The sequence below is a fragment of the Candidatus Margulisiibacteriota bacterium genome (genome assembly GCA_041658645.1).
Classification (GTDB): domain Bacteria; phylum Margulisbacteria; class WOR-1; order O2-12-FULL-45-9; family XYB2-FULL-48-7; genus JBAZZV01.
The window spans coordinates 57,672-114,154 of sequence record JBAZZV010000003.1; the positions used below are offsets into that span (position 1 = coordinate 57,672).

Here is a 56,483-nt window from a genome sequence, read left to right on the forward strand (position 1 = left end):
TGGTAAACGTTCTCTTCGACCGGCTTCGGCGGCTTGAGCCCCCGCTTGACCCCATCCAGGCCGCACATCAACATCGCGGCAAAGGCGAGATACGGGTTGCAGGCCGGATCGGGACAGCGCAGCTCCATCCGAGTGGAAAGCTCACGGCCCGGCGAGTAGCGCGGGATCCTGATGAGAGCTGACCGGTTGACCTGCCCCCAGCAGATATAGACCGGCGCTTCATAGCCAGAAACCAGGCGCTTATAAGAGTTGACCGTCGGGGCGACGACCGCCGTCAGCGCCCGGGCGTGGGCCAACTGGCCGGCCAGATAACTATAGGCGACCTCGGACAACTTGTATTTATCTTTGGCGTCGAAAAAGGCGCTCTTCCCCTTCTTGTCAAACAATGACTGGTGAACATGCATCCCGCTCCCCGCCTGGCCGAACAAGGGCTTAGGCATAAAGGAAGCGTACAACCCGTGCTGGGCGGCGATCGATTTGATGACGTATTTCAGCGTCACGGTATTGTCGGCCGAAGTGAGGGCGTTGGAATAGCGGACCGCGATCTCGTGCTGGCCGGGACCGACCTCGTGGTGCGACATCTCCACTTCCATCCCCATCGCTTCCAGGGCAAAGATCATATCTTCGCGCACTTCCGAGGCAAAATCGCGCGCCGGGTAGTCGAAATAGCCGCCGATATCGTGCGGAGCGGTAGTGATCCGGCCATCCTCTTTCTTGAAGAGGTAGAACTCGACCTCGGGGCCGGTATTGAAGTGATAACCCATTTTGTTGGCTTCGGCCAAGGCTCTTTTCAGGATCGACCGGGGATCCCCTTCGAACGGTTGGCCATCGGGAGTGTAGACGTCGCAGATCAGGCGGGCCGACTTTTTCCCTTCCAGTTTCCAGGGGATAAGCTGATAGGTCGCTACATCGGGCTTGAGGAACATGTCGGATTCGGCGATCCGGGTAAAACCTTCGATCGAAGAGCCGTCGAACCAGATCCCTTTATCGAGAACGTCCTCCAGCCGCGAAGCCGGGATAGTGACGCATTTCATCATCCCCAGGATATCGGTGAACTGCAGTAAGATGAACTTAACTTCCGCCTTCTTGACCCTCTGAAGAATTTCCTTACCGGCCGCGTTGATTGTCATGTTTGGCCTCCTATTATTTTTGGCGACTTTCATTATAGCGAATGCCTATTTAATAGGCAAGCTAAAAAAGAGCGTCTCCCGCGAGTTTAACCGCGCTCGCCGCACTACCCGCCCGTAAGGATCGATCACCGCCGAAAAGCCAGTATTTCCCACCTGGACGAAATAACGCCGGTTTTCCACCGCCCGCAAGATCCCATTTTGAAGATGCTGATAAGCGGCATCGGAATCACCGAACCAACCGTCATTGGTCACCGTCAGGATAATGTCACCGCCCCGCCTAACCCGCTCCTTGATCAATCCGGGAAAAGTCGATTCAAAACAGATCGCCGCCGCGAACTTCCGCCCGGCCGCTTCGATCAGCCGGACCTCTTTCCCCGGCCAGAAATCGTTGTCAAAATAACCTGTCCCCCGCAACAGGGGATAAAGGAGCGGCCGGAAAGGCAAGTACTCGCCAAACGGGACCGGATGTTCCTTGTCATAGCGGGAGACGACCTCGCCCAAAGGAGAGAACGAAACCAGCGAGTTATAAGCCCGGCCATTCTCAAAAAACGGCGTCCCTATCACCAACCAGGCCTGCGTCTCCCTGGCCAGCGCTTGCAGGCGCGGCAAGGTCCGCCCATCCTGGAGTATATAAGTAAAAACCGCTGTCTCGGGCCAAATGATGATCTCCGGTTCCAGGGTCGCGGCCTGCCGGGTCATATTTTCCTGAAGGTCAAAGATCTTCATGACCAGCGCCGGGTTCATCTTGTCCATCTGGTCAACATTGGGCTGGATGAGGGCAAGCTTGGGGAAATTACGAATGACTAATGACGAATGACTAATTGTGGAGTAACCATATGCCAAACAAACGGCAACCAGAAGAAAAACAAAAAGCATTGTAGGGACAGGGTTTATCCCTGTCCGTTTCTCTCGGACAGCCATAAAGGCTGTCCCTACATCCGCCAAAGCCGCATTGAACAACACCACCACAAAACTAACCCCATACACCGTAACCAGCGAGGCGATCTGGATGAACGGTAAAAAGTCCGCCTGGCTATAGCCGACAACGCCGGCCGTCACGCCAAAAGGGCCGAGGCCGCGCAGCCATTCGACCGCTACCCAACTGAACGCCAAGCTGATGGCACGAGGGATGGGGGACCGAGGAATCAAGGCGAACAATAGAATAAAGAAAGATTGAAAAAGGGCCAGGCCCAACCAACCAAACACTACCCACCACCCGCCGAAACGGAAGAGGGAAGTTATCCAGAAGAGGTTCAGGCCAAAGAACACCAGTCCGAAGCTCAAGCCGCAGGCTAGCGCCCCTCGCCGGTCAGGTGCTTTATTCAGGGCGTAGAAGAATGGAACAAGCGCGACCCAGGCCAGCCACCAGAGGTTGTATTTCGGGAAGGCGAGCGCCAGCACAAGGCCAGACAATCCTGACAGAAAAATCCACCATACCAATTCCCTTGCTTTACCCCTATCCCCTATCCCCTTCCCCCTTATTAAGGGGGAAGGGGAAAAAGGGGTTAGGGGTAAAAGGGGTGAGGATCTCACTGGATCGTCACCGCGCAGTTCAGAATATCAAGCGCCGGGGCAAGCAAAGTATTTTCTTCATCCGGGACCGAGCCGGTCGACCCGGCCAGGCTGGAAATATAGGCATTGGTCGAAGCCAGGTGGTCGGCCGATAGTTTGGCGGCATCGCTCGGCCAGGCCGCTGTAAAAAAGTCAAAGTAAATGATCTTGGGGATCGCGGCCCCGAAGATCTGGCTGAGACGGAAGTTGAACTTTAATTTCGTGCCGGTCGCCTCCAGATTGCCCAGCGGGACCCGGGGGTTCGAGCTCCCCTGGGTGAACGGTCCGGCCGCCAGGAAGTAGCCGCCCGGATCGGTAATGACATAACCAGCCCAGGAATAATAAAAACCAGTGTAATAATCGGCGATCACCCCCAGCCTGGGAGTTGTTCCCGGCTCGAGCAGCTCAAAGTCAATATTGTCCGGCGGCGGCAGCGGGACCTTGAATGCTTCGCCGGTCCCGACCACCAGGAAGTAGCGGTTGGCGTCGGCGTCATAGTTCCCGCGCAAGGTCACTTCGACCACCATCTGGTCGCCGTAAGTCACATACTGGGTGACAGTTTTGGCACAACCGCTCAAAACAAATCCAAACATCAAACATCCAACCTCAAAACAAATCGCAACTAATAATTTCCAATTCCCAAATATTTTGGAATTTGATTTTTTATTTTTGCCAATTGTTTTGAAGTTTGAAGTTGGATGTTTGAAGTTCATTTTATTAATATCTCCTGATCTCCCCTTCCGGCTTCAGTCCCCGCAATTCCTTTTCAAAGCTGTCAAAATAAAAACCGCGGCCGCCGGCAAACCCGACCGGGTCGCCGGGCAGGGCCTTGAGCGAAAAAGTGAAACTGAATTCTTTGCGGTAATCGGAGTACGCGTACTTCATTTCCCAGCAGTGGAGCTGCTTGACGAGCATTATATCACGCACCTTCAGCTCCCGGGTCGCCGGATCAAAGACCTGGCCGACGCGGAAATGGAACTCGTTCGGTCCCTTTTCCAGCAGATACCAGTCGTACAGGGCGCTGGCGGAACGCAACCCCGTCCCGTTCAGGTCCTGCGCCAGGGAGAGGCTTAGGCCAAAATAGCTGGCTGGGGTCAGGTTGAGCGCCGTAACCAGGTCCTTGTAGCGGGTATTTTCTATATCCCAGCCGGTGTCGAGCGTCCAGCGGAGCCAACCAGCGGGCTGGGCCATCAGGCGGGTCATCACGTCGAACCACTTGCTCGTCTGCCAGTTGTGCCCCCCCTCCAGCGACCAGCTGAAATCGCTCAAGTGGTAGAAAGTCAGCTTTTCCTGGAGGTCGTGATAGCGGCTGCCGAGCTGGTCAAAAAAGAATGGCGTGTTCCCGTCCGTATAACCCTGGCGGAAAGTCAGGTCGTTGCGCAGGCAGGAGCGCCAGTTACTGTTCAGGCTGGCCCCCTCCCGCAAAGCGTAGAGCTGGTCCCCCGGGCCGTACAGGAACTGGTCGATCCCGGCCGAGAGGTTGAGGGTGGTCGAGGCGCCCAGCGGCAAAGCCTTGGCGGCGTTGAGGGTCGAACGATAACGGCTCGTGGTGAAATCACGGTTCCCGCCGAGCTCCGCCACATACTTGACCTCGCGGTAGCGGCCATAGCCAAAAGTCGACTGTAAATTGAACAGGGACAAATTAAGCGTCCGCGGGCTGATCTCCAGCTCCGGTTGTTTCTCCAGGAACTGATAATGCATCGTCCCCGGATAATCGGCCTGCCGGAGGTCGGCCAGCCAGTTCTGGCTGTAGCGCCAGGAGAAATCGCGCTCGGAACCGGAGAGGTCAATCTGCGGCTCAACTTTTTCTTCGCCGGAGTCGCCGGCGCCAGTAGAGCTGTGGTAGTAGTTGGCCGTGGTATTGAAAACGACATGGTCGCCGAGCAAGGCGGTCCGGTAATTAAAACGCTGGCTCTTGCGCAGCCATTTCGGGTCGGCTTTGCCAAACTCATAATTGTAAACATAGTTCATCGACTCCTTACCGGCCGCCTGGTTGAACTGGAAATTGTAGCGCTCCGCCCCCCCGGCCCGGTCATCCAGCAGGTCAAACTTCAACCCGGCGCTCGTTTTGGCCGCATAGCTCAAGTCCAGACCGAACGTCGTCTGGTCGATCCGGCCGCTTGGTATCCGGTAGGTGCTGACATAGCTGTGGTCTATTTTGAGATTGGTGTTGGGCCCGAGTTGTTTGGAGTGTTTGATCCGCTCGACCCAGCTCCCCATCCCGGTATCCTTCTCGGCCACGTTGTAGAGGTAAAGCGAACCAAGGCCGAGCGCGCCGAGCGTGTACTGGCTGTCTGTCCCCAGCCCCCACCCCTTTTTATCCATGTAGTCGACCAGCAGGATCCCCAGCGGATAGACCCAGGAGGTTTTGAGATAGTCACCTTCCACCTCGTTATGGCCAAAGAGCCAGTTCTTGCGCCCCTCGTCTTTCAGACTGTAATAAATATACGGCCACCAGAAAAGCGGCAGGTCACCGATAAAAAGGACAACGTTGCGCGCCTCGACCCGGTCCTCGGGATAATAATCGATCGTCTGCGCCGTCAGGAAATAGTGGGCCGTCGGATCACTGCAGGTCGATAGGCCGCCCGGGCCGCCCCCCATCCTTTTCCCGTCATCGCTCCAACTCCGCGCGGTGATCGAGAGGGGGCCGGTCATCTTCTGCGGCTGGACCTTGACCCGGAAATCGCCGAACTGGGCGGCTTGCGTGTCCGCGTTATAGACCAGCCGTCCCGCCTCGGCCTGGTAATCCCGGCCGGACAGCCGGACGTGGCCTTCGGCGGTCGCCACGTTACTGGCCGAATCCATCAGCAAACGGTCGGCCTGGATCGTCACTGTGGTGAACTTCACTTCGACCGAACCGGTCGCTTCGACCTGTCCCGAATCCTCAAAGAACTTCAGCTTGTCCGCTTTGATATTGACCGGGGTGTCGGCAGTTTGGGCCAAAGATGGCAACAGTAGCAAGGCGAACAGACAGGTGGTGGTAAAAAAGAAACGGATCAAGGGACCTTGTACAATAGCCGGCTGCGGACCAGGTCGGCCAGCGGATCAAAAAGGCCGGCCTGGCGGTAGAGCTCTATCGCCCGCTGCGGCTCTCCTTGGCGATAATACAGGTCGCCCAGGTTGATCTTAACGGCCGCCGGTCCGGCGTCGAGCGCCTGGCTTTTTTCCAGCGCCGCCTGGGCCGGCTCCAGCCGATCGAGGAGCAAATAGACGACCCCGAGGTTATTGTAAAAGATGGCCGAGGCGGGATTGATCTGCACCGCTTCCGCCAGACGGAGCCGGGCTTCTTCCCAGCGCCCCGCCCTGGCCAGGGTCACGCCCAGGTTATTGCGGGCGGAAGAAAAATTACGGTCGAGCTGCCCCGCCAGGTTGAACTCTTCTTCAGCCGCCGGGAACATCCCTTTCAGGAAAAAGCTGAAACCTTCTCCGTTATGTTCCTGCCCGAAGGAGACATTGACCTCTTCTTTCCCGCCGGTCCGGCCGTTGGCCCTGGTCTCCCGCCCCCACAACGCCACCACTTCCGGCCGGCCGTATTCAGCGATCGCCATGATCAGTTGGCGGTTGCGCATGGCGGCCAGGGAGGTCGCTTTAAGAGATTTGATCCGCTGTTTTAAATTACCAAAATCGATATCTTCCTGGACGATCTCTTCGTAGAGTTTGATCGCCCGCTTCAGGTCCCCTTGCGCCTCGGCCGCCGTGCCAAGATTGAAACGGACGGTCCGGGCCAGTTCGGGCGCGGCCAGCGCCAGGGAATGCTCATACTGAGCGGCGGCCATATCGTAGCGCCCGTCGCTCCGGTAGATGTCACCCATTAAATTATAAGCGGCCGCCGCCCGGGTCGTGTCTTTCTGCGCCGTCTGCAGTTCGCGGATCGCCCCATCCTTGTCCCTTTGCCGGAGATAAAGTTTGGCCAGATCAAAATGGAGAGAAAGTTTCCACTGGTCCTCCTGGAGCTTGGCTCGGAGCGCGGCGATCTCGGCCGCGATCTCGCTCTCCTTGATCTGGCGGTACTGTTCGTGGACCGCAGGGTTAAAAGGATCGAGGACGAGCGCTGTATGGAGCGCCTGCTCGGCCTTCTTCATTATTTCCATCTTACGGCACGCTTCGCCCAGCAGTAAATATCCGGCGGTCAGGTTGGAGTCGATTGAGATCGCCCCTTCCGCTTCCACCGCCGCCCGCTGGTAGTCTCCCTTGGCCAGGTAAGCTTTACCGAGGACGATGTGGGCGGCGATCAGTTGCGGCTGCAGGCGGAGGATCTCGCGGCATTTCCGGATGACCGTTTCCGCCACACTCGGGTCGGCCGAGATCATCAAGCCGTATTCGGCCAGCGCCTCCGGGACCTGGTTCTGGGCCAAGAGCACTTCGCCGAGGCAGGCCCGGGCCAGGACTTGGTCAGGCCGCTCCAAGAGGATCGCCCGGTAGCCGGCCATCACTTCAGGAGCGAAATCAGGTTTAACCTTTAATAGCTGCTGGTAATTATCCACCGCTTCGCTGTAGTTACCCTGGCGGCGCAAGACTTCGCCGAGCGCCAGGGTCGCTCCGGGATGGTTCGGGTAATTGCGCAGGATGCCGCGCAGTTTTTGGCCGGCATCGCCCAGTTTGCCGGGCTCCAGGGCGACGACTTCGCGCAGTTTAACGATCGCCGCTTCCGGATTGAGGGTCTTCATGTAGATATCGGCCAGGAGCTCGCGGATCTCGATGTTCCCTTCGACCCGGCGGAGCAGCTCTTCCAGCCGGCCGATCACTTCGCGTACCACTTCAGGGTCGTCGGAGAACATGGCCGCGTACTTGAGCGCGGCCGGGACATAGGCCTCGACCCGGGTGTAGAGCTCGCCCAGGATCCGGAGGGTACTCTTGTCGTTTGGTTTCTGGTCGAGAATGTCCTCGTAAAAACGGATCGCGTCGTTAAAGCGGCCGGTCTCAAGATAGGCCGTGGCCAGCGTTTCGGTCAGGCGAACGTCGCGCACCCCGGCCGCGATCGATCTCTCCAGCAGAGCGATCGCTTCGTGGATCTGCCCGCCCTTGATATAGATCCGGCCGAGCAGGTTATAGACCTCCACGTTAAGCGGGAATTCGTCGAGCAATTCCTCCAGCTCGAGGGTCGCCTGGTCGGTCTGGCCGAGTAATAAAAGCAGCCCGACCAGAGATAACCGGGCGCCGATCTTTTCCGGCTCGCTGGCGATCAACTGTTCATAATCGAGCAAAGTCTCGGACAGCAGGCGGAGGTTGCCGTTAACCGCCTGGGCATAACAGCTCTGGGCCTGGCGGTAATTACCCTCTTTCAGGTAATACTGGGCGGCGCCGCGCAGGGCCCACGGGTCGGTGGGGTCTTCGTTCAGTTTTTTTCTGACCTCGGCCAGATCGATCATCTTACTTAAACTTCCCTTCGTAATAGAGCAAAGCCGAACCGATCAACAGAAATGTGACCTGCGGCGTGAACGCGGCCACCGCCGGCATGAGCAGGCCGCCCCGCCCCAGCGACCGGAAGACCGAGGCAAAAACATAGAAAGTGAACATAAAAACTATCGTCACGATCACTCCCCAAGTTTGCCCCTGCCGCGGCGACGTGAGCGAGAACGGGATGCCAACCAAGGCAAAGACCAGGCAGGTCAGCGGGATCGAGTAGCGGAGGTAGAGCTCGGTCACCAGCTCCTTGGTGTTGGCCCCGCCCTGTCCCAGCTTCTTGATCAGGTCGCCCAGTTCCTTCCGGTCCATGTCAGTATAATTCTTCTGCTGTGAGAAATTCAAGACGTCGTCGGTCACGTTGAGCTTGAGGTCGGTAAAGGCGGCCTCGTAGCTAAGGTAACCCTTGGCATCGTAGCGGTGGATCACGCCGTTCTTCAACTCCCAGAGCCGGCCGGAAAAAGCGGCCGTGTCGGCCAGGATGACCCGGGGGAATTTCTCATCGGTCAGTTCGTAGACCATGACCTGCTCCATCGTCTTCGTTTTTAAATTTATCCGCTTGGCGTAATAATAGCGGTTGTGCGCGTCCTTGAAGAAAACGTTGTCCTTGACCTCGGGGAGCGGCTGTTTGTAGATGATCTGGCGGATCAAATTGTTCGAGACATGGTTGGCGTAGGGAACGACCTGCTCGTTGGTCACGAAGGCGAGGACGCTGACCAGCAGCCCGACGACTAGGATCGGCCGGGCGATCCGGAAAATGGTCACCCCCGAAGTGCGCAGGGCGATCATTTCGTTGTCCTTGCAGAGGCGGCCGAGCGCCATGACGGTACCAAAGAGGGTCGAGACCGGAAAGGTCAGCACCAAAAGCGACGGCAGTTTGTACAGCATCAGCTTAAGGACCGCCCAGAGCGGCACCCCCTTGTTGATGATCAGGTCCGCCATGGTGAAGAGCAGGTCAACTGCCAGCACCATGATGAAGCCGACCACCCCCAGCAAAAAGGGGCCCAGCATCTCGCGGACAATGTACCGGTCTAGGGTCTTCATTCAGCGTCTTTGCGTCGTTTGACCTCGCGGCGTTTCGCCTGCTCCAACTCCTGGCGGCGGCGCGCCGAAGGTTTCTGGTAAAACTCCCGCTTTTTCATCTCGTCGAGATGGCCCTCGTGGCGCAACTTAGTCTTGAACTTGCGTAAAGCCTTCTCCAGGTCTTCGCCTTTTCTGATCTCTATCTTAGGCATGATCTTCCCTCCTCTCGTTAAATTACTTCTTTGCGCCGTGTTCGTATTCGAGGCAACACATCAGCCGGCCGCAGACTCCAGCCGTCTTGGTCGGCGACATCGCCAGGCCTTGTTCCTTGACCATCTTGACGGTCACGTGTTTTGGTTTATCCAGCCAGACGGAACAGCAGAGCGAACGGCCGCACGGGCCGACGCCACCGAACAGGCGCGCTTCGTCGCGCGGCGAGACCTGGCGCATATCCACCCGGGCGGAAAAAACGCTCGCCAGGTCGCGCGAGAAATCGCGCAGGTTCTGAGCTTTACTCCCTTCGGAGACGTGATGGTAGACGATCGCCTGGCTGGCGTCAAACAGGAATTCAATGGCAATGATCTTGAGCGAAAGTTCATGTTCTTTGATCTTGACCTGCGCCTGAAGCAGGGCTTTTTTCTCCAGCTCGCCGATCTGGTGTTCCTTTTCCACATCCTCGGCCGTGGCGTAGCGGATGACCTTCTTGAGCTTAACGTCGCGTGACAGCGCCCGGGGGAAACCGCGCGGGCAAGCGATGATCTCGCCGTACTCGATGCCGCGGTCGGTTTGGACGATGACCGGCGAGCCGATCTTGATCGACTCTTCACGGTAACCGGTGATCGGGCAGATCCGGTTAAACTTGCGGAGCCTGATCCCAAGGTTCATGTGTTCACTCATTTTCTTCCCATCTCCAGACAGGCGACGTCGAGGTTCAGCTTTAAGTTGGCCTTCCGTTTGCAGTTCTTGACCGCTTCCAGCAAAACCCTGACCAGCCTGATATCTTGCAACTCATTCCGGGCAAAAAAAGCCAGATCGTAGAGGAGCGGTTCCAGCCGCGCGTCTTCCCGCTCCTTTTGCAGTTCCGTCGACAGGGCCAGCAACTGTCCCACGCTCTTTTCCCGGACGCGCCGCAGTTCGGCATAGAACGGTTCATTTTCCGCCTTAACCTGCCAAGCCCGGGTGCTCTCCCCAAAGACGACCCGCTGGCAGCGGGAGACGATCGTCGCCGGGAGCCGGTCTTCTCTTTCGACCAGCAGGATAAAAACGACCCGGGGGGGCGGCTCTTCCAGCGTCTTCAGAAAAGCGGCCGCGGCCTCGGGGATCAAAGTGTCCGCCGGTTCGATCAGGACGCATAAATGCTCGCCCGCCGAGGGGCCGTAACGAACGCGGCTTTGCAGTTCCCTGACCTGTTCGATCTTGATCGTGGCGCCGTCTGGGGCGACCCTGATCAGGTCGTGCTTCCGGCTCCCCAGGTTCTCCGCGAACTGCAGCGCGTCGGCTGTTTTATCGGAATCCGGCGGCCCGCAAAATAGATAAGCCGCCGCGACCCGCTGAACCTTCTCAAGCAGGCGATGCACAGGTTAATTATAGCTGATTTCATGGAAAGAATAAAGATGGGAGGGACAAGCGAACCTAGCCTCACCCGCTGACGTTTAACTGGCCGTCATCGGCAGTATGTTCCAAAATGGAACTAACTGAATTTTCGTTTAATTCCCCACTTTCAAAGATGTTTTTGAGATGCTTAGTAATAGCCGGCCTTTGTACGCCATAAACAAGCAAATGCGGTTGCTGCGGTGAATCAGGGAGGACGCTGTTGGAGACTTGGATAATTACTTCCTCAAGACATTATAAATTCCCACACCAAAACCCCGCGCTTCACTCACAAGGCAATCCCACCGCAAGCGGTGGGATATTTTGGTGTGGGAATAAACATCGGCCACCAGGCGGACGGCGGCGGTTTCGTTTATAAAATATTAATTTTTATCCTGATCAACACCGATTTTCCAGACGTTCTTCTCCAAAAAAGCCTCAATGGTTTGTCTGGTGGCTTTATTTATAAGATTGGAGTGCGAGAGTTTATTGTTTTTTGCGTAGTCAGAAAGCGTAATGATCTTTTTGCCTTCCAGGTAAGCCAGGCGCTTATGATAGCTGTTAGCCAGCGCCTTCCCTACTATTTCCTCCATAACAACCGACGACCCTTTTTCGTTATATTCCCTAAACGCCTCATAATATTTTTTCCTATCGATAAATTTTATATTTATAGGGACAAACCCTTCTCGTATTAACAAATAATTATTAAGGACCCGCCCGATCCGGCCATTGCCATCAACAAAGGGGTGGGTATGTTCAAAAGTGAGGTGCAACTTTGCCGTCCTTTTAATGATACTTTCATGATTGGTGGCGTTAAGCTCGGCCAACATTTTTTCCAACCGCCCCACAACCTCTTTCGGATCGGGGGCGATATGATTACCGACCCGAACGTACTCATGACTGTGCCTGAATCTCCCGGCAATATCGTCGCGGATATTGGAGATCAACATTTTATGAAGCGACAAAATCACTTGCAAAGAAAGCTCTTGTTCTTTGGCCCTTTTGTCTATGTAAGACACCACTCGCGCCAGATTCTTAGCTTCAAACACTTCTCTTTCGGAGATAAACCTGTCCAGATCAATTTGCAGCAGTATTTTTTCAGTTTCTTCCAGGGTCAGGGTGCTATTTTCTATGGCATTTGAGTTATATACTTGCTCCGCCACCTCCGCTTCAGAGATAAGCTTAATAAGTGCCTCTTTGCCTATAGACGCGTTATAGTATCTCTCGCGAAGAGAATTCACCTTATTGAAAACATCAAGTGTTTTAGTCATATAATCATCAATTATACGTATTATTCACGCTTTTGTCAATATAACCGTGAAAGAGTGGGTATAATTACCACTTTTTCACGATTTTGGCTATAAAGAAACAGGGGCTTTGGAGGATCATTTTCTCAACACATTATAAACATCGGCGACCAGGCGGATGGCGGCCGCCACCCGGGCCAAGTGTTCGAGGTTTTCCACGTCGACCATGAGGCGCATGATGGCCGAGGTCCCCCGCTTGGTCGTGACCTTGGCGGCGGAAATGTTGGTCCCGGTCTCGGAGACCTGGGTTAAGATATCCTTAAAAACGCCGACCCGGTCAAAAGCTTCGATCTCGATCTCAACCGGAAAGAGCTGCTTTGCGGCCGGGTTCCACTCCACTTTCACCCGGCGCTCGGCCGGGATATCCGCTTTGACGATGTTGCGGCAGTTATAGCGGTGAATGGCGATGCCGCGGCCGATCGTGACCAGGCCGATGATCTCTTCGCCCGGGATCGGGTGGCAACACTTGGAGAAGCGGACCAGAACATTGTCCAGACCGGAGACCTTGATCGCCACTTTGGCCCGGACCCTCGGCCGGCTGACCACGACCGGCGGCGCGGCTTTAACCTCTTCGGCCGCCACGGCTGGCGGCGTCCCCGGTTTCGTTTCTCCCCGCTGGCGCTTCAGCCAGTTCTTGATCTTGACCCGGGCGCCGGTCGTCTTGACAAAGCTCAACCAGCCCAGGCTCGGGTTGTCCTTCTTGCCGGTAATGACCTCGACAATATCGCCGTTGCTTAGCTGATGGTCCAGCGGGACGATCCGGCCGTTGACCTTGGCGCCGGCACAGCGGTGGCCAACCTCGGTATGGACGCGGTAGGCAAAATCAACACTGGTCGCCCCAGCCGGCAGGCCGATGACCTCCCCTTTCGGGGTGAAAACGAAAACTTCTTCGGCCGCCAGGTCGATCTTGAGCCCCTCCATGAAATCGCGGGCATCCTTCAGCTCGCTCTGCCATTCGATCATCTGGCGGAACCAGGCCATCTTCTGGTCGAGGACCCGGTCGGTCGTCCCTTCCTTGTAGCGCCAGTGGGCGGCCACGCCGTATTCCGCGACCCGATGCATCTCGCGGGTCCTGATCTGGATCTCGACCGGCCGGCGCGACGAAGAAAAGACGGTAGTATGGAGCGACTGGTAGCCGTTCGATTTCTGCATGGCGATATAGTCGCGGAAACGCCCCGGGATCGGCTTCCAGGCGTCGTGGACCAGGCCAAGGATGTTATAACAATCCTTAACGTTGTCGCAAATGATGCGGATCGCCGTCAGGTCGTAGATCTCCTCGAACTCCAGGCGCTGGTCCTCCATTTTGCGGTAAATGCTGTAAAAATGTTTGGCCCGGCCGTTGACCTCGGCCTTGATCTTCCCTGTGTCCAGCAACGCCTTGATCTCCTCGATGAAAGCGGCAATGAAATCTTCCCGATTCCCCCGGCTCTCCGCCACTTTCTGTTTGATCAGCTCGTATTTATCCGGCTCGAGATACTGGAAAGAGAGGTCCTCCAGCTGCCATTTAAGGCGCCACATCCCCATCCGGTGGGCGAGCGGGGCAAAGATCTCCTGCGTCTCCAGGGCGATCTCAACCTGCTTGGCAGGCGAGAGGAATTGCAGGGTGCGCATGTTGTGCAGGCGGTCGGCCAGCTTGATGACGATGATCCGGAAATCTTCCCCCATGGCAACGAACATCTTGCGGAAATTCTCCGCCTGCCGCTCTTCCCGGCTGACAAAACTAAGCTGGCTAAGTTTGGTCACCCCTTCGACCAGCTTGGCGACCTCGTCGCCAAAGAGCTCGGCCAGCTCCTCACGAGTGATCCCCGCGTCCTCGATCACATCGTGGAGTAAAGAGGCGGCGATCGTCTTCGGGTCCAACTCGAGGTCGGCCAGAATGTTGGCTACGGCAAAAGGATGGGTGATATAGGGATCGCCGGAGAGACGGCGGTGCTCGCGGTGGGCCTGGGCGGCAAAAGTGTACGCCCGCTCGACCAGGTCAAGATCGGCGTTAGGATTGGACTGCCTGATCTTGTCGAGCAGCTCTTTCATCGCCGATAACGGCTGCGGTCCATGACCCCGATCCCGGGTGGAATAGCGGAACGCGGGCGGTCCGGCTGGATCCGCTCTCTGGGCGCCGGCGGGCGGGCGCCGCCGGAAGAACGGATCGCCACCAACACCTTGCACGACTGCTCCAGGCAGGAGGTATATTTGTAGGCTTCTTCCAGGTCCTGGCCAATGGCGAAACTGCCGTGCCCTTTGACCACGGCCACGACGCTCGATCCTTGCAGGAACGTGGGAAGAAGACGGCCGACCTCATCGGAACCGATCGGATTGTGAACGCGCACTATCGCCGCCGAGCGGAAAACATGGAGCCCTTCGGCATCCTGGGGGATGATCTTGTTGTCGGTGATGGAAACGGCGATCGCCCGGGTCGGATGGGCGTGGACGATCGCTTTCGCTCCGGTCGCGCGATAAATGGCGCGGTGGGTCGGCAGCTCGCGGGAAGCCTGCTTGTCCGATTCTCCCGGCTCGAGGCCGACTTCAATGATGTCCCCTTCCCGCAGGTCGCCGAGCATGGTGTCGCGGCGGGTGATATAGATCTTGTCTTCCTGGCGGGTGCTCATGTTGCCGCCGTGGGAATCGACCAACCCCTCTTGGAACAAAAAACAACCGATCCGTTTGAACTCGTCTAACATCTCTTTTCCTCCTTAAATTAACCCCAGGACATTTCGGCCAGTTGGGCAAACTCGGCGCCCCGCCGGATCTCCTCAAAACGCGCGACGATCTCTTTCATCTTCAGCCGTTTCATCCGCTCCAGGCTGAAGTCCTCGATATTGAACGAAGCCATGACCGAGCCGATAACCACCGCCTGGCGGATATTTTGCTCCGTCAGGTCGCCGGTCTTGGCCAGATAACCGATGAACGCCCCGCCGAAAGTGTCCCCCGCCCCGGTCGGGTCGCGCAACAACTCTTGCGGATACGACGGCGCCGAAAAATGGGCCGACTCGGTAAAGAGCAGGGCGCCATGCTCCCCTTTTTTGACGATCACCCCTTTGCAACCGAGACGGATCAGCCGCCGCGCCGCTAAGGGGATATTTGGCGTCTCCATGAACTGGCGGATCTCCCCGTCGTTCATCACCATGAAATCGACTTTTTTGATCACTTCGTGCAAGGCGTCCCTTTTGCTCTCGATCCAAAAGTTCATCGTATCGGCAACCAGCAGCTTCGGCCGCTCGAGTTGGCTGATGACCTTAAGCTGCAGCTCTGGGTCGAGGTTCGCCAGAAAAACGTACGGCGTCTTCTTCAAATGCTCCGGGATGACCGGCGCGAATTGGCTCAAGACGTTCAGGTGCGTCTCGGTCGTGTGCGCCTGGTTCATGTCAAATTCGTAATAACCGCCCCAGCGGAAAGTCGGCCCGGACAAATGTTGCAGGGCGGTCAGGTCGATCCCGCGTGATTCCAGCCAGCGGACATGTTCCGCCGGAAAATCGGCGCCGACCGGCCCGCTTAAATGGGTCTTGGCAAAAAAACTGGCCGCGACCGCCGCGTAGACGGCCGAACCGCCCAGGATCTCTTTTTTTTCGCCAAATGGTGTCTTGATCGAATCAAGGGCGATCGTCCCTAAGACTAACACGGACAAAAAAGTTAACCTCCCAGCAGGTAATTGACTATAAAACCCTGGAGCAACCAGAGCAGTATGAGACCGATGAACGGCGCCGCGTCAAAACCGATCTTCTCGGGCGGCAGGCCGAGCCTGATAACATTAAGCCATGGGTCGGTCAAGTCGTAGAGCGCCCGGGCTGGCCATTTGTTCCGATAACGCGGCAGCCGCGGCAAGATCGACCGTGCCACCAGTATAACATAAAAGAACGTGAAAATTAAATTGATCGCCAGGATCAGGTAGCCCATCGTGCTGCCAACACCTTTGACTTCCGGGCCGCGGCAATGACCGCGGCGCGGAACGCTTGTTTAACTTGTCCCTTTTCCAACTCGGCCAATCCCTCGATCGTCGTCCCGCCGGGAGAAGCGACCATCTCCCGCAATTCGCGGGCGCTCTTTTGGCTGCTGATCATCGTTTTGGCCGAACCGAGGACCGTTTGGGTGGCCAGTTTTGTCGCGGTCGGTCCGTCGAGGCCAAGCTCGACCCCCGCTTCGATCATGGCTTCAAGGACCAGATAGATAAAAGCCGGGCCCGAGCCCGACAGACCGGTCACGGCGTCCATATGTTTTTCTTCGACTTCGACTACATCTCCCACCACCCCGAAGATCTGCCGGGCTAACTTTAAACCCGGCGCTTTGACTTGGCCGCCGGCGACCAGCGCGGTAATGCCCGCCTGGGCCAGGGCCGGGTTGTTCGGCATCGTCCGGATGACCGGGACGCCGGGGAACTTTTTTTGTAAATAAGTTAAATTTATGCCGGCCGCCAGCGAGATCAGGAGCTGGTCCGGTTGGAGCGCCAATTTAGCGGCCACTTCCGGCAAGACTTGCGGCTTGACCGCCAGGATGATGACTTCGGCCGCGCCGGCCGCCGCCTGGTTATCGTCGTAGGTCGAGACGAGATAGGTTTTTTTCAGATGTTCCCGCCGCTTTGGATCGGTATCGGAAACTTTAAGGTCGGAAGGAGCGGTTAATTTCGCGGTCAACAGGCCCCGGATCAGGGCTTCGGCCATCCGCCCGCCGCCGATAAAAGCGATCTTCACCGCGAAAAGAAGGAATCCCGTTTTGCCCGGCCCTCGACCTCTTCGCCCAGCGAAACGCGTTCTTCCGAGGAAGTGATGGCGATCGAGCTCGGGGTAAAGAGGAAGATCGATTCGCCGATCTTCATCATGTGCCCGTCAATGGCGTAAGCGGTGCCGCAGACAAAGTCGATCAGACGGGTCCCTTCGGCGGGATCGAGATGCTTGAGATTGACGATAACCGGCGAGCCGGTGCGCAGGTTGGTCGAAATACTGAGGGAATCTTCGTAGATCTTCGGCTCGTAGACCATGATCTCGTTGCCGCCTTCGCTCGCCCGGTTGGCGTCTCTCTTCCCCTTAAGGATGGCACCGATATCAAGCTGTTGGCCGGTCGGGGCCTCTTCCGTTTCCGCTTCGAGACCGATGAACTGTTTTGCCCTTCTTAGGATGCTGTCTACCATTATATTTCACTCCTTCGCGAAGATTGCGCGGCCGATCCGGACCAGGTTCGCCCCCTCTTCCACCGCGACCTCAAAATCATCGGTCATCCCCATCGACAAATACTTCATCGTGACATTGGGCAGGCGCAGATCGTTGGCCTTTTCGCTCAATTCTCTTAAGCGGGCAAAATATGGCCGGGCCAGCGAAGGATCAGAGACGATCGGCGCCATGGTCATCAATCCCTCGACTTGAATGCTAGCAAATCCGCCAACCACTTGCAAGAGAGGAAAGAGCTCCTCCGGCGCCACCCCGTATTTCGTCTTCTCCCCGGAAACATTGACTTCGATCAGCACTTTACCCTGAGTTCCAAGTTCCGTGTTCCGTGCTCCAAGTTCCCTCCCCAACCTCTCCGAATCAACAGAGTGAATCAAGGAAAACTTTCCAACTACGTCCTTAACCTTATTCCGCTGTAAATGTCCGATCAGGTGCCAGTTGACTTGGGGAAAAGCCGCCAGCTTGGCGAGCGCCTCTTGGACCCGGTTCTCACCGCAGTCGGTGATACCGGCCGCGATCGCTTCGGCGATCAGCGGCAGTGGGACGGTTTTGGTCACGGCAACCAGCTTGATCTCATCCGGAGAGCGGTTGGCCCGCCGGGCCGCGGCGGCGATCCTTTCCCGAACAAATTCGAGGTTCTCCTTGATTGACACTCTGGTCGAGATTATAGCATAATGAAGAGATGAAAAAGTTCAGCTGGCTGGCCGTGTTCCTCCTCGCCGTCACCGTCATTAATTATCCCAATCCCTGCAACCCCAAAGGAGGAGGAGTGGTCACTTTCGAGGCGACCTCCGAAACCAACCTCACCACCTCACTATATATATATGATATGGCGGCCAGGCTGGTCAGGAAGCAAACTTTCACCCTCCAGACCGGCGCGGCCAATCGGACGACCTGGGACGGGTTCAGCCAGGGGAACGAACTGGTCGGCAACGGCGTTTATCTCTATCGCCTGGTCGACGCGGCCAGCAAGTCAACCCTCGGCAAAGGTAAAATATGGGTCATCAACCATTGATGGAACCTCAAACCTCCAACTTCAAACTTCAAAACAAGTCTCAAATCCCAAATATCAAATCCAAAACGTTTGGATACTGGAAATTGTTATTTGTGATTTGTTTTGAGGTTGGATGTTTGATGTTGGAGGTTCCCTGCTGGGCCCAAACGGCGTTTGACCCAGCAGGGCTGGCAATCGGCGCCCGGTCGCTGGGGATGGGCGGGACCGGCGCCGCCCTGGCGGAAGGGGCGGAAACGATCTTCAATAACCCGGCTGGCCTGGGCGAGATCGACCAGTTTAACTTCAGCAGCCAGGCAGGAAACGTCCTCGATGATGTCACTTTTACCCAGTTGGCCGGCCTCTACCCTCTCGGCCAGCAGGGAGCGCTCGGGCTCGGTTTTGCCGGCGCCTACGTCAGCGGGATCGAACTCCGCGACACGGCCGGCACTCTCCAGGGGAAGGCCAATTACGGTGACGCTCTCCTCGTCGGTTCTTACGGCAAGAAGCTCCTCCCCGAGCTCGCCTTCGGCCTGAACTTAAAATATTACGCGCTGGACGGGACGGAGAACAACAACGGCGACGGGCACGGCTGGAACCTTGACGTCGGCCTGCTGCAACACGGGCTCGACTGGCTGTCGCTCGGCCTGGTGGCGGAGAATATTTTGAGCTCTAACCGGGTCGCTTACCAGAACGGCGCGAGCGAACCCCTCCCCCAGGTCGTCAAAGCGGGGGGACGGATGCAGTTGTTTGGCGATAGCTTCAACTCGGCGGTCCCGGCCCCGGTCAACCTGGCGGTGCTGGCCGACCTCAATTTTGCCTTGCAAACAAGCCAACCCCTCTCCACCCATCTGGGGGCCGAGCTTGCCCCCAACCAAGCCTTGACGCTGCGCGGCGGCTTCGACGGGGAAGAAATGACCGCCGGGCTCTCCCTGAATTTCGCCGGGCTCGCCTGCCATTTCGCCTACACCCGGCTGGCCAAGTACCTCTCGCTCTCTTTCAACGAGCGCGGCTGGCCGCCGGAGGGCCCGGCCGAGACCTTTCTCGCCCGGCGGTAGGTGGTTGCAAACTTTTCTTCGCTGTGGTAAAATATCATTTCTGACTGCCAATTCACGTAAAATAATAGGAGGAATTTGATGCCTGTCGTTACTATGAAGGAACTGCTCGAGGCCGGGGTCCATTTCGGCCACCAGAGCAAGCGTTGGAACCCCAAGATGCAGCGGTATATCTATTCGGCCCGGAACGGGATCCACGTCATTGACCTGCACAAGAGCATCCCGCTGATCGAAAAAGCCTACGAATTCGTCAAGAACGTCTCCGCCCAGGGAACGATCCTCTTCGTCGGGACCAAGAAACAGGCCCAGGAAGCGATCGAGGAAGAGACCAAACGCTGCGGCATGTTCTACGTCAACCAGCGCTGGATGGGCGGCACCCTGACCAACTTCAAGACCCTGAAAAAGAACATCGCCCGCCTCAACGACATCGAAAAGATGCGCGAGGACGGGACCTGCGACCGCCTGCCAAAGAAAGAGGTCGTCCTGATGGACCGCGAGCACCGCAAGCTGGTCCGCGGCCTCGGCGGCATCCGCCTGATGGTCCAGCTCCCGTCGGCCGTCTTTATCGTCGACCTGATCAAGGAGCAGACCGCCCTGAAAGAGGCCCAGCGGCTCGGCATCCCGGTCGTCGCCATCGTCGACACCAATACCGACCCGGATGGGATCGACTACCCCATCCCGGCCAATGACGACGCCATCCGCTCGATCAAGCTGATCACCAGCATCATCGCTTCCGCCGTGATCGCCGGCCGCGAGATCGCCAAACCGGTCGAAGCCTCGGCCGAAGGGGGCGAAGAGATCGCCGCCCCGCTGGAAGTCGAAGAGACCGAAGCGCTGACCATGGAACAACACCTGGAAGAGACCGTGCTGGCCGGGGTCATCGTCCCCAAAGAGGAAGAAGAAGAACCGGCCGCCAAAAGGACCGGCTTCTAATGCCGGTCACCGCCGAGATGATCAAACAGCTCCGCGAGAAGACCGGCTGCGGCATGATGGATTGCAAGGCCGCGCTGGGCGAGACCAACGGTGAGTTTGAGGCCGCCATCGACCTCCTGCGCAAAAAGGGACTGGCCGCCATCGCCCGCCGGGCGGGACGCGTCGCCGCGGAAGGGCTGGTCGAATCCTATATTCATGTCGGCGGCAAGCTCGGCGTCCTGATCGAGGTCAATTGCGAGACCGATTTCGTCGCCCGCAGCGCCGATTTCCAGGCATTCGTCAAGGATCTCTGCCTGCAGATCGCCGCGTCGAATCCGCAATACGTCACCCGCGATGAAGTGCCGGATGGGATCGTCGACCACGAGAAAGAGATCATCACCAGCCAGGCCAAGACCGAAGGGAAGCCGGAAAAAGCGCTCGAGAAGATCGCCGAAGGACGGTTAGAGAAGTTCTATTCCGAGGTCTGCCTGCTCGACCAACCATTTATCAGAGACCCCAAGGTCGCGATCAAAGACCTCTTGGGCGGCCTGTCGGCCAAGATCGGCGAGAATGTCGTTATCAGAAGATTTACCAGATTCCAGCTGGGCGAAAAATCTTAATTTAGTCCGCGAATACCAACATTTTCTTGGGCGGAGATAATCTCTCGTCATGCATAAATTCAATTTTACAGCCCGTTATAACGGCTTTGTTGAAAAACAGTTCCGATCTGCAAACTATCCGGAAAAAATCCCTGACCGCGCTCGCATCTTGAGAAAATTCAATTCTCCAAATTGGTCGCATGGTTGGGCGTGGCAAAGCGTTGTCTAAGGCGGCGGCCAAGCTGATCGCGGCCGGGGAATCAAGCCTTTTTCCACCCTCAAATTCGACGTTGTGAAGCATATCAATGCTAAAACCAAGAACAGTAACCCTGGCCGTCTGCGGCGTGATCTTGTTCCCTTCCGGCATCGAAATAAACTGGCGTGAGCCCAAACACAAATATAATGTTTTCCCGGCTAATTCCTTACTGCCGGCCCAGAGCCCCTCGATCTGCTTGAAAGGATTACACTTCCATATTCTGCTTGCCGTTGTAATTTTTCCCGCTGTAATTTCTAAAGCCATGATTATTTCCCCCTGTATTGCTTATTGATCCTGACAAATATTTATCCGTACCTTCCGAGAATAATTTCACTCAGTTTATGTTCATCTCCTCGCCTATCGGGCCTTCTACGCCCTGCCCGCTCTCGCACGACCGTTACTTAGGCTTTGTCAAGATGTCTTGTAATGTGATAGAATGTTTAACATGAAGGATGGTGAGTAGCATGGGAAAAGACGTTAAAACAAGGAATTTATTAGATTTTTTTCAAGATCTCTCTTCGGCAAAAAAGCAGGAGGCGCTTGATTTTGTAAAGTGGCTGTGGGTAAGCAAGGAAAGCAAATTCCTCGAGCAGAAAAAGAAGCCGGGTTGGGTAAAGAAACTTTACCTTTTATTTGGCGAGACGAGAAAACAGTCCAGCAAATTCTCCGCAAAGAAAATCGATTCTGACCTCAAAAGGGCAATAACAGAAGTCAGAAAAGAACATGCTTAAGGCGGTCCTCGACACCAATGTCTTCCTGCGCGCCCTGATCAATCCTTTCGCCGATAAAGACTTGCTTGATCTAAAAGAATATCGAAGGGTTAAAATCGTTTCAGCCGCGAATTTTCTAAAGGAATTGTGAGCGGCAACAAATGACCTCAAACGCCGGCAAATCAAAGATCGTCCTGATCGACGGCAATTCGCTCGCCTATCGGGCCTTCTACGCCCTGCCCGACACCATGCGCAACGCCGCCGGGTTGACGACCAACGCCATCTACGGTTTTACCAACATGCTCCTGAAGGTTTTAGACGATAAGCCGGACTTTGTCGCCATCTCGTTCGACCGGCCGGAGCCGACCTTCCGCCATAAAGAGTATAAAGAATATAAAGCGACCCGCGAGAAAGCGCCGCCGACCCTCTACGAACAGATCCCCTACATTAAAAAAGTCGCGACCGCCTTCAATATCCCCATCTACGAACTGGCCGGGTTTGAAGCCGACGATGTCATCGGCACGCTGGCTAAAGAGGCGGAAAAACAGGGGCATGACGTCGTCATCGTCTCCGGCGATCTGGACGGGCTTCAGCTCGTCAACGATCATATCAAGGTCCTGACCACTCGGAAAGGGATCACCGATACCGTCCTCTACGGCCCGCTGGAGGTCGAGGAACGCTACGGTCTCCGCCCCGACCAGCTGATCGACTTCAAAGCGCTTAAAGGGGACGCTTCCGATAATATCCCCGGCGTCCCCAAGATCGGGGAAAAGACCGCCGGCGACCTTCTGCGTGAATACAAGACGCTGGAAGGGATCTACGAGCATCTTGACGAGATCAAGAAACCGGCCTTGCATGAAACCCTGAAGAATAACCGGCCGCTGGCCGATCTAAGCCGCCGGCTCGGGACGATCGTGACCGATGTCCCGCTCGAGATCGACTTTACCTTGGCCCGGCGCGGTGAAATTGACTGGCCCAAGATCCTCCCGCTCTTCGAAGAGCTTGAATTCAACAGCCTGGTCAAAAAACATAGCCGGGGGACGGAACAAGCCACAGTCGAGCGCAAACGCGAAGCGATCGCCAAGCTCAACTTCCAGGCGGTGACCGACGAACCAGCGCTGGCCGGACTGCTCCAGGCCCTGGCCAAAGCGGACGCCTTCGCTTTCGACCTGGAAACGACCAGTCTCGACACTTTTACCGCCGAGATCGTCGGTATCTCGTTCTCGATCGAGTCCAAGGCGGCTTTTTATGTACCCCTAGGTCATAAAACCAATGTAGGGACAGTCCCTGTCTTGAACGGACAACCACAAGGGTTGTCCCTACATTCCGTCCTAGAAAAGCTCCGACCGTTATTTCTCTCCGACCAGCTCAAGATCGGCCATAACCTGAAATACGATATAAAAGTCCTGAACAACCATGGGATAAAAGTGGCCGGCCCCTGCTTCGACACCATGGTCGCCGCCTATCTCCTCGATCCGGTCTCCGGCAAGTACTCGCTCAAGCACCTGGCCAAACAATTTCTCGGCCGGGAGATGATCAAACTGCTGGAGCTGATCGGCCAGGATGAAAAGTATAAGGATTTTTCCGAAGTGCCGATCGACCTGGCAACCGATTATGCCGCTAGCGACGCCGAAGCGACTTTTGGCCTCTACGAGATCTTCCGGCTCGCCCTCAAAATCCAAAAGATGGACAAATTATTCACTGAAGTCGAAATGCCCCTCCTCGCCGTCCTGATCGACTTGGAAGAGACCGGCATCTCGATCGATTCCGCCAAGCTCGCCGCTTACTCGGCGGAGATGGCCAAGGAATTGCATGACCTCGAACGCCACATCTTCGCCATTGCCGGCGAAGTCTTCAACCTTAACTCCCCCAAGCAACTAGCCAATATCCTCTTCAGCAAATTAATGCTCCCGGTGACCAAGCGGACCAAGACCGGGCCCTCAACCGACGTTGAAGTACTGGAAGGGTTGGCCGGGCAAAAGTTCGAGATCGCCGAAAAACTGATCACCTACCGGCAGTTAAGCAAACTGAAGAATACCTATATCGACGTCCTGCCAACCCTGGTCAACCCGAAGACCGGCCGGATCCATTCGTCCTTTAACCAGACGATGACCTCAACCGGCCGGCTCTCCAGTTCCGAACCCAATCTCCAGAATATCCCGGTCAAAGGGCCCTGGGGAGAGCGGATCCGCTCCGCTTTTATCCCCGGGAAAAAGAACTGGCAGCTCCTGGCCGCCGACTACTCCCAGATCGAGCTCCGCGTTCTGGCCCATTTGAGCCAGGACCCGGCCCTCCTCCGGGCTTTCCGGGAAGACAGCGACATCCATCAGGCGACCGCCGACGAGCTCGGCATCTCCCGCGACGCCGCGAAGACTGTCAACTTCGGCGTGATCTACGGCCTCTCCGATTTTGGCCTGGCCAAACAGCTCGGGATCAAACGGACCGAAGCGGCCAAATATATAGAAAAGTATTTCTCGAGATACGCCGGGGTGCGCGACTTTATCGCGCGGACGATCGCAGAGGCCAAGGAGAGCGAGGCGGTCACCACCCTCCTCGGCCGCCGGCGCCCCCTCCCCGATCTCAACAGCCCTCACGGCGGTTTGCGCCAGGCGGCGGAACGGATGGCGGCCAACACGCCGGTCCAGGGGACAGCCGCCGACCTGATCAAGCTCGCCATGGTAAATATTCACAATAAATTACGAATCACGAACCACGAATCACGATTGGTTCTCCAAGTCCATGACGAATTGGTCTTTGAATGTCCGGCCGAGGAAATTGAACAGGTCAAGCAGCTGGTCGAAGCAGAGATGAGCGGGGCGCTAAAGCTTGACGTGCCGATCAAGGTCGACCTGGGTTACGGTGCCAACTGGGCGGAAGCTAAAGGTTAGTTGCCTTTTTTTATGTACTCGACAAAATAATGAACACTGGTCCCGATCTGTGCCTGGTCGCTGGTGCACTTCGTCACTCCCGGTGTTTTGTCGATTATATTCCTGATCCGCCGCAATTGAAGTTCCCCGGCCGGGGAATCGGCGCATTCCACGTATATCGTCATCGCCGCCATTTTTTTACCGTTAGCTTCATATTCATGGAAAAATCCGACGGAAATATTGGCGATATCTTTCATCGGGTTGGCAATTTTATCGAGCAAGCCCTGCCGGCTCTCGGCAATTATTAGGAAAGGCTGTCTGACCCTTGGCGCTTGCGGGCCGGCAAATTGGGCCTGCAGTTCTTTTATGGCTTCGGCCAGGAATTTATCCGCATTTTTAATTTCACCCCTGCCCAACTTTTGCAAAAATTCTGCCGGTTCACGCAGCCCGTGTCGAGCGAGAAAATCACCGAAAAACCCGGACGCAAGCAGTTCAGCCGCCGATAAATGATATTTTTCTAGTTTACCGTTTAAATAAACAGCCGCCAGAGAGAGTAAAGTCCCCTCACCAAGTGAGGCGTAATATCTCTTCAACTCGTCGACTGCTTCAGGCGTGCGCACCCATTCCAACCACTCGAGCCCAGGCTGTGCTCTCTGATAAAAATCAACATGAACAATATCCCCATCTTTTAGAACACGCGATAAGGGTATCCCTGTATGGCCGTTAACCTTGGCGCCGACGGCGGACAGAGCTTTCTTGTCAAATAAACGAAAAGCAAAATCAAGAACGCTAGCCCCCCTGGGCAATTGGACCGGGGTGTTTCTTTTATGAGTATAAACGGTAATGGGCACGCTTTCTGCCGCGAATATTTCGCCTAAGTCTTTATCTTTTACGCCGTATTCACTGCTTAAGTGTCTTATTAAAGAATCCAGCCAGATCAGGTTTATCTTCTTCCAGTCCGGCGCCCCTTTGATATAAGCCAGGACCCCGCCCTGATACTCACGATACATTTGCCGGTCTCTTATCTGGACCAACAAACAGCCGAATTCTTCGACTTTGACATAGGTATGGAGAAAACGGTGGCCGTTCGGGCAGGCCTCGTAAATATGGTCCTCAATTTTATGGTCTTTGGCGGGATGAAATAACTTGTGGATCGCGCTCATCGCCAAATGGCAGTTAGAGGTTTCGATCGCAGAATAGACCGGTTTTTCCGGCACGATCACGTTGACCCGCCAGACATCATCGGCAGAGATATCCGCCAATGTCTTATTTTTCAATTCGGCCCTTTGGCAGAGTTCGTAAACACCCCGGCGCTCACAATTGATTTTCACCCCGATCGGCGAGAAGTTTTTTCTTAGATCGTCGGTTATCTCTTGAACTCTCTTTTTGCTTTGCTTGATTATCACCTCGCGACAAGTTTTAATTTCCCGATAACGTTCCGGCTCCAGATATTCGAAAGCCAGCTCCTCAAGATCTCTTTTCAAGGCCCACATCCCTAAGATATCGGCAATGCGGCTGTAGATGTAGAGGGTTTCCGCCGCCTTTTTCCTCGCCGATTCACTTTTGGCGTAGGCCAGGGTGCGCATATTATGCAAACGATCGGCAAATTTAATGATCAGGACCGACGGGTCTTTGCGGGCGGCTTCGAGCAATTTACCGAAGATATAATCCTTGGAGGGTTTGGAGCCGGAATAATCCGGTTCTTTGCCCAGTTCGGTGATACCGTCAACTAAATCGGCCACCCTTTCTCCCAAAAGATCGGCGACATATTCCTTATTGATCTTATTGCCGTTCAATAATCCGTCTTCGACCACGTCGTGGCAAAGAGCGGCCGCCATTTCTTCCGCGCCTAATCCCCACTCTTTTACGATTTGCGCCGTTGCCAGCGCATGGGTAACGTACGGCTCATTGCTCAAACGAAATTGGCCGTAATGAGCCCGCCAGGCCAGATCAAACGCCTGATCGATCAATCGGCTTTCCTCCGCCGAAAATTTTTCTTTCAAGGACAAAAGCTGTTGGGAGCAACTGTGATGGCATTTGCTCATGACCGATAATTCTTTGCCCCCCAAATTGGCATTCAATAATCTGAACCAATGGGGAAAACATTTGAGTTTGACGGATCGGCGCGAGACCAGCGCTGAGGCGCCGCCGGCCGGCAGTCCGGAGTTTTGCGCCAATAAATAATTATAATTCGCGGATTGTACTTTCATGTATTGAAGCCTTAGCTTCCTCTATTTCATCGCTTGCTAGGAGGGGAAATTTCAAGATTAACACTTTGATCCCTCTAATTATAATATCGACAGGTTTTAGCAAAAATTTCGCCGAAAATCGGCAAATAAAGTAGAATTACTTAATTGTCGTTTGGCTTAAAAACCGCCGGCCGATTATCACCGCGGCATAGTCATCGACCGGTACGGGCGGGGTGAGGAACGAAGTTGGCACGAAGCGGCGCCAGCCGCGGGGCGGATTGGCCTGCCAGAACAGCTGCCGGGCCTGCCAGGTCGAGTCTTTTTCCGGATACATCACAACTTTTAGCTCGGGATGATGTTTGGCCAGGTCGTCCCTGATCTCCCGGCCGGCGGCGGCTTCGCCGACCACGACGGTGCCGGCAAGATGATGGGTGATCTGGCGCGCTAAATCTTTTCTCTTGACCACGCTCTGCTCCAGCACTTTCCCCTCTTTATTCAACAGGGCCAAGCCGCATTTATCCTTGCCGGGATCGATCGCGAGTATCATCGGTAACTGACCTTGAACCTGACCGTGACCGGGCCGATGGTATAAATATCGCGCGCCGCCAGGACCTGCAAGCCGACTTTCTTGTTATTCGACTTCAGTTTTTTAGCCAGTTCAGAGATGTCCGAATAGGGGACGCTCCCCAGCGAGCCGGCCGTATTGGGGAGAACGCCGGCGTCACGCGCCGTATTGTGCGAGTTGCGCAGCAAGCGCATGATCTCGCTCTCCAGCGCGGCCGCGGTTAACCCGTTCGGGATATCGAGTGCTACGATCTCCCGGCCGGCCGGGTAGATCAGCCGGTTCAAGGCCAGCTCGATCCGGACCGGCACCGTCTCGCCGCCGAGAACGTTACGGGCCGCGACCAACCTGACCACATAGCGGTCATTTTGTCCGGCCAGCCGGTCGACCGCCGAATCTATTTCTTCGATCGAAGCCTCGACCGACGCGGCCGCCAGGAGTTCTTCCAGGCCACTCTCCAGCTTGCTCCGCTCGGGTCCGGCCTGGACCAACGAGAGGGTGACCACTTCCCCCACCCGGAAAACAACTTCCCCTTCCCTCGCCTGCCGCACTTCTTTATTTAAATTTTCTTTCGTCCGCTGCAGGCTGACGACTTCTCCCTTGGCCAGGTTTAGTTTCTTTTCTATTTCCGCCTGTTGGGCGCTTTTCAGGGCGAGCTCCTGGTTTAGTTTAAGGAGGGCCTCATTGGCCGCGCTCAACTCCCGGTTGCGCTCCGTGATCTCACCCTTCAACCGGTCGAGGCCGAGCAAGGCGGTCCGCGCGTCCTGGGAAACAAGCAACAAGACCCCCATGGTCAAAAGAGCGATCAGTATCCCGGAGAGGATGGTGATGGCGGTCGCGGTGTGGCGCGGCCGGAGATGGAACAGCGTCAGGCGCTTTTTGCCGATATATTTCCCGACCCGGTTACCGCTGTAGGCGATCAATCCGCCAAGGACAAAAAGGATGAGGATGATCCGCCAGACGAAGGGGAGCATTATTTATCCGCCGCTTTTTTCAGGATGTACCAGCCGACGCCGCCGGTGATGAAGTTAGGCAGCCAGGCCGCCAACCCCGGGGTAATGACGCGCATTTCACCGATCGCCATAGTGATGAAGGTGGTGATGTAATAAAAGAAGATGACGATGATCGAGATGCCGAGGCCGATCGAACCGGAAGCGCGGCGCGGGGATAAGCCCAGGGGGGCGCCCAGCAGGGCAAAGACCAGTGAAGCGAACGGTATCGCCATTTTCATGTTGAGCTGGATCTGCAGATCGACCACGTCCGCCCCCATCTTCTCCTTGAGGGTGATAAAGTTGCGCAGGCCGGCGATATTCATTTCTTCGGGGTTCCGGTCGTCGGTCGCGAAGTCGGCCGGAGTATATTTGATCGTGACGTACTGTTCCTGGAACTTGATCAGGTGCTTGTATTCGCCGCTCTCGGCCAGGAGATAGATCGTTCCGTCGCGGAAAAGCCACTGGTTCTTGTCACCGGCCCACAGCCCCTCTTTGGCGTTAATGATCTGGGAGAGGCGGCCCGCGGTGAATTCCTGGACGATCACCCCCGACATGACCTTCCCTTTCATCGTCTCGGCGTAAAAGATCCGCTTCAGCCGGCCGTTCTCCAGCTCGGGGAGAAAGATATTCTTCTGCAGTTTCGGTTCGAGCTTGGTCGAGGTCATCAGGAGGAGCGCTTTCGCCGCCCGGGTCGACTCCGGGACAACGATCTCGGAAAAGGTCAAATTGACCAGGGAGACGAGCAGGCCCAGCACCAGGACCGGAACCATCAGGCGGAACAAGGAGAGGCCGGAAGCGCGAAAAGCGATGATCTCGCTGTCGTGCGACAGGCGGGAGAAAGCGAGCAGGGCGGCCAGCAGGGTCGCCATCGGGAAGATATAGACAACGATCGCCGGCAGGCGATAGACGAAAATAAGCAGGGCGGTCGTCAGCGGCATCCCTTTCAGGACCACCGCCCGGACGAGCTCGAACATGATCATCGACGAGGCCAGGATGGCGGTAAAGGAACCGAGGCCGAAGAGGAACGGTTCCAGTAATTCCTTGAAAATATAACGGTCCAGGATCTTGATCAAAGCTGGAACTCATCTCCTAGGTAGAATTTTTTGGCGTCCTCGCTCTCGGAGATCGTCTTGGAGTCGCCGGCCACCAGGATCTCCCCCTTATGGATGATATAAGCCCGATCGGTGATGGCCAGGGTCTCCCGGACGTTATGGTCAGTGATCAGGATACCGATCCCCTTCTCTTTGAGACGGCGGATAATGTCTTGCAGGTCGCCGACCGTCTTCGGGTCGATGCCGGTGAACGGTTCGTCGAGCAGCAGGAAGGAGGGCTGCGTGGCCAGGGCGCGGGCGATCTCGACGCGGCGCTGCTCCCCGCCGGAAAGCGAATAAGCTTTTTGTTGGCGCAAACCGGTCACGCCGAGCTCATCGAGTAATTTGACCAGCCGTGTTTCGTATTCGCGCTTCGGGATCTCCGGCATCAGCTCCCAGAGGATGTAGATATTCTCTTCCACGGTCAGCTTGCGGAAGATCGACTGCTCCTGCGGGAGGTAGCCGATCCCGAGCTGGGAACGCTTGTGCATCGGGGCGCGGGTAATATCGTGCTCGCCGAGGAAAACCTGGCCCGCGTTCGGCCGGACCAGCCCGACGACCATGTAAAAGGTGGTGGTCTTCCCCGCCCCGTTCGGGCCAAGGAGGCCGACGACCTCCCCCTGATTGACCGAAATGGAGACCTCGTTGACCGCGGTCTTCTGACCATACTTCTTGACTAGCTTTTCTGTTTTGATGTAAATGTGATTATCTCCTCTAATTTATTAGCCGCCGCGCCGGACTCAAGCGTCGCCGCCGCCAGGGCCATCCCCTCGTTCAGGTCGTTAACTTTGCCGCCGACATAGAGGGCCGCGGCGGCATTAAGCAAAACTATCTCCCGCTTGGCCCCGCGCTCTTCTTGTTTCAGGATATCGATTGTGATCGCCGCGTTCTCTTGGGCCGAGCCCCCCAGGACCTCCCCGCGGGGCTTGCGGACCAAGCCAAAGTCTTCCGGCTTGATGAAATAAGTTTTGCTCGCCCCGTCGCGCAGTTCCGTCACCTGGCTCTTTTCCGTCAACGATATTTCGTCCAGCCCATCCATCCCGTGGACGACCAGAGCATGCCTGACGCCGAGGTTTTTCAACACTTCGGCTATGATCTTCGTCAGATCTTGGTGGAAAACGCCGAGGACCTGCGCCCGGGCGTTGGCCGGGTTGGTCAGCGGCCCGAGGATATTGAAAACGGTGCTGATGCCGATCTCCCGGCGGGTCGGCATGGCGTATTTCATCGCTTTGTGAAAGTTCGGGGCAAAGATAAAACCAAAACCGACCTGATCAATGCACTCCTCGACCCTTTTCGGCTCGAGGTCAACTTTGACCCCCAGCGCTTCCAAGACGTCCGCCGAGCCGCAGCGGCTCGAGATCGAGCGGTTTCCGTGTTTGGCTACGGCCACGCCGGCCGCGGCGGCGACGATGGCCGAGACAGTCGAAACGTTAAAAGTGCCGGAGAGGTCTCCCCCGGTCCCGCAGGTGTCGACCAGGTTCTGGGTGTGGGGAAAGATGTGGGTGGCGTGTTCGCGCATTTTCTCGGCGAACCCGGTGATCTCATCGATCGACTCGCCCTTGGTATGCAGGGCGACCAAAAGGGCCGCGATCTGCGAGGGGGTCGCGTTTCCCTGCATGATCGTATCCATGGCCAGCCCCGCTTCCTCGCGGGTGAGGTTGTGTCCTGCGACCACTTTCTTAATAGCGTCTTTCATGGTTTTTCCCCTTCCTGCGCTATTATTATAGACCCTAATTTAGGGGCGAGCAAGGGCTTACCTTCTCGGTAGAAAAAACGCGGCGGGAGCCGCTTTATAAATAAAAACGACCCCCGCCGCAGGGAACTACTGTGCGCTTACTTCTTTACGCAGCAAGCCGCCTTGGCCTGGCAACACGCGGCCCCTTTCTGGCAGCAACTTGCCGTCGCCGCGAAGGAAGACCCGGCCAGCACGACCGTCAGCAACAATAAACCGATAGCCATAATCTTTTTCATTTGAATACTCCTTTTTAATAAGGGAATGGATCAGAAACTAGGGGGTCGATCAGATCTGGGGCGGGCCGGTGTGCGGATGGAGTTTGCTTTCGACGGCCAAGGCCAGGTCCGGGACAATGATCAGGGGAGAGATCAGCTCCGCCAGGAGGACGGGACCGAAAGCCGCCGGGACCGTGCCGGCCAGGTCCGGCAATTCAGACGACAAGCTGTCATCATTAATGACTGCCGCCTGACAATGGCCGCCGGATAGTTCGTTCTCACAGCATTTTTGCCCGCAATCGCCCTGGCTCCCGGGACAGGCCGCCAAAACCGGGCAGGAGAACAGCCAAATAAAGGCCAGCAGGGAGGCAATGACCTTAAAATTTCTCAAATACATCCATCAGCTCCTTGATCTCGCGCTCGGCCGCCCCTCTTCTGATCGCCGTGCTGACGCAGGTATTCAGGTGGTCTTCCAGGACGAACTTACCCACCCCGGCCAGGGCCGCCCGGGCGGCCGCGATCTGGGTCAGGATCTCGACGCAATAGCGCGGCTCTTCCACCATTTTCCTGATCCCGTGGACCTGTCCGGCGATCCGATTGAGTCGTTTACCTAATTGGGTTTTCTTTTTTGGATCGAGCATAGTTCACCAATACCCCCCTAGGGTATACCTGGCGCCCGGCTTTGTCAAGCCTTTTAGAGGCGGGTATTTAGAGTTTTCTTCGTACCCCCCATTGACACCCCAAGCTGGCGGTGGGAAAATATCAGCGCCATGAAAAAAGTATTCGCGATATTCTTTGTCCTGTTGCTTTTCGTCACGGCCGGCCAGGGAGCAAAGCTAAAAAAGGCGGTTAAAATGGCAAACATGTCTCTCTCTTCTCCGGCTTTTGGGAATAATGAAAAACTTCCGGTCCGCTTCACCGGCGACGGCGAAGGTCAAAGCCCGCCGCTGGCCTTCCGCCATGTTCCAAAAACGGCGCGCAGTTTGGCGCTGATCCTTGACGATCCCGATGCTCCGATCGGGACTTTCACCCATTGGCTTATCTGGAACATTTCTCCTGGAACAGCGGGGATAAAAGAAGGGACACTTCCGGCGGAAGCAGTTGAAGGTAAGAATACGATCGGCCGGACGGAATACGTTCCTCCCCGCCCGCCGTCCGGCACCCATCGTTATATTTTCACCCTCTACGCGCTCAACTGTGAATTAACTCTCCCGCCCGGCTCCGCCCGCCCCGCGCTCGAGCAAGCAATGAAGGGGCATATCATTACCCAGGCTGAATTGATCGGGAAATATAGATAGCCAGTCCCCTCAGTTCCCCAGTTCCTCAGTTCCCCAGTTCCTCAGTTCCCCAGTTCCTCAGTTCCCCAGTTCCTCAGTTCCCCAGTTCCTCAGTTCCCCAGTTCCTCAGTTCCCCAGTTCCCTCCCCATGTTGACACTCCAAGATGGTGGTGGGAGAATTACATTCAATGGAGGTTCAAACATGTTAAAAAAGATCGGTCTGGTCGTGGCCGTTATTGTGCTGGTGCTCGCTTGTTTGGCCGGGGCGTTCTATATCCGCGCTCAATCAATGGCCAACAACGTTAAGCGGCAGTACGCGAGTATCCAGCCGCTCAACCTCTCCAAGGTCACGGACGGCGTTTATGAAGGGAGTTTCAGCGATTTCCTCGTTGCCGTTAAAGTTAATGTCACCGTCAAGCGCCACCGGATCGAGGAGATCAAGATTATGGAACAAAAATGCGGCCCCGGTTACGAGGCGCTCGATACGGTCAACCGGATAGTTAAGGCGCAATCGCCCAAAGTCGACGCGGTCACCGGCGCGTCAGGGAGCAGTATGAGCATCATGATCGCCGTCAACCGGGCGCTGACCGGGAAGTAGAAAAAGGAGGGTTTATCATGTTAAGAAAGCTCGGTTACGGTTTCATCGTCTGGGTCGTCCCCTTCGTCTCTTCTATCCCGTTGTTAGGTTTGATGCAGACCGACGTCCATTTCTTCAAGACGATCATGATCATGGTCGGCAGCCTGACCGGCGCCATCTGCGTCGCACTCTATTTTAAGAAAGTTGAAAAGAACTATTTGTCGGAAGGGATCTGGCTGGGAGTAGTCTGGCTAGTCCTCAACTGGCTGCTCGACTTCGTCTGCCTCCTCCCTCTCTCCAAGATGCCCTATCTGGTGTATTTCCAGCAAATCGGGCTGCGCTACCTGGTCATGCCGGCAATGACGATCCCGGTCGGGTATATTTTACAAAAGAAGCTCGGCAAATAGCGTTCGGCTACTTGACCATCGTTAAAAGCATCTTAAAGCCCTGGCGGGCGAACAGGGCGTGAGGATCGTTGGCCGGCATTAAAAGGACCTCGCCGGCTTTCACGAGATGGCTTTTCCCGGAGATGACTATCTCGGCCTCCCCATCGAGGACATTAACCAGCGCGTCAAACGGGGTTTTATGTTCGGCAATCGACTGTCCGGCAGCCAGGGCAAAAAGAGTGACGCTCCCGTTCGGTTTATTGATCAACATCCTGCTGACGATCGAATCGCTCTGGTAATCGATCAACCCTTTCAACTCTTCAACTTCCCCGGCCTGGAATTTATTTTCTGCCATACCGCACCTCTTGGCTATTATAACATTTGACATGACAAACCGGCGGTGGGAAAATAGGAGCCAAACAGATCGCCACGGAGGGACCATGAAAAACATCATTCTGCTCCTGCTCCTCCCCGCTCTTTTGATCAGTCCGGCCTGGTCGACTGATCTCCCGCTGCTAGGCGGCACGCTGAACGCGAACTTGTTGATCAACACGACCAGCGTTTCCTTGCGGGATTCCCTGGATTCGATCTATTTGGGAACGCTCAAGGCCGGGTCGGGGCTCGGTTTCGGCGGCGAAGCCGCTCTTTTTTATCCGCTGGCGCCCGGGGTCAAGGCGGGACCGCATTTCATCTTCAACTATTCTCCGCTGGCCACCACCTGGCACGATATGCAGCTCTTCCAGACCTCGCTCGGCGGCATTGTCGAACTCAATTTTGACAGCCGCAATTCAGTCTCCGCTTTTGTTGATTACAACCTCGGTTGGTTCAGCGCTCAGCAGGAGATCAGCTCGGTTGCCGGCACGCCGGCCCCGGCAGGCAACTTCAGCGGCGGGATCCCCGGCCTGATGATCGGGGCTAAGACCTGCACCAAGCTGACCGACGCGATGGGGGTCGGCGTTTATTACCAGCTCGGGATATTGACGCTGGCCGGGGTAAAGTACAAGACGACCGGCAACCAGAACGCCTGGATGGACGCCGCGATCAACTTCAGCCAGTTTGGCGTGACGGTCAATTTTTAAAAAACAGCGCGGTCCTCAACTCATTTAATATTGAATAATTGTGATTTCTTTTGTCATTGGATTTTGAGAATTGGCGATTAACTGTCCCCCAACCCCCTAGTCCCCGGCACCTAGTCCCTGGTACCTCTCCCAATGTTGACACCCCAAGATGGCGGTGGGAGAATATTTCCGTGCCCAAAAAACTGTTGCTCTTTTATCTGTTCCTTTCCCTAACCGGAGGTGTATTAGCCATGGCGCAAGCCCCCAAACCTAGCGAGACCGGCAAGATCAGTCTCTATGAACCCGGCCTGGGAACGGTCGTTGTTATTGACCGGGTGGTCAAGAGCGACCGGGAGTGGCAGAAGCTGCTGACGCCCGAACAATATGAAGTGACGGCCAACAAGGGGACAGAGCGGCCGTTCACCTGCACGTTTGAGAAGATCAAAGAAGCCGGCCTTTACGAGTGTGTCCGCTGCGGCACGGCACTGTTCAAAGCCGGGACCAAGTTTGAGTCGGGCACCGGCTGGCCGAGCTTTTACGAGCCAGTCTCCCCGCTCAACATCAAGGAGCGGCCGGACAATTCGATCGGTATGAGCCGGACCGAAGTCCTCTGCTCCCGCTGCGACGCGCATCTTGGGCATGTTTTTAACGATGGGCCCCGGCCTACGGGGAAGCGCTACTGCATCAACGGCGTCGCCTTGCAGTTTGTCCCTTTTGGCGCGGCAGCCAAACTCCAGCAGGCAACCTTTGGCGCCGGTTGTTTCTGGCACGTGCAGGAAGAGTTCGATAAGGTCAAGGGGGTCAAGGAGACGGCGGTCGGGTTTGCCGGCGGCACGGCCCCCGACCCGAGTTACGAGCTGGTCTGCGGCGGGAATACAGGCCACGCCGAGGTCATCCACCTGAAATATGATCCAACGCAGGTCAGTTACGATGAACTGTTAAAGGTTTTCTGGCAGATCCACGATCCGACGCAGCTCGACCGCCAGGGGCCGGATGTCGGTAAGCAGTACCGGTCGGCGATCTTTTATTATAATGATGAACAAAAAGCCACCGCCGAAAAGTCGCAGCAAGCGGAGCAGAAAAAGTATAAGCAGCCGATCGTAACCGAGATCGTCCCCGCTGCCAACTTCTTCCGGGCCGAAGAATATCATCAAAAGTATTTGCAGAAGCGGGGTCAATAATTCTGGCGCTCCGCGTTTCGCTTAACGCCTTACGAAACGCGCTTCGCCACCGCATAACGCCCCTCGCTCCCCCACCATTGACACCCCAAGATGGTGGTGGGAGAATATAAGCAAGAACACAATAAATAGTAAATATGAACTATAAATTATATAATATCCCTTCCGAGCTTTTATTTAATATTCATAATAATAAAGCTAAATTAGCCTTCTTTTTGTTTGAAAAATATGTAAACGGAGCAATAATTCAATGGGATCGGATTAATACTTTAAATTCCATCCTCAACAAGTTGGCCAAAACAGTAAACACAACAAAGCTTATGGTCAGAAGAGAGTTCTGGCAAAAACACGAAATGATGTTTTTAGATGTGCATTACTATTTTATTTGCGGAGATAAAGTAGATAAATTATTTCAACTTTTTTGTAGTTACGAAGAGGATCCCTTACTAAGGCCGTTAAAAAGACAATACCTCAGAAAACTCAAAATATTTAAAGAGGCAAGAGACATGATCGAGCACATTGATAAGAATGTAAAGAATAACTGTACAGATCTTGGGAATATCATTAATGACACATACACCTTCGGGGGCAAAAAGTTTGATATTAGCAAAAAGGGATTGAATTCACTAATAGATTTATATAACGCTGTTATTGAATTGCTAAAATCGCGAAACAACACTAGAATCTCTTCTCAATCCTGATCTCCCGACCCCACCATTGACTCCCAAAGATGATGGTGTGATAATCTCCCCATGAGCAACATATTGACATCACTCACCACATCGGTGGAATCACTATTATTAATCCTTCTAGGCGTATTTCTTTTATGTATTTGTTTGTCACTATTAGCATATTGTTTCTATATATTTGCTAGCTCTTGTAGTATTCCTCCCTTTAACCTTTTTTTCTACTCATCTGAATGGCCATATTCCAAGTTTACCCCCTACTATAGATTTCGCAACGTTGTAGGACCGATCAAAGTCTTTGCATCCCTTGGTTTTCTTGCCATTCAAATATTCGGCTTATTTTCTTTTCTGTTCTTTATCAAAGATGATAAAACTAGAATGATGTTAGCAACTATAATGTCCATACCCTTTTGTTATATTTTGATGAGTTCTTACAATTATTATACAAATCTTGCAAAACATAATTGGGATGAGACCGTGAGACGAATGGAGGAAGATTGGGCCAAATTAATTAAAGAAAACAATAGTTACAGTAAATATCGTGATAAGTTTGTAAAAATGCGACTTGCCAAGGGTATGTCACTAAAATATATTATAGACAATATTGACGAAGAAGGCCGCTAACATCTTTGCCGCAACCAGTCCTATGACAGTACTGACCATCCAGTTAACACCCAAAGATGGCGCTAATAATCATCCTTCATACAGCAAAACACTCCTCAATGGCAATCGTGCTATTAAAATATTTCATGTTTAATTTGTTTAATATTTTCTTGGCCTCATTTTTTCCGCCACAACACATTTCCTCTGTGGCTATAGTAATAAATGGAGATCGATCAATTATATCATTTATAAACTTATCCCCTTTCGGATTGAACTCAAAATCATAAAATTGGTCTTGCCACGCATAATGCCTGCCTCTCCAATCAAAAGTAAAATAATCCAAATCGATATCTAGCAATATTTTAGTGCTTTTATCCATGCGAAAACCATTTTCTGGCCTATATTCCCATTTCAACGCATCCCACAATTGATTCAATTCTTCTTTACGAGCAATATCATTTAATTTGCCTTGATTGTCAAATTGCCCCTCTATCATCGTTAATTCAAATATTTTACCTGGAAATTGCTCCAGAATATTGGAACCAAACGAACCCTCCCCCACATATATAAACCTATTAATTAAGCTCTCCTCCATTAAAATGCTTATCCAATCATCATTGTTTTTACTTAAATTATCGCGACAATGCCGATATAAATCATTAAAAGTGGTGATTGTTTTCATGTTATTGGCATTTTCACAATGTTTGCCATCGAGATGTTTATCAAGGCACAAAATATTAATATTTGAATCGATAATGTTTAGTTTATTGGCCTGCCAAATAATCGGAACAATGAATCTATGGTTTTTATAAATAATTAAAGGTTTACTACCAAAATAAAACACCTTATAGCAATTAAGTTTATTTATCTCTTCAGTTAATTTCTTGCAGTCATCTATCATAAATATAAACAAATCTTACACCCTTGATAGTAAAAGGCAAGCTAAATAGTTAACCTCACCACCCCACCTGTCCTCAGCTCAACCTGCCCCAACTCCGGCTTCAATAGAAGAGCCAACTTCGGTAAAAACGGCAAATGCCCGGCGATTAAGATGGTTTTGTCGGTTTCGCGGAGGAGTTTCGCGATCGGTGTTACGGGGTCGTCGGGTTTGAGTCCCTTCTTTTCAATTACCTTAACCACATTCAAGACCCGGGCCAGGATCTCGGCCGTCTGTTTAGCTCGCAACTTACCGCTGTGCCAAATCTCGGAGACTTGCGCTCCTTCGGCCAAAAGCTCCTTGGCCGTCGCCTCCACTTCGGCCTGACCTTTGGCACTTAGAGGACGAGCGGGGTCGGTTTCGGCCGGGAGAGCTTCACCATGACGGACGAGATAGACCAGCATCAGCCGATCAACCCCCGGGTGAACCGCTTCGGAGTCACATAATTCATGCCAAAGCTTTGAACCCGGCTTAGCCGATAATTCTTCGATCAGCCGTTCCAGCTGATCGGCATATGCTTGTCCGGACGGGGCCTGCTTTTCCATCGCCATGTTGGCGTAGGTCCTGGCAATCATCATTTTTGCCACCCGCTCCGCCTGCCGCCTGACCTTCTCTGGCACCGACCCACGGGAAACAAGAGCGCCCAAAAAATCACATTCCAGCACACCGGCGATCCTGACGATCGTCTTTAAACTGCTCGACGCGGCATCTTCTTCGATCCGGGAAATAACCGACTGCCCAACCTTCAGTCTTTTTGCCAACTGCGCCTGGGTCATTCCTAGCGTCTCTCTGTAATCTCTCAATCTTTGGCCCAGTTTCTCGATCGGGACCAAAGCGCCCTCTTGGGTTGCCCTTGATAGTTGATCGGTCTTTAATTTGTTTTTTACCTTGGCCATTATTTATCCCTCCCTGCTTAAATATGACTTATATGTCATATTTTCATATCAATATTATGACCTATATATCATATCGCGTCAAGCGGTAATTATCTTGTATCGCACGTAGCGGTCGCGCGAGGTCGGTCTCGGCCGCTACCAATTAAATTAACAGTGAAATTTTCCGATCACCCATCCGATAGAGAGATAGCTTTCTGATCCAGAATCAAGAAGCAATTTTTTAAGGGGGAAGAAGAAAATGATCGATAGATTAACAGGTTCAACGGGCCCCGGCGTCCACAAATGCGGCGTAGTTTGGCAGGCGTCCGATCTGGGCCTGGCCGCGAAATTAAATTCGGGAGCCAGGATCGTGGCTTTGCGGCTGACCGGCCGCCTGCGCAGTGTGCGCGATAAATTGGAGTTCGCCGTCCCAACGCTCTTTAATACTCATGGTTTTGCGGCCGGGCTCGGCTTAAACGAACTGAAAGTTCAGGAAAAAATCGTCGCGGAAATCAGCCAGGTGACCGGACTGAACGTTTGTTTACTGGACTTGAGCGAAGGCCGCGAAGTGCTGGAAGCCCCCAGATTGGCGCGTTTCCGTCAGGCGCTAAAACGGAACAATATCTCATCGTTCGCCACCCAGGTTTCGAGCAATCCCGACCTGGGCTGCCGGCTCCACGGAAATATCCTGGCCAACGGCGTGGCCGGCGGGATCACTTATTTTAAAGGGAACACCCCGACAAACGTGTCTTCCGCCGAATTCGGACTGCTCCTGGTAGTCCGCGATAAGTAACGGGCAGCGCTAAAGACCCGGCCCCTGGCGCGGCGCCGAGTTCGTTGCTATAATCAGGGCAGAGTGAAACCGCTTAATTTCCAGGAAATCATTGCCCGATTGAACAGTTACTGGGCTGACCAGGGCTGCGTTATCCGCCAACCCTACGACATCGAAAAAGGGGCGGCGACAATGTCCCCCGCCACTTTCTTCGGCGCCATGGGCCCGCAACCGTGTAATACCGCCTATATCGACCCGGTCCGGCGGCCGACCGACGGCCGCTACGGCGAGAACCCGAACCGCCTCTTCCACTACTTCCAATATCAAGTCATCATGAAACCGTCGCCCTTAAATATTCAGGACCTCTACCTCGATTCGCTCCGGGCGATCGGCATTGAACCGGCCAAGCACGACGTCCGCTTTGTCGAGGATAACTGGGAATCCCCCACCCTCGGCGCTTGGGGAACGGGGTGGGAAGTCTGGGCCGAAGGGATGGAGATCACCCAGTTCACCTACTTCCAGCAGTGCGGCGGGTTCGACTGCAAACCGATCCCGGTCGAGATCACCTACGGCCTCGAGCGGCTCGCCATGTTCATCCAGAAAGTCGACAGCGTCTATAAGATCCAGTGGAACGACACCGTCAAATACGGCGACATCTATTTACCCCAGGAAAGACAGCATTCCAAGTACAATTTCGAGACGGCCGACACCTCCGCACTCTCCCTCCTCTTCGGCATCTACGAGAAAGAGGCGCTCCGCCTGCTCAAGAACGGCGAGGTCCTCCCGGCCTATGACTATATTTTAAAGTCATCCCACGCTTTTAATATTCTCGACGCGCGGGGAGCGGTCTCGGTCTCCGAGCGGATGGCGTATATCTTGCGGATCAGGAAGATGGCGCGCTGGTGCGCGAAAATATATGTGGAGGGACTGACACCATGAACCTCCTGCTCGAGCTCGGTTGCGAAGAGATCCCGGCCCGTTTAATGCCGGGGTTCTTGGACGACTTGCGCCTAAAAACGACAGAGAAACTGGCCCGCGAGCGGCTCACCTTCGAACAGGTCGTCACGCTGGGGACGGCGCGGCGCTTAACTCTCTTCGTGGCGGGCCTGGCCGGCCAACAACCCGACGTGACCGAAGAGTTGAAAGGCCCGTCGGCTGAAGCCGCTTTTGATCCGTCCGGCAAGCCGACCCCGGCGGCGCTCGGTTTCGCCCGGAGCCATCAGATCGACCTCAAACAGCTGACTGTCCGGACCCTCAACAACAGAAATTATGTTTTCGCCAAAGTGGTCCGCCACGGGCAGAAAACAGAAAAGCTCCTCTCCACCCTCCTCCCCGAGATCATCTCTTCACTCCACCAGCCGCTCGCCATGCGCTGGGGAAAACTAGACTTCAAGTTCATCCGGCCGATCCACTCGATTGTCGCTCTCTACGGCAAAAAGGTCATTAAGTTCGAGCTGGCCGGCATTAAGTCCGGCAACACAACTTTCGCTCATCGCTATTACCCCTCTCCCTCTGGGAGAGGGGGGAAGGTTAAGGGTCAGCGGGTGAGGGCTGCGGAGTTATTACCCTACAAAAAACAACTTTTAAAGCTCGGCGTGGTCGTCGATCAGGAAGAAAGAAAGCTGTTGATCAAGGCGCAGGTTGAGGCGGCGGCGAAAAAGGCGGGCGCGGTCGCGCTGGTCGACGAAGGGTTGCTGAACGAAGTGACCTTCCTGGTGGAAAACCCTGTTGTTTATGTCGGAACGTTCAGAAAAGAGTTCCTCGACATACCTCAGGAAGTCCTGATCACCTCCATGAAGAAAAACCAAAAGTATTTCCCGTTACTAGAACCGCGAAGTTCATTCGCGGGTTCCAATCTAAGGCCGATGTTCGCGGTGGTTACCGACGGCTGCAAGAATAAAACCGTTGTCGCCGGGAACGAAAAGGTCCTGACCGCCCGGTTGACCGATGCCCGCTTTTTCTTCGAGGAAGACCAGAAACAGCCGCTCAAGCTCCGCCTCCCCGACCTGGCCAAGGTCGCCTTCTTCGAAAAGCTCGGGAATATGCGCCAGAAGGCGGAACGGATCGGCCAACTGGGCGAGTGGCTAGGCCGGCGGCTCGGGCTCGAAGCTAACGACCTGAAAGTCGTCCACCGGATCGCCGAATTGTGCAAGGCCGACCTGACGACCAAGATGGTCTTTGAATTCCCGGAACTGCAGGGAGTGATGGGGCGGGAATACGCCAGGACCTCCGGGGAAGAAGGGGCGGTGGCCGACGGCATCCTCGAACATTACCTCCCCCGCTTTGCCGAAGATAAACTGCCGGGGTCGCTGACCGGGACAGTGGTCGCCCTGGCTGACCGGTTCGACTCGCTGGTCGGCTCCTTTGCCGCCGGCTATATCCCGACCGGCTCGGAAGACCCTTACGGCCTCCGCCGGGCGGTGCAAGGGATCATCCGGATCGTCGGGGAAAAGAAGCTCGATCTCCTGCTCGATGAGACGATCGAGCATGCCTACAAAGGCTATGAAGCGCTCTTGCCCGGGAACCCTAACCTCTCCCAGCTCAAAAAAGATATCCTTGAATTTTTCGTCGGGCGCCTCCGCCCGATCCTGGTCGACCAAGGGGTCCGCCATGACATCGCCGAGGCCGCGCTGGTCAACTTCAACGATATCCTCGATACGCTGGCCAAGGCCGAGGTCCTGAACCGGCTGGTCGTTGAGCCGTGGTTCCCCGGCGTGATCGCCTCGGCCGACCGCCTCTCCCGGATCGCGGGCAAAGCACCGCGCGATCAGGTGCTGGAACACGACCTGGTCGAACCGGAAGAGCAGGAGCTCTACGCGCTTTATCTCAAAGTTAATTGGGAGGTCAACGAGCGGATCAAGAAAGAAGAGTGGACCGCCGCCGCCCGGGAACTCTCCCGCCTAACCGACCCGATCGAGGCCTTCTTCGATAAAGTCCTCGTCATGCATAAGGACGAACGGTTAAAACTGAACCGCCTCGCCCTCCTCAAGTCACTCGAGAAATTATATCTGGCTGTCGCCGACTTCAGGCAGATAGTTATTGAAGGAAAGAAATGAACCTCAAACTTCCAACCTCAAACTTCAAAACAAATATTAAATCACAAATAACAAATCTCAAACGTTTGGGTTCTTCTGTTTTGGTATTTGCCCTTTGTTTTGAAGTTGGATGTTTGATGTTGGAAGTTCCTGCCCAGGCCAGCTATATCAGCCTGAACACCGCGCTCTCCTCGAAAGTCCAGGGGAAGAACTTAAAGGTCATGATCTCGTCGACCAACAAGGGAGATGAGTCGGCCTATAACCTCCGGGCCGAAATAAAAGTCGCCGGGCAAAGCCTGCTGGCCGAAAAACGGCCGGAGCTCCCGGTCAACACCGCCTATCAGGCCCAGTTCGACGTCCCGCTCACCCATCAGGTCCCGGGGAATTATCCCCTCCTCCTGATCCTCCACTATACCGACGCCAACCAATATCCTTTCTCCGCCCTGTCGGTCCAGACTTACGCCTTCGGCCGGGAAGCTCCCTCACCTATCTTTGGCCAGGCTAAAGCGACCGCTTTTGCCAAAGAAGGGGAGCTCCGCTTCACGCTAAAGAATTTGGGCGAGAGCGAGGTCCGGGCAAAGACTTATCTCGTCGCGCCGCAAGAATTGAGCATCAGCCAAGAGAAAGTCGAGCTGGTCCTATCCCCCAAGTCGGAAGGGAGCGCCAGCTTCAAGCTCAAAAACTTCTCGGCCCTCAACGGGAGCACCTACCAACTTTTTGCCGTCACCGAATATGAGAGCGGCGGCCTTCATTACACCAGTGTCGCCCCGGGGACGGTCAAGATCACGGCGGAGGAGTCGCTCCTCGGCCTAAGCTATATTCTCATCTACCTCCTGCTCGCCGCCCTGGTCATCGCCTTCATCGCCGCCCAATTCATCAAGAAAAAGTGAAGGAAGAGCGGTTAGACACTGCGAGGAAACCTGCGAATAAACTTCGCGGTTTCCTCGCGAGTTGGAAGCCGCGACGTTCAGTCGCAGGATTCCAACTCTCTTTCGAGTCCGTCGCCGATCTGGTAATTCTGGCGCTTATTCTGGTCTTCTTCTTAAGTTTCTTTGCCCCGAACCAGCTTTTTTCCAGCACGATCACGACCGGCGGCGACACCGGCTCGCACTATAATACCGCCGTCTATCTGAAAGAGGCCCTCCTGCCACAGGGGAAGATCATGGGGTGGATGATGGGGAATTATGCCGGCTTCCCGCTCTTCTACCATTATTTCCCTCTCCCCTTCGTCCTGATGGCCGGCCTTAGTTTTATTTTGCCGCTGCAGATCGCTTTCAAGCTCATTTCCGTTCTCGGGATCTTTCTCCTCCCGCTCTCCATCTATTTCTCTTTCCGGGCGCTAAAGTACGACTTCCCGGTCCCGATCACCTCCGCCCTCTTCACCCTCCCCTTCCTCTTCAACGAAGCCAACAGCATGTGGGGGGCCAATATTCCGAGCACCCTGGCCGGCGAGATCTCGTACAGTCTCGGCATCTCACTCGCTTTTCTTTTCTTCGGGACGCTCTATGCTGGGATAAGGGATAAAAAGTGGATTATCCTGAACGGCCTGCTGGTTTGCCTGCTCGGGCTAAGTCACGGTTACTCGCTCATTTTTGGCTTGGTCATCGGCTCGTATTTTCTCTTCAGCCGGCAGTCGTTCAAAGACAATCTCTGGTATCTCGTCCGGGTCTTTGGCCTGGGAACGCTCCTGCTCGGTTTCTGGTTCCTCCCCTTCCTCGCCACCCTCCCCTATGTCACAGAATACGTCACCGCCTGGTATATCAAATCGATCTTTGAGGTCCTCCCCCGCGTCTTGATCCCGGGAGCGATCTTAAGCCTCCTCGCCATCTTTCTCAACCTATTTGACCGCCGCACCTGGTATTTTATTTACACTATCGCCCTTTGCCTCCTCCTCTATTTTCTCGGCCCCCGGATTGGCGTCCTCGACATCCGCTTCATCCCAATTTTACAGATATTTATCGCCATCTTTGGCGCGACCCTCCCGCTCGTCTTCCTCAAGGAAATGAACTTCAAGCAGGCGCTTCCCGGGATACTCCTCCTCTCCGTCATCCTCTGGACGGCGGTCAACGTTACTTTCATTAAAGGGTGGATCGCCTGGAACTACAGCGGCTTTGACGGCAAGAACACCTGGCCCCTCCTGCAACAGATCAGCACCCACCTCCGCTCGCCCGACAACGGACGGGTGGTGTATGAACACTCGCCACTCCATAACGCCTTCGGCACCGAGCGGGTCTTTGAGTCGCTCCCGTTATTTGCCCAACGGAACACGCTGGAAGGGCTCTACATGCAATCCTCCCCCAGCTCGCCGTTCATCTTTTATATCCAGTCGGAAGTTTCCAAAGTTTGTTCCGGCCCCTTCCCGCAGTACCAATACACCCATCTTAACCTGCCGACCGCTTTGCCTCACCTCCTCCTGTTCAACGTCGCCCAATATATCGTCCGGACACCGGAAGCCAAAAAGGCGGCCGCCGAGACCCCGGGCTTTCAACTGGAAAAAACATTCGGCGAATACCAGATCTATCGTCTAACCGGGAACGACGGGCATTATGTCGTTCCACTGCGGTACGAGCCGGTCTTCTTCCGGACAGATAAGTGGAAGCTGGCCTCATTCGACTGGTTCCGCAATTACACCGGTGACGAACCTTTCCTTGTTTTCCGGGACGACCCTCGCTTCAAAGAGAAGGCGAGCGATTTGAGCGCTCTCCCCAAAGTACCGCTGAAGATGGCCCAGCCGGAGATCAAAGAGACGATCAAGAACGAAGAGATCATTTTCGACACCAACCTGATCGGCCAACCCCACCTGATCAAAGTCTCCTACCATCCCAACTGGCAGGTCGAAGGGGCCGACAAAGTCTATTTCGTCTCCCCGTCATTTATGCTCGTTTATCCCCAACAAACTCACGTTAGGTTATACTTCGGCCAGACGATCTGGAACTATCTGGGGGAGGGAATGACCCTGGTTGGGCTTATGTTGGTTCTGTTCTCCCTCATCCGATGTGTTAAAGTTTCGCACCTTCTCTTTCCCTCATCCGATCCGCCAAAGTAGTGCACCTTCTCCCAGGGGGAGAAGGTGTTTCGCAAGGCGATATACCCTCTCCCTTTGGGAGAGGGTGAGTTAGCCTCAGCGTCATGGGTGAGGGCGGGAGAAGGTGTTATGCAAGGTAACATACCCTCTCCCTCTGGGAGAGGGTGAGAGTCTTTAGCACCATGGGTGAGGGCTGTTTCGTCTTGCTGACTCCTTGTTTAGCTTGTCGGTGATTGGTATAATTAACTTTACCCATGTCAGAAAAGCCTAGGCTATCGCTCGTTATCCCGGTCTTTAATGAGGCGGAGAATCTCCTCCCGCTCCATGCCCGGCTGGCCAAAGTCCTCAAGAACAGCTACGAGATCATTTTCATCGACGACGGGAGCACGGACAACTCGCTCCAAGTCATTACCACCCTCCATAATCAGGATTTCAAGGTCAAAGCGGTCAGTTTCTCGCGTAACTTCGGCCATATGGCCGCCCTTTCCGCCGGCCTGGATGTCGCGCAGGGTGACGCGGTCATTATGCTCGACGCCGACCTCCAACATCCGCCGGAATTGGTCCCGGAACTGGTCCGGCAGTGGGAGAACGGGGCCGAAGTGGTCAACACGATCCGCCAAGAGACCAAGGGGGCCGGGCAATTGAAAGGGTTAACGGCCGGTCTCTTCTACTGGCTGATCAACCGGATCGCCAAGATCAACCTCCCGGCCGGTAGCGCCGACTACCGCCTCCTCGACCGGAAAGTGGTCGATACGTTGAAAAATGTCCGCGAACGCTCCCGTTTTCTCCGCGGCCTGATCAGCTGGATCGGTTTCCGGCAGACTTTCGTCGAATACGAAGCGGAGGCGCGAACCGCCGGCCAAAGCAAATACTCCTTCGGGAAAATGTTCTCCTTCGCCCTGGACGGGATCACTTCTTTCTCGGCCGTTCCACTGCGCTTATCTACCTATCTCGGTTTGGCCGTCGCCGGCCTAAGCTTCCTCTACATATTATATGCGGTCTATATCCGCCTCTTTACCAGCCGGGCGATCGAGGGTTGGACCTCGGTCCTGGTCACGGTCCTCTTCATCGGCGGGATCCAGCTGATCTTCCTCGGGGTGATCGGCGAGTATTTAAGCCGGGTCTTTGAAGAGACTAAACAGCGGCCGCTTTATATCATCAGCCGGCAGATCGGGTTATGACCGACCGGCCGCCAACCTTCGCCGAAACCATCGAGAATTATCGCGGGTTGCTCCGCTCATTTATCAATTGGCTAAAAAGCTTGGGCCAGCCGCGTTACGCCTGGTTCATCGTCCTGGCGGCGGTCGGCTACTACATTTTCACCTTCTCGGCTTATTCTATCCTCCTCCATCAGACCTTCCAGACCCAAGCCTTTGATGCCGGGATCGAGGACCAGGGAGCCTGGCTCCTCTCTCAATTCTCCGCTCCTTTGGTCACGGTCCGGGGGTTGAACATTTTTGGCGATTCGATCACCCTCTATCATTTCCTCGCCGCGCTCGCTCTCCGGCTCTTCCGCAGCATCAATAGCCTATTTATTCTCCAGGCGCTGATCATCGCCCTGGGCGCGGTCCCCCTCTTCTTCTTCGCGCGGAAAGAATTAAAACACGATTGGCTGGCGGCAACCGTCGCCCTGGCCTACCTCCTCTATCCCGCTCTGCAAAATATGAACCTGGAGCAATACCACCCGGAAGCTTTTACCGTAACCGCCATGGTCCTGACCCTCTTTTTTCTTCAGGAGAAAAATTACCGGTATTATTATCTTTGGCTCGCTCTAGCCTTGATCGCCAAGGACGAGGTTTCGTTGACCGGGATCTTCCTCGGCCTTTACCTGGTCCTCTTCAAAAAAGAATACGTACACGGTTGGTGGACCGCCGGCTTGAGCCTGGCCTGGTATCTCCTCTGTTCGCGCCTCTTCCTGCCGTTCTTTAATGAGGTCGGGATCTTCGCCGCGCAACCGCTGACCTACTCCCACTGGTTCCGGGGATTGATGGCCAACTTATTCAATCCGCAATTTTATCTGCGGCAAATTTTCAGCCCCGACAGCCTGGCCTATTATTTTGGCCTGCTCGCCCCGCTCGCCTTTATTCCGCTACTCGGCCCGGCCTATATGTTCCTCGCCCTCCCTTCGCTCGGGTTGAACGTCTTGAGCGGGACAGGCTATATCCGCTCGATCTATTATCATTATAATTATATCCAGACAGCCATTTTGTTTTTCGCGCTGGTTGACGGCCTTAAATTCCTCCGGCGGCGTTTTTTTGCCGCAGACAAAGCGGTCAAATTTCTCGGTTGGCTCGTCCTCGTTTTTGCCCTGGCCGGCAATTTCGCCTTCAGCCATTTTCCCCTGCCGCGCCAGCTCCCTCTGTTGCTGGAGCGCGGAAACATTTACTCTGCCAAAGCCAACCAGGCCAGACTGGACGCGCTCCAACTTATCCCGGCTGACGCCAAGGTCTCCGCCTCTTCGGCCTTTGTCCCCCACCTCTCCCATCGCCGGGAGATATATCTCTTCCCCAACCCTTTCCGGCCAACGCTCTGGGGACAATGGTTCCAAGAAGGGAAAGGTTTACCTCCGGCGCTCGGCCATGTTGACTACCTGGTCATCGACCAACCTAATCTCTCTGCGGAAGACGGGGAGATCCTGGCTTATCTGGTCGGCTCCGGACGGTTCGCTCCGCTCTATGAGCGGAGCCAAACCATGGTTTTGAAAAGAGTTCCGCGCCAGGAGCCGGGCCGGCCCAGTGTTACTTATCGCCTCACCGGACCACCCAACAGACCCCAGGGAAATATCTCTATGCTCTACTTTCCGGAGTCGAATTACTATTTCCGGAACGTGCTGGGCGAAGAAGTCCCCCCAGAGCGGCCATGCTCGGTCGAGTTCACCGGCTTTCTCCTTCTGCCGGCCGGCGGCCGGTATAGTTTTTTGGTAGCTAGCCCCTCCCGTTGTGAGTTGACTGTCCAGGGAAAAAAGATCGCCGGCCCGGCAATTTTGGCCGCCGGCATTTATCCTTTTCTCCTTAAATATGACAATAACGGCGAGCCGTTCGGTTTGAAGTTCATCGTCTTGCCACCTCACGGGAAAAAATATATCGTGACCGACGGCGATCTGCCGGCGGGGAATGGGCCGGCCATTTTCCGGGAGAGGCTCCGGCAACTGGCTCTGGCCAGCGGGCAAGGCCAGCCCGAATTGGTCAAGAACCCAGGCTTTGAACAAGCGCTCGTTAACAAGCCGGCCGGTTGGCTGGTGGAATGCTGGCAGGACGATAAAGCGCAGTGCGAGTATCTGCTTCGACCGGGAGCCAGGTCGGGACGAAACTGCGCCATGGTCCGGCACGACGGCACCGCCGATTCGCGCTGGGTCCAGGAAGTTAAGGTCGAGCCCGATACTACCTACCGGCTGGCCGGCTGGGTCAAGACGGCCGGCGTCGGCCCGGCGGGGACCGGGGCTTTTCTGCAGATCGCCGGGACTTCCCTCCGGACCAGGATCTTGCGGGGGGATAATGATTGGACCTTGCTGGAAGTGACCAGCCGCACACCACCGAATGCCGAACGGGTTAAAATAGAGTGCCGCCTCGGTGATTTTGGGGCGACGACCAAAGGGACGGCGTATTTCGACGAGATCAGTTTAAAAAAGGTGCCAGCATGGCCAAAGTGATCGTCATCATGCCGGCGTATAACGCCGAAAAGACGCTGGAGAAGACTTTTCGGGACATCCCGGCCGGATCGGTCGATGAGGTCCTCCTCGGCGACGATTGCTCGAAAGACCGCACCGTTGAGATCGCCCGCTCGCTCGGCATTCGCGTCTTGCGGACCCCGCGCAATCTCGGCTACGGCGGCAACCAGAAGATGCTCTATAAGGAAGCGCTGGCGAGCGGCGCCGATGTCGTCGTCATGGTCCACCCCGACTGGCAGTACGACGCGACTAAAGTCCCGCAGATGGTCGAACCAATCCTCCAGGGGAAAGTAGACATTATGATGGGATCAAGGGTCTTAGGCGGTAAAAGAGAAACGCTGGCCGGCGGCATGCCGCTCTACAAGTTGGCTTCAAACAAATTCCTGACCTTGATCGAAAACCTGACCTTTCGCCTCAACCTTTCGGAGTATCACACCGGTTTCCGCGCTTTCAGCCGGAAACTGCTGGAAACGATCCGCTTTGAAGACGATTCCGACGACTTTGTCTTTGACACCGAAATGCTCGCCCAAGCCGCCGCATCCGGTTTCAGGGCCGGCGAGATCGCCGTCCCCTGCCGCTACTTTGCCGAAGCTTCGGAGATCAACTTCTGGCGGAGCACCGTCTACGGCCTGCAAACGCTCCGGGTCTGCGGCCAGTATCTCCTCCATAAACTGGGCCTGGGAAAGTTTGCACTGTTCCAGCCAAAGTGCTAAAATCGCCCCCAGAATGAGCGCGCGCGGGTTTACCATCATCGAAGCCGTTATCATGATCGCCGTGGTCGGCATCCTTTCGGTCATTACCGTCATCGTCATCTCCGGCTCGATCAGCAACATTCAACTGGGGAGCGCCGGCGATAAACTGGCCGCCGACCTCCGCTACGCCCAGTCGATGGCCGCCGGTGAGGGGCAGTGGTACGGGATCAGTTTTGAGGTCAATCCGACCAATCGCTACACCCTCTACACGACGACCGGCACCGTCGACACGGTCGTCAACGATCCTAACCAGAACGGCCACAGCTTTATCGTCTATATCAATACGCTTTTCAATGTCACTCTCAATGCAACGATTGAAGGGGGCCGTAAAGTTGAATTCAGCCCGCTCGGCACGCCGTACGCGGATAAAAATAATCCTACCGGGATCTCGAGTGAAGGGATTGTCACCCTGACCCGGGGGACCAGCGGCCGGACGGTGCGGATCACCCCCAACACCGGGAGGATCTATTCTCAATGACGAATAGAAAAGGATTGACCCTGATCGAAACGGTCATTGGCCTGACGGTCATTGCCGTCGCCTTCTATTTATTGATCGCCATTTTCATCACCCTCGCCCCCCGCACCGCCCGGGTCGAGACCCTCAACAAGAAGGTCTATCTCGCCCAGGAAAAAATGGAAGAATACCTGGCCCGCTCTTTTGCCCAGACGGTGACCGGTGAAACTTCGGGCGCTTTTAGCGGTTCTTTCTCCAACTACCAGTACCGGATCATCGTCACCCAGGTGGCGACCGGCGACCTGAACACTGCCGTTGGCTACAACACCCCGTTCAAGAACGTCAAGGTCCGGGTCTGGGGCGGGCAGCCGGACGCCGCCTCGACCGTCGAAGTGGTCAGTTTGGCCATCTCTTATGAAATTCAATAATAGATCTGGTTTCACTTTGATCGAAGCGGTGATGATCTTCACCCTGCTCGGCATCCTCGCCTTCGGGATGTCGGCTTTTATCGTCGAAGCGCTGCAAGGCTGGGTCACGGTCAGCGGCCGGGAAGCGGCGGTCGGCAACGCCCGGCGGGCGATGGACCGGATCACCCGGGAGCTCCGCCGGATCAAGAAACCGGAGGACATCCAAACGATGGAGCCCTCGCGGATCCGGTTCCTCGACCTGGACAGCGCGGCGATAACTTTTGAAGCGAGCGGGACAAACCTTTTAAGGAATAGCGACACCCTGGTGACCGGCCTGATCAGCCCCGAAGGGCTCCGCTTCACTTATCTCGGGTCGACCGGCGAGGTCGCCGCGGTCAAGGAAAATGTCCGAAGCATCCGGGTCTGGCTCTCCCTGGGGAGCGGCCCCCGGGTCGCCACGCTGGAATCCGCCGCCAGGATAAGGAACTTATGACCAAGAAAGGCCAGGTTATCGTCGCGGCTGTCTTCGTCCTGGTGATCGTCGCCCTCCTCGGGATGATCGCTGCCTCGATCTTTTCCGGGGAGAGCGTTTCGGCGGCCAAAAACCTGCACGGGATCCAAGCGCTCAACGTGGCCGAGGGAGGAATGCGTTTTACCATCGTCACCTCGCTGGCCGCCGATACCGACTGGTCGAACAATGTTGATTTTGGCCCGGTCAATCTCGGGCCTGGCACATTTTCCGTCAACTACGTGAACAGAGGGACCCAAGAATGTACCGTTGAGGTGACCGGGACAGTAGCGGGCGTCAGCCGCACGGTCCAGGCTAAGTTCAAGAAAACCGGCGGCGGCTTGGGCTCGATCGCGGACTCGTACGCGATCTACATGGGGGGGGGCAGCGGCGCCGTTATCGGCAATAATAGCGAAGTTAACGGCAATGTCTTTGTCTACGGCAATCTCATCATGGGCGGCGGCACCACGATAACGGGCGACGCTACCGCCACCGGCACGATCATTGGCGGCAGCGTTCTCGGCGAGGAAGAAACCTACGCCGCTCCACCCACCACCCCGCCGTCGCTGGAAACCAGCTACTACAACGCCCAGATCAACATCGCCAATACCACCCCAACCTATACCGGCAACCGGACGTTCAGCGGTCCGCTGTCTCCCGACGCCTATTATGTCAAGGGCAATGTAACTCTGGATACTCTGACGCTGACCGGGATCACAACCATTGTGGCCACCGGCACGATCATTTGCGGCAACAACAAAACGATCGGCGACTATTTCACGGCGATCGCCAGCCGCGAGATAATCGTCGGCAACAACAGCAACATCGGTGAGAGCGGCCTCTGGTATTCGGACAAGAGCATAACTATCGGCAACAGCGGCGACATCGCCGACGTCACCTCCGGCGCCGGCACTTCTTTTATTACTCCGGGAAATTTTGTAGCCGGTAACACTTTCGCTTCCAACGGGCTTATCTTCGCCGGCCAGGCTCTCGTGGTCGGCAACAATTTTGACTTCACCGGTCTGGTCGTCGCCCATTCGGTAACGATCGGCAACGACGCGGAACTGTCCGTCAATCCCAATGTTATTAATTTTGATGCCGTTCCGGGGATATCCGCTGGCTCGATCGGTACGGAAGGGTCTTTTGATGTCACCGGCTGGGGCGAGGTTTACTGAACCGCCCAGGCGTCGTCCCGGTAGGAAGTTGAATTGGTGCCGCCGGTCAGCCAGATCTTATTGTTAAAGAGTTCGCTGGCGTGGCGATAGCGCGGGCTGAACGTAGCGTTGCCGGCGACCAAAGTCCAGTCACTCCCGTCGACAGAAGACCAGACGCTGTTATAGACCGTGGCGCGGTTCTGGCCGCCAATGACCCAGATCCGACCGCTATAGACTACCGCGCAATGCCCTTCCCGGGTGGAGAACATGCTGCCAGCGGCCTTCGTCCAATTGATCCCGTCCGTTGAAGACCAGGAATCATTAAGCGTGTTGGCGCCATCATACCCGCCCGTGATCCACATTTGGTTATAGAAAACGGCTCCCGCATGGCGATATCTAGGGGAAAAACTTGCCGCGGCCGTCGCCTGTGTCCAGGTTACGCCGTCGGCCGAAGACCAAACGTCATTTTTATAACCGCCGCCGGTGGCCAAGCCGCCGATGATCCAGAGCTTACTGTTGTAGTTCAATATGACCGCGGCCTCGCGGGAGCTGAAGGGAGCATAACCAGCCAGGGTCCAGGCCGCGCCGTCAGACGATTTCCAGATCTCATTGTTGTATTTCGCGCCGGCCACCCCGCCGATCAGCCAGAGTTTTTGCCCGAGGCCGTCGTCAAAAGCCGCGCAAGCCGCGCCGTATCTTTTGGAGAAACCGGCCTCGGCCGTCGCCTGCGTCCAGGTCGCTCCGTCGGCCGACTGCCAGACATCGTTAAGATAATTGTGGCCGTCATAGCCGGCGAGCAAAAAGAGTTGGCTGCCATAAGCGACCAAGCCGTGGCCTTCGCGTCCGCTGAATTCCCCCGAGGCCACCTTGGTCCAAACCGCACCCACCCCGCCAATGCCGCCACTCCCGTCCCCGGCCCCGCCGCCGCTCACCGTGGTAGTTGTCCCGCCTGAAGTGGTCGTAACCGTGCCCGTCGTTGTCGTGCTAGTCGAGGCGATAGTAACCAGCGTGGCCGGCGGTGATTCCTTGATCGCGTAAGCGAACAACCCCGCCACCACCGCCCCAGCCGCTAAGGAACCCCGGTTCTCCGGTTTGAGCATTTCGCCGCAACCGCTCAAGAGAGGCGCCAGCGGGAAGATGAGCAGAAATATTAAAAAGGGAACCAGGTCCCGCGCTTTGATCATCACACCCCTTTTCGCCGGATATTATAGCACAGAGCCGTTTGACAAACCGTCTCTATCGGCTATAATGACGTCAATTATGGGTTCACGCTCGCTCCTGGGGATCGACTTGAGAGTGACCTCCGTTAAGGTGGTCGAGATCGACCGGCGGGATTCCGGTTTCACCCTGAAAAATTGGGGGATGACCGAGCTCCCCTACCAGTTGCTGGACAAACACCCCCAGCTCGAAGACGCCAAAGCCGACGCCCTGAAAAAAATCCTAATATCCAACCAGCTCCGCTCGCGCGAGGCGATCGTCGTCGCCGGCGGCAGCGACACTTTCGTCAAATTGTTCTCCCTGCCGGGACTCCCCCGGACCGAAGCGGCCGAAGCGATCAAGTGGAAACTGGCCGAAGAGCTCCCCTTTCCGATCGAAGAGGCGATCTTTGACTTCTACCCGATCACCAAGGGGCCTGCTTTCACCGAGAAAGTCGATTACCTGACCGCCTGCATCCACCGTAAATATTACCTGGAAGCCGTCTATATCCTGGCCAAAGCCGGGGTCAAACTGCTCGGGATGACCGTCCTCCCTGACGCCATCCAGGAACTTTTCCGCCCGGAACTGGTCAAGAGCGCGGACAAGATCACCTCGATCATCTACATGGGTAAGAGGACGACGAACATCAGCATCTTCCGCCAGGGGGAATTCGAGTTCAACCGCGAGCTTAACATCGGCGGGGAGAACCTCACCCACGCCATGTCGGGGGTCCTGGTTTCGCCCGAAGGGCGGGTCGAGCTGACGACCGAGGAAGCCGAGCGGATCAAGGTTGAGCACGGCGTGCCGGTCAACCTTGATGAATTCCCCAAGCTCGGCGCTATCCCGCTGACCCAGCTCCAGGCGATGGTCCGCCCCGCCCTGGAAAAGATCCAGAGCGAGCTCGCCCGGACCTTTGAGTACTACAAGGGGCAGACCGGTGAAGGGTCGGTTAACAGGATACTCCTGACCGGCGGCAGTTCGCTCACCCCCCACCTCAAGGAATTCTTAAGCGAAGCGCTCGGCATCCCGATCACCGCCCCGGAACCTCTCCCCAAGCTTAATCCGCGGCTGACCGCCGCTCTCGGGGCCGCTCTCTCCGGCGGCCGCCGGCTCAACCTGCTCCCGCCAGAGGTCAAATACCGCTGGAAATTGACCGCCCTGAAGTTCCTCAAGCCGCAATACCTGGTCGCCGCTTTTGTCGGCGCGCTCGCTCTGGTCTACGTCTTTTTCTGGCTGCAGGCCTTTACTCTGATCCACGAGCTGGCTGCCATCCAGAAAAAAATGGAAGAATACCGGCCGCGCATCGCCCGGCTCGATGCCATCGAAAAATCGTCCAAGGAACAGGAGCAAAGAAAATTGACCATGCGCACCTTTGAGAACAAGCGGACCAAGGTTTTCCGCACCTTCGAAGAGGTCAGCCGTTTGATCCCGCAGAGCGCCGCGCTGAACTCGTTCAACCTCAACGGCAACGACATCCATTTCTGGGGGATCGTCTTCCGGCAGACCGACACGGCCGAGAACCTCCTCTCCCGTTTCGTCCTGCGGCTCTCGACCTCCCCCCTGTTCGAGGGGGTCGGACTGGTCCAGGCGGCCAAGAACAGCGATTACGGGACCGAGGCGTTCAATTTTGAGATCAGCGGGAAGGTCAGGGAGAAATAATGGCGGCGCTCAAACTATCGGAAAGAGAACGCAATTTACTGATCATGACGATCGGTTTCGTCGTCTTTTACGTTTTCTACCAGTTTCTGCTGACCCCGAAATGGGACGAGATCACCATGCTCAAGGAAAAAGCGCGCAGCCAGCGCCTGGACCTCAAGATCGCCGAAGGGAAGATCAAGATCCTCGATGCCGTGGAGAAGTCGATCGGCATAATGCCGCAAAAGACCGAGCTGACCCGCGAAGACCGGGCGCTGGAAGTGCTCAAGATGCTCTCCCAGGCGACCGCCCACTCCGGCCTCAACATCAATTTCGTCAAGCCGCGGCTGGAAGAGAGCGGCGAGGGCCTGCAATTCACCCTCTCCTGTTCCGGGAAATACAAGAACTTCTACAATTTTCTCTATGTCCTTTACCAGTTGCGCGCCCTGATCCTGATCGACACGCTCGACATCACGTCGACCGGCGGCGCGTCGCCCGACCTGGACGTTAAAATGAACCTGACGGCCTATTATTGAACGGAGAGAGCTAAGTTATGGCAAGACAAATAATGATCGGTGTGATCCTGGCGGTCTCGCTGGCCTATGCCGCCTTTACTTATTGGCCCCTGCTCGCCTCCTATCTGCCGGGGACGGTCCCCAGCCCTAAACCGGCCCTGGTGGCGCCGGCCCCGGCCGCGGTCCCCACCCAGGAAATCCAAGCGGCAGAAAAAAACGATATCGACCTCCTCTATCTCCCCACGCTCGAGGTCAAGGCGATCGACCCGTTCGCCCTCCGGATCGAGATCAAACGGCGGGAAGAATTACCACCGCCACCCGAAGCTGAGACCCCCGGCGCTCCGGCGGCGCCAGCGGCCAAACCGGTCGAGCCGAAGCTCGAAGGGATCTGGGTAGATTCCGGCATGCAGGTCGCTTTTATTTCCGGCCAGGCGCTAACAATGGGGAGCAAGAT

Annotated in this window: 59 protein-coding genes and 1 pseudogene (2 of these 60 cut by a window edge); 28 read left to right on the forward strand and 32 right to left on the reverse strand. The window is 55.5% G+C overall.

Annotation, left to right across the window (positions count from 1 at the left end):
• From glnA to WC903_03190, 18 genes and pseudogenes are all read right to left on the reverse strand, one after another.
• A protein-coding gene (gene glnA / locus WC903_03105; protein ID MFA5892935.1) for a type I glutamate--ammonia ligase crosses the window boundary here: on the reverse strand, positions 1–1,130 show its 5' portion. It extends 214 nt beyond the left edge of the window; only the first 1,130 of its 1,344 coding nucleotides appear in the window; it begins with the start codon at positions 1,128–1,130; its stop codon lies beyond the left edge, outside the window.
• 45 nt (positions 1,131–1,175) lie between these two features.
• On the reverse strand, positions 1,176–2,543 hold the full coding sequence (gene lnt / locus WC903_03110) for an apolipoprotein N-acyltransferase (protein MFA5892936.1): 1,368 nt from the start codon (positions 2,541–2,543) through the stop codon (positions 1,176–1,178).
• 116 nt (positions 2,544–2,659) lie between these two features.
• Positions 2,660–3,274: a hypothetical protein gene (locus tag WC903_03115; GenBank protein ID MFA5892937.1), complete on the reverse strand. Its 615-nt coding sequence runs from the start codon at positions 3,272–3,274 to the stop codon at positions 2,660–2,662.
• Between the two features lie 124 nt (positions 3,275–3,398).
• Entirely contained in the window at positions 3,399–5,681 is a 2,283-nt protein-coding gene (locus WC903_03120) for an LptA/OstA family protein (protein ID MFA5892938.1), read from the reverse strand.
• Positions 5,678–8,050, reverse strand: coding sequence for a tetratricopeptide repeat protein (locus WC903_03125; protein MFA5892939.1), 2,373 nt, complete (start codon positions 8,048–8,050; stop codon positions 5,678–5,680). The genes WC903_03120 and WC903_03125 overlap by 4 nt, the downstream gene beginning before the upstream one ends.
• A gap of 1 nt (position 8,051) precedes the next feature.
• Entirely contained in the window at positions 8,052–9,128 is a 1,077-nt protein-coding gene (locus WC903_03130) for an LptF/LptG family permease (GenBank protein ID MFA5892940.1), read from the reverse strand.
• Positions 9,125–9,319 carry a 30S ribosomal protein S21 gene (gene rpsU, locus WC903_03135; protein ID MFA5892941.1) on the reverse strand — a complete coding sequence of 65 codons (195 nt, stop codon included), beginning with the start codon at positions 9,317–9,319 and terminating at the stop codon, positions 9,125–9,127. The genes WC903_03130 and rpsU overlap by 4 nt, the downstream gene beginning before the upstream one ends.
• A 22-nt stretch (positions 9,320–9,341) precedes the next feature.
• Complete coding sequence (ricT, locus tag WC903_03140) at positions 9,342–10,004, reverse strand: regulatory iron-sulfur-containing complex subunit RicT (protein MFA5892942.1); 663 nt, start codon at positions 10,002–10,004, stop codon at positions 9,342–9,344.
• Positions 10,001–10,684, reverse strand: coding sequence for a hypothetical protein (locus tag WC903_03145; protein ID MFA5892943.1), 684 nt, complete (start codon positions 10,682–10,684; stop codon positions 10,001–10,003). The genes ricT and WC903_03145 overlap by 4 nt, the downstream gene beginning before the upstream one ends.
• A 79-nt stretch (positions 10,685–10,763) precedes the next feature.
• Positions 10,764–10,880 (reverse strand): annotated as a pseudogene (locus WC903_03150) (cell filamentation protein Fic).
• A gap of 200 nt (positions 10,881–11,080) precedes the next feature.
• Complete coding sequence (locus WC903_03155; GenBank protein MFA5892944.1) at positions 11,081–11,968, reverse strand: Fic family protein; 888 nt, start codon at positions 11,966–11,968, stop codon at positions 11,081–11,083.
• Positions 11,969–12,082: 114 nt separating this feature from the next.
• Positions 12,083–14,035, reverse strand: coding sequence for a bifunctional (p)ppGpp synthetase/guanosine-3',5'-bis(diphosphate) 3'-pyrophosphohydrolase (locus WC903_03160; protein MFA5892945.1), 1,953 nt, complete (start codon positions 14,033–14,035; stop codon positions 12,083–12,085).
• Positions 14,032–14,682 (reverse strand): class II aldolase/adducin family protein, encoded by a 651-nt coding sequence (locus tag WC903_03165; GenBank protein MFA5892946.1) that lies wholly within the window; start codon positions 14,680–14,682, stop codon positions 14,032–14,034. Before WC903_03165 ends, WC903_03160 begins: the two co-directional genes overlap by 4 nt.
• A gap of 17 nt (positions 14,683–14,699) precedes the next feature.
• Positions 14,700–15,620, reverse strand: a complete 921-nt coding sequence (locus WC903_03170; protein ID MFA5892947.1) for a PfkB family carbohydrate kinase — start codon at positions 15,618–15,620, stop codon at positions 14,700–14,702.
• An 11-nt stretch (positions 15,621–15,631) separates the two neighbouring features.
• Positions 15,632–15,895, reverse strand: coding sequence for a YggT family protein (locus WC903_03175; GenBank protein MFA5892948.1), 264 nt, complete (start codon positions 15,893–15,895; stop codon positions 15,632–15,634).
• Complete coding sequence (gene proC, locus WC903_03180; GenBank protein MFA5892949.1) at positions 15,883–16,686, reverse strand: pyrroline-5-carboxylate reductase; 804 nt, start codon at positions 16,684–16,686, stop codon at positions 15,883–15,885. The genes WC903_03175 and proC overlap by 13 nt, the downstream gene beginning before the upstream one ends.
• Positions 16,683–17,123 (reverse strand): cell division protein SepF, encoded by a 441-nt coding sequence (locus tag WC903_03185; protein ID MFA5892950.1) that lies wholly within the window; start codon positions 17,121–17,123, stop codon positions 16,683–16,685. The genes proC and WC903_03185 overlap by 4 nt, the downstream gene beginning before the upstream one ends.
• 6 nt (positions 17,124–17,129) lie before the next feature.
• Positions 17,130–17,810, reverse strand: a complete 681-nt coding sequence (locus WC903_03190; GenBank protein MFA5892951.1) for a YggS family pyridoxal phosphate-dependent enzyme — start codon at positions 17,808–17,810, stop codon at positions 17,130–17,132.
• Positions 17,811–17,839: 29 nt separating this feature from the next.
• On the opposite strand from WC903_03190, the gene WC903_03195 reads away from it, so the two are divergent.
• The 4 genes from WC903_03195 to tsf all read left to right on the forward strand — a co-directional run bounded on the left by WC903_03195 (position 17,840) and on the right by tsf (position 20,735).
• Positions 17,840–18,172, forward strand: a complete 333-nt coding sequence (locus WC903_03195) for a T9SS type A sorting domain-containing protein (GenBank protein MFA5892952.1) — start codon at positions 17,840–17,842, stop codon at positions 18,170–18,172.
• Positions 18,173–18,291: 119 nt separating this feature from the next.
• Entirely contained in the window at positions 18,292–19,206 is a 915-nt protein-coding gene (locus WC903_03200; protein ID MFA5892953.1) for a PorV/PorQ family protein, read from the forward strand.
• 78 nt (positions 19,207–19,284) lie between these two features.
• A complete protein-coding gene (gene rpsB, locus WC903_03205) occupies positions 19,285–20,136 on the forward strand; it encodes a 30S ribosomal protein S2 (protein ID MFA5892954.1) in 852 nt (283 codons plus the stop codon).
• Positions 20,136–20,735 (forward strand): translation elongation factor Ts, encoded by a 600-nt coding sequence (tsf, locus tag WC903_03210; GenBank protein MFA5892955.1) that lies wholly within the window; start codon positions 20,136–20,138, stop codon positions 20,733–20,735. Before rpsB ends, tsf begins: the two co-directional genes overlap by 1 nt.
• 1 nt (position 20,736) lies before the next feature.
• Here tsf and WC903_03215 read toward each other — a convergent pair whose 3' ends face one another.
• Positions 20,737–21,234, reverse strand: a complete 498-nt coding sequence (locus WC903_03215) for a hypothetical protein (protein ID MFA5892956.1) — start codon at positions 21,232–21,234, stop codon at positions 20,737–20,739.
• Between the two features lie 200 nt (positions 21,235–21,434).
• On the opposite strand from WC903_03215, the gene WC903_03220 reads away from it, so the two are divergent.
• Genes WC903_03220 through polA form a run of 3 tightly spaced genes read left to right on the forward strand, consistent with a single transcriptional unit; the run spans position 21,435 to position 24,568 of the window.
• Positions 21,435–21,701: a hypothetical protein gene (locus WC903_03220; protein MFA5892957.1), complete on the forward strand. Its 267-nt coding sequence runs from the start codon at positions 21,435–21,437 to the stop codon at positions 21,699–21,701.
• The gene (locus WC903_03225; GenBank protein MFA5892958.1) at positions 21,694–21,831 is read left to right on the forward strand and encodes a hypothetical protein; all 138 of its coding nucleotides are present in this window, start codon (positions 21,694–21,696) and stop codon (positions 21,829–21,831) included. Before WC903_03220 ends, WC903_03225 begins: the two co-directional genes overlap by 8 nt.
• A gap of 10 nt (positions 21,832–21,841) precedes the next feature.
• A complete protein-coding gene (gene polA / locus WC903_03230) occupies positions 21,842–24,568 on the forward strand; it encodes a DNA polymerase I (protein MFA5892959.1) in 2,727 nt (908 codons plus the stop codon).
• Here polA and WC903_03235 read toward each other — a convergent pair.
• From WC903_03235 to WC903_03275, 9 genes are all read right to left on the reverse strand, one after another.
• Complete coding sequence (locus WC903_03235) at positions 24,565–26,757, reverse strand: HD domain-containing protein (GenBank protein ID MFA5892960.1); 2,193 nt, start codon at positions 26,755–26,757, stop codon at positions 24,565–24,567. The two genes, polA and WC903_03235, sit on opposite strands and share 4 nt — an antisense overlap.
• Before the next feature lie 136 nt (positions 26,758–26,893).
• Complete coding sequence (locus WC903_03240) at positions 26,894–27,283, reverse strand: hypothetical protein (protein MFA5892961.1); 390 nt, start codon at positions 27,281–27,283, stop codon at positions 26,894–26,896.
• Entirely contained in the window at positions 27,280–28,272 is a 993-nt protein-coding gene (locus tag WC903_03245; GenBank protein MFA5892962.1) for a DUF3084 domain-containing protein, read from the reverse strand. The genes WC903_03240 and WC903_03245 overlap by 4 nt, the downstream gene beginning before the upstream one ends.
• Positions 28,272–29,363: an LptF/LptG family permease gene (locus WC903_03250; GenBank protein MFA5892963.1), complete on the reverse strand. Its 1,092-nt coding sequence runs from the start codon at positions 29,361–29,363 to the stop codon at positions 28,272–28,274. The genes WC903_03245 and WC903_03250 overlap by 1 nt, the downstream gene beginning before the upstream one ends.
• Entirely contained in the window at positions 29,360–30,100 is a 741-nt protein-coding gene (lptB, locus tag WC903_03255; protein MFA5892964.1) for an LPS export ABC transporter ATP-binding protein, read from the reverse strand. Before lptB ends, WC903_03250 begins: the two co-directional genes overlap by 4 nt.
• Positions 30,058–31,077 (reverse strand): anthranilate phosphoribosyltransferase, encoded by a 1,020-nt coding sequence (gene trpD / locus WC903_03260; GenBank protein ID MFA5892965.1) that lies wholly within the window; start codon positions 31,075–31,077, stop codon positions 30,058–30,060. Before trpD ends, lptB begins: the two co-directional genes overlap by 43 nt.
• A 137-nt stretch (positions 31,078–31,214) precedes the next feature.
• Positions 31,215–31,352 (reverse strand): hypothetical protein, encoded by a 138-nt coding sequence (locus tag WC903_03265; GenBank protein MFA5892966.1) that lies wholly within the window; start codon positions 31,350–31,352, stop codon positions 31,215–31,217.
• Positions 31,353–31,401: 49 nt separating this feature from the next.
• The gene (locus WC903_03270; GenBank protein ID MFA5892967.1) at positions 31,402–31,722 is read right to left on the reverse strand and encodes a hypothetical protein; all 321 of its coding nucleotides are present in this window, start codon (positions 31,720–31,722) and stop codon (positions 31,402–31,404) included.
• A complete protein-coding gene (locus tag WC903_03275) occupies positions 31,709–31,972 on the reverse strand; it encodes a metal-sensitive transcriptional regulator (protein ID MFA5892968.1) in 264 nt (87 codons plus the stop codon). Before WC903_03275 ends, WC903_03270 begins: the two co-directional genes overlap by 14 nt.
• 129 nt (positions 31,973–32,101) lie before the next feature.
• On the opposite strand from WC903_03275, the gene WC903_03280 reads away from it, so the two are divergent.
• The 3 genes from WC903_03280 to WC903_03290 all read left to right on the forward strand — a co-directional run bounded on the left by WC903_03280 (position 32,102) and on the right by WC903_03290 (position 33,592).
• Positions 32,102–32,629 carry a YbhB/YbcL family Raf kinase inhibitor-like protein gene (locus WC903_03280; GenBank protein MFA5892969.1) on the forward strand — a complete coding sequence of 176 codons (528 nt, stop codon included), beginning with the start codon at positions 32,102–32,104 and terminating at the stop codon, positions 32,627–32,629.
• 181 nt (positions 32,630–32,810) lie between these two features.
• Complete coding sequence (locus tag WC903_03285; protein ID MFA5892970.1) at positions 32,811–33,206, forward strand: FMN-binding protein; 396 nt, start codon at positions 32,811–32,813, stop codon at positions 33,204–33,206.
• A 17-nt stretch (positions 33,207–33,223) separates the two neighbouring features.
• Entirely contained in the window at positions 33,224–33,592 is a 369-nt protein-coding gene (locus WC903_03290; protein MFA5892971.1) for a hypothetical protein, read from the forward strand.
• Positions 33,593–33,599: 7 nt separating this feature from the next.
• Here WC903_03290 and WC903_03295 read toward each other — a convergent pair whose 3' ends face one another.
• Entirely contained in the window at positions 33,600–33,926 is a 327-nt protein-coding gene (locus tag WC903_03295) for a cupin domain-containing protein (GenBank protein ID MFA5892972.1), read from the reverse strand.
• Positions 33,927–34,011: 85 nt separating this feature from the next.
• On the opposite strand from WC903_03295, the gene WC903_03300 reads away from it, so the two are divergent.
• The 3 genes from WC903_03300 to WC903_03310 all read left to right on the forward strand — a co-directional run bounded on the left by WC903_03300 (position 34,012) and on the right by WC903_03310 (position 36,508).
• Positions 34,012–34,650: a hypothetical protein gene (locus WC903_03300; GenBank protein ID MFA5892973.1), complete on the forward strand. Its 639-nt coding sequence runs from the start codon at positions 34,012–34,014 to the stop codon at positions 34,648–34,650.
• A gap of 170 nt (positions 34,651–34,820) precedes the next feature.
• On the forward strand, positions 34,821–35,810 hold the full coding sequence (locus tag WC903_03305) for a bifunctional methionine sulfoxide reductase B/A protein (GenBank protein MFA5892974.1): 990 nt from the start codon (positions 34,821–34,823) through the stop codon (positions 35,808–35,810).
• A gap of 134 nt (positions 35,811–35,944) precedes the next feature.
• Complete coding sequence (locus WC903_03310; protein ID MFA5892975.1) at positions 35,945–36,508, forward strand: hypothetical protein; 564 nt, start codon at positions 35,945–35,947, stop codon at positions 36,506–36,508.
• Between the two features lie 685 nt (positions 36,509–37,193).
• Here the strand turns inward: WC903_03310 and WC903_03315 are convergent.
• Positions 37,194–37,997 carry a hypothetical protein gene (locus WC903_03315; protein ID MFA5892976.1) on the reverse strand — a complete coding sequence of 268 codons (804 nt, stop codon included), beginning with the start codon at positions 37,995–37,997 and terminating at the stop codon, positions 37,194–37,196.
• A 41-nt stretch (positions 37,998–38,038) separates the two neighbouring features.
• A complete protein-coding gene (locus WC903_03320; GenBank protein ID MFA5892977.1) occupies positions 38,039–38,929 on the reverse strand; it encodes a helix-turn-helix domain-containing protein in 891 nt (296 codons plus the stop codon).
• Between the two features lie 238 nt (positions 38,930–39,167).
• On the opposite strand from WC903_03320, the gene WC903_03325 reads away from it, so the two are divergent.
• From WC903_03325 to WC903_03380, 12 genes are all read left to right on the forward strand, one after another.
• Entirely contained in the window at positions 39,168–39,701 is a 534-nt protein-coding gene (locus WC903_03325; GenBank protein MFA5892978.1) for a hypothetical protein, read from the forward strand.
• A 63-nt stretch (positions 39,702–39,764) separates the two neighbouring features.
• A complete protein-coding gene (locus tag WC903_03330) occupies positions 39,765–40,619 on the forward strand; it encodes a glycine--tRNA ligase subunit alpha (GenBank protein MFA5892979.1) in 855 nt (284 codons plus the stop codon).
• Positions 40,616–42,736, forward strand: coding sequence for a glycine--tRNA ligase subunit beta (gene glyS / locus WC903_03335; protein MFA5892980.1), 2,121 nt, complete (start codon positions 40,616–40,618; stop codon positions 42,734–42,736). The genes WC903_03330 and glyS overlap by 4 nt, the downstream gene beginning before the upstream one ends.
• Positions 42,737–42,852: 116 nt before the next feature.
• Complete coding sequence (locus WC903_03340; GenBank protein ID MFA5892981.1) at positions 42,853–43,605, forward strand: hypothetical protein; 753 nt, start codon at positions 42,853–42,855, stop codon at positions 43,603–43,605.
• Entirely contained in the window at positions 43,602–45,761 is a 2,160-nt protein-coding gene (locus WC903_03345; GenBank protein MFA5892982.1) for a 6-pyruvoyl-tetrahydropterin synthase-related protein, read from the forward strand. Before WC903_03340 ends, WC903_03345 begins: the two co-directional genes overlap by 4 nt.
• A 233-nt stretch (positions 45,762–45,994) precedes the next feature.
• Positions 45,995–46,921: a glycosyltransferase family 2 protein gene (locus WC903_03350; GenBank protein ID MFA5892983.1), complete on the forward strand. Its 927-nt coding sequence runs from the start codon at positions 45,995–45,997 to the stop codon at positions 46,919–46,921.
• Entirely contained in the window at positions 46,918–49,389 is a 2,472-nt protein-coding gene (locus tag WC903_03355; protein MFA5892984.1) for a DUF2079 domain-containing protein, read from the forward strand. Before WC903_03350 ends, WC903_03355 begins: the two co-directional genes overlap by 4 nt.
• The gene (locus WC903_03360; GenBank protein MFA5892985.1) at positions 49,377–50,120 is read left to right on the forward strand and encodes a glycosyltransferase family 2 protein; all 744 of its coding nucleotides are present in this window, start codon (positions 49,377–49,379) and stop codon (positions 50,118–50,120) included. The genes WC903_03355 and WC903_03360 overlap by 13 nt, the downstream gene beginning before the upstream one ends.
• 13 nt (positions 50,121–50,133) lie before the next feature.
• Complete coding sequence (locus WC903_03365; GenBank protein ID MFA5892986.1) at positions 50,134–50,637, forward strand: GspH/FimT family pseudopilin; 504 nt, start codon at positions 50,134–50,136, stop codon at positions 50,635–50,637.
• Positions 50,634–51,041 carry a hypothetical protein gene (locus tag WC903_03370; GenBank protein MFA5892987.1) on the forward strand — a complete coding sequence of 136 codons (408 nt, stop codon included), beginning with the start codon at positions 50,634–50,636 and terminating at the stop codon, positions 51,039–51,041. The genes WC903_03365 and WC903_03370 overlap by 4 nt, the downstream gene beginning before the upstream one ends.
• Positions 51,028–51,513, forward strand: a complete 486-nt coding sequence (locus WC903_03375; GenBank protein ID MFA5892988.1) for a type II secretion system protein — start codon at positions 51,028–51,030, stop codon at positions 51,511–51,513. Before WC903_03370 ends, WC903_03375 begins: the two co-directional genes overlap by 14 nt.
• On the forward strand, positions 51,510–52,703 hold the full coding sequence (locus WC903_03380) for a hypothetical protein (protein ID MFA5892989.1): 1,194 nt from the start codon (positions 51,510–51,512) through the stop codon (positions 52,701–52,703). The genes WC903_03375 and WC903_03380 overlap by 4 nt, the downstream gene beginning before the upstream one ends.
• Here the strand turns inward: WC903_03380 and WC903_03385 are convergent.
• Positions 52,697–53,866: a hypothetical protein gene (locus WC903_03385; GenBank protein ID MFA5892990.1), complete on the reverse strand. Its 1,170-nt coding sequence runs from the start codon at positions 53,864–53,866 to the stop codon at positions 52,697–52,699. The two genes, WC903_03380 and WC903_03385, sit on opposite strands and share 7 nt — an antisense overlap.
• Before the next feature lie 76 nt (positions 53,867–53,942).
• On the opposite strand from WC903_03385, the gene pilM reads away from it, so the two are divergent.
• The 3 genes in view from pilM to WC903_03400 are tightly spaced (at most 17 nt apart) and all read left to right on the forward strand, a layout consistent with a single transcriptional unit that may run on beyond the window.
• Complete coding sequence (gene pilM / locus WC903_03390) at positions 53,943–55,538, forward strand: pilus assembly protein PilM (protein ID MFA5892991.1); 1,596 nt, start codon at positions 53,943–53,945, stop codon at positions 55,536–55,538.
• The gene (locus WC903_03395; protein ID MFA5892992.1) at positions 55,538–56,050 is read left to right on the forward strand and encodes a hypothetical protein; all 513 of its coding nucleotides are present in this window, start codon (positions 55,538–55,540) and stop codon (positions 56,048–56,050) included. The genes pilM and WC903_03395 overlap by 1 nt, the downstream gene beginning before the upstream one ends.
• Before the next feature lie 17 nt (positions 56,051–56,067).
• On the forward strand, positions 56,068–56,483 hold the 5' portion of the coding sequence (locus tag WC903_03400; protein ID MFA5892993.1) for a hypothetical protein. The gene runs 91 nt beyond the window's last position; only the first 416 of its 507 coding nucleotides appear in the window; its start codon is at positions 56,068–56,070; its stop codon lies off the right edge, out of view.

What these genes read in the sequence shown, in the direction of transcription:
- WC903_03115 (MFA5892937.1), bottom strand. Translation starts at nt 3,274, where the DNA reads ATGTTTGGATTTGTTTTGAGCGGTTGTGCCAAAACTGTCACCCAGTAT.
- WC903_03125 (MFA5892939.1), bottom strand. Translation starts at nt 8,050, where the DNA reads ATGATCGATCTGGCCGAGGTCAGAAAAAAACTGAACGAAGACCCCACC.
- WC903_03130 (MFA5892940.1), bottom strand. Translation starts at nt 9,128, where the DNA reads ATGAAGACCCTAGACCGGTACATTGTCCGCGAGATGCTGGGCCCCTTT.
- rpsU (MFA5892941.1), bottom strand. Translation starts at nt 9,319, where the DNA reads ATGCCTAAGATAGAGATCAGAAAAGGCGAAGACCTGGAGAAGGCTTTA.
- ricT (MFA5892942.1), bottom strand. Translation starts at nt 10,004, where the DNA reads ATGAGTGAACACATGAACCTTGGGATCAGGCTCCGCAAGTTTAACCGG.
- WC903_03155 (MFA5892944.1), bottom strand. Translation starts at nt 11,968, where the DNA reads ATGACTAAAACACTTGATGTTTTCAATAAGGTGAATTCTCTTCGCGAG.
- WC903_03160 (MFA5892945.1), bottom strand. Translation starts at nt 14,035, where the DNA reads ATGAAAGAGCTGCTCGACAAGATCAGGCAGTCCAATCCTAACGCCGAT.
- WC903_03165 (MFA5892946.1), bottom strand. Translation starts at nt 14,682, where the DNA reads ATGTTAGACGAGTTCAAACGGATCGGTTGTTTTTTGTTCCAAGAGGGG.
- WC903_03175 (MFA5892948.1), bottom strand. Translation starts at nt 15,895, where the DNA reads ATGGGCTACCTGATCCTGGCGATCAATTTAATTTTCACGTTCTTTTAT.
- WC903_03185 (MFA5892950.1), bottom strand. Translation starts at nt 17,123, where the DNA reads ATGGTAGACAGCATCCTAAGAAGGGCAAAACAGTTCATCGGTCTCGAA.
- WC903_03195 (MFA5892952.1), top strand. Translation starts at nt 17,840, where the DNA reads ATGAAAAAGTTCAGCTGGCTGGCCGTGTTCCTCCTCGCCGTCACCGTC.
- WC903_03200 (MFA5892953.1), top strand. Translation starts at nt 18,292, where the DNA reads ATGTTGGAGGTTCCCTGCTGGGCCCAAACGGCGTTTGACCCAGCAGGG.
- rpsB (MFA5892954.1), top strand. Translation starts at nt 19,285, where the DNA reads ATGCCTGTCGTTACTATGAAGGAACTGCTCGAGGCCGGGGTCCATTTC.
- tsf (MFA5892955.1), top strand. Translation starts at nt 20,136, where the DNA reads ATGCCGGTCACCGCCGAGATGATCAAACAGCTCCGCGAGAAGACCGGC.
- WC903_03215 (MFA5892956.1), bottom strand. Translation starts at nt 21,234, where the DNA reads ATGGCTTTAGAAATTACAGCGGGAAAAATTACAACGGCAAGCAGAATA.
- WC903_03220 (MFA5892957.1), top strand. Translation starts at nt 21,435, where the DNA reads ATGGGAAAAGACGTTAAAACAAGGAATTTATTAGATTTTTTTCAAGAT.
- WC903_03225 (MFA5892958.1), top strand. Translation starts at nt 21,694, where the DNA reads ATGCTTAAGGCGGTCCTCGACACCAATGTCTTCCTGCGCGCCCTGATC.
- polA (MFA5892959.1), top strand. Translation starts at nt 21,842, where the DNA reads ATGACCTCAAACGCCGGCAAATCAAAGATCGTCCTGATCGACGGCAAT.
- WC903_03235 (MFA5892960.1), bottom strand. Translation starts at nt 26,757, where the DNA reads ATGAAAGTACAATCCGCGAATTATAATTATTTATTGGCGCAAAACTCC.
- WC903_03240 (MFA5892961.1), bottom strand. Translation starts at nt 27,283, where the DNA reads ATGATACTCGCGATCGATCCCGGCAAGGATAAATGCGGCTTGGCCCTG.
- WC903_03245 (MFA5892962.1), bottom strand. Translation starts at nt 28,272, where the DNA reads ATGCTCCCCTTCGTCTGGCGGATCATCCTCATCCTTTTTGTCCTTGGC.
- trpD (MFA5892965.1), bottom strand. Translation starts at nt 31,077, where the DNA reads ATGAAAGACGCTATTAAGAAAGTGGTCGCAGGACACAACCTCACCCGC.
- WC903_03265 (MFA5892966.1), bottom strand. Translation starts at nt 31,352, where the DNA reads ATGAAAAAGATTATGGCTATCGGTTTATTGTTGCTGACGGTCGTGCTG.
- WC903_03275 (MFA5892968.1), bottom strand. Translation starts at nt 31,972, where the DNA reads ATGCTCGATCCAAAAAAGAAAACCCAATTAGGTAAACGACTCAATCGG.
- WC903_03280 (MFA5892969.1), top strand. Translation starts at nt 32,102, where the DNA reads ATGAAAAAAGTATTCGCGATATTCTTTGTCCTGTTGCTTTTCGTCACG.
- WC903_03285 (MFA5892970.1), top strand. Translation starts at nt 32,811, where the DNA reads ATGTTAAAAAAGATCGGTCTGGTCGTGGCCGTTATTGTGCTGGTGCTC.
- WC903_03290 (MFA5892971.1), top strand. Translation starts at nt 33,224, where the DNA reads ATGTTAAGAAAGCTCGGTTACGGTTTCATCGTCTGGGTCGTCCCCTTC.
- WC903_03295 (MFA5892972.1), bottom strand. Translation starts at nt 33,926, where the DNA reads ATGGCAGAAAATAAATTCCAGGCCGGGGAAGTTGAAGAGTTGAAAGGG.
- WC903_03300 (MFA5892973.1), top strand. Translation starts at nt 34,012, where the DNA reads ATGAAAAACATCATTCTGCTCCTGCTCCTCCCCGCTCTTTTGATCAGT.
- WC903_03310 (MFA5892975.1), top strand. Translation starts at nt 35,945, where the DNA reads ATGAACTATAAATTATATAATATCCCTTCCGAGCTTTTATTTAATATT.
- WC903_03315 (MFA5892976.1), bottom strand. Translation starts at nt 37,997, where the DNA reads ATGATAGATGACTGCAAGAAATTAACTGAAGAGATAAATAAACTTAAT.
- WC903_03320 (MFA5892977.1), bottom strand. Translation starts at nt 38,929, where the DNA reads ATGGCCAAGGTAAAAAACAAATTAAAGACCGATCAACTATCAAGGGCA.
- WC903_03325 (MFA5892978.1), top strand. Translation starts at nt 39,168, where the DNA reads ATGATCGATAGATTAACAGGTTCAACGGGCCCCGGCGTCCACAAATGC.
- glyS (MFA5892980.1), top strand. Translation starts at nt 40,616, where the DNA reads ATGAACCTCCTGCTCGAGCTCGGTTGCGAAGAGATCCCGGCCCGTTTA.
- WC903_03340 (MFA5892981.1), top strand. Translation starts at nt 42,853, where the DNA reads ATGTTGGAAGTTCCTGCCCAGGCCAGCTATATCAGCCTGAACACCGCG.
- WC903_03350 (MFA5892983.1), top strand. Translation starts at nt 45,995, where the DNA reads ATGTCAGAAAAGCCTAGGCTATCGCTCGTTATCCCGGTCTTTAATGAG.
- WC903_03355 (MFA5892984.1), top strand. Translation starts at nt 46,918, where the DNA reads ATGACCGACCGGCCGCCAACCTTCGCCGAAACCATCGAGAATTATCGC.
- WC903_03360 (MFA5892985.1), top strand. Translation starts at nt 49,377, where the DNA reads ATGGCCAAAGTGATCGTCATCATGCCGGCGTATAACGCCGAAAAGACG.
- WC903_03365 (MFA5892986.1), top strand. Translation starts at nt 50,134, where the DNA reads ATGAGCGCGCGCGGGTTTACCATCATCGAAGCCGTTATCATGATCGCC.
- WC903_03370 (MFA5892987.1), top strand. Translation starts at nt 50,634, where the DNA reads ATGACGAATAGAAAAGGATTGACCCTGATCGAAACGGTCATTGGCCTG.
- WC903_03375 (MFA5892988.1), top strand. Translation starts at nt 51,028, where the DNA reads ATGAAATTCAATAATAGATCTGGTTTCACTTTGATCGAAGCGGTGATG.
- WC903_03380 (MFA5892989.1), top strand. Translation starts at nt 51,510, where the DNA reads ATGACCAAGAAAGGCCAGGTTATCGTCGCGGCTGTCTTCGTCCTGGTG.
- WC903_03385 (MFA5892990.1), bottom strand. Translation starts at nt 53,866, where the DNA reads ATGATCAAAGCGCGGGACCTGGTTCCCTTTTTAATATTTCTGCTCATC.
- pilM (MFA5892991.1), top strand. Translation starts at nt 53,943, where the DNA reads ATGGGTTCACGCTCGCTCCTGGGGATCGACTTGAGAGTGACCTCCGTT.
- WC903_03395 (MFA5892992.1), top strand. Translation starts at nt 55,538, where the DNA reads ATGGCGGCGCTCAAACTATCGGAAAGAGAACGCAATTTACTGATCATG.